Source organism: Stenotrophomonas sp. YJH_SMC_65, assembly GCF_059369475.1.
Window position 1 is genome coordinate 57672 of record NZ_JCAFSR010000008.1, and the last position, 56340, is coordinate 114011.

50 protein-coding genes, 1 tRNA gene and 1 pseudogene (2 of these 52 running past the window's edge) are annotated in these 56340 nt (G+C 68.5%); 24 read left to right on the top strand and 28 right to left on the bottom strand.

The window, feature by feature from the left end; genetic code table 11:
- From dinG to aroE, 3 genes are all read right to left on the bottom strand, one after another.
- On the bottom strand, positions 1-371 hold the start of the coding sequence (gene dinG / locus AC5P7A_RS15700; protein WP_049404916.1) for an ATP-dependent DNA helicase DinG. Its footprint begins 1732 nt before the window's first position; the window shows 371 of its 2103 coding nt (coding positions 1-371); its start codon is at positions 369-371; the stop codon falls past the left edge of the window.
- Between the two features lie 167 nt (positions 372-538).
- A complete protein-coding gene (locus AC5P7A_RS15705; RefSeq protein WP_014648789.1) occupies positions 539-892 on the bottom strand; it encodes a hypothetical protein in 354 nt (117 codons plus the stop codon).
- Between the two features lie 3 nt (positions 893-895).
- On the bottom strand, positions 896-1741 hold the full coding sequence (aroE, locus tag AC5P7A_RS15710) for a shikimate dehydrogenase (protein WP_032959067.1): 846 nt from the start codon (positions 1739-1741) through the stop codon (positions 896-898).
- A gap of 48 nt (positions 1742-1789) precedes the next feature.
- Between aroE and AC5P7A_RS15715 the strand changes: the two genes are divergently transcribed.
- Positions 1790-2653, top strand: coding sequence for a TolB family protein (locus AC5P7A_RS15715; protein ID WP_014648791.1), 864 nt, complete (start codon positions 1790-1792; stop codon positions 2651-2653).
- 120 nt (positions 2654-2773) lie between these two features.
- Here the strand turns inward: AC5P7A_RS15715 and AC5P7A_RS15720 are convergent, their stop codons facing one another.
- The 4 genes from AC5P7A_RS15720 to AC5P7A_RS15735 all read right to left on the bottom strand — a co-directional run bounded on the left by AC5P7A_RS15720 (position 2774) and on the right by AC5P7A_RS15735 (position 5374).
- Positions 2774-3043, bottom strand: a complete 270-nt coding sequence (locus AC5P7A_RS15720; RefSeq protein WP_014648792.1) for a gas vesicle protein GvpG — start codon at positions 3041-3043, stop codon at positions 2774-2776.
- Between the two features lie 32 nt (positions 3044-3075).
- Positions 3076-4065, bottom strand: coding sequence for a porphobilinogen synthase (hemB, locus tag AC5P7A_RS15725; RefSeq protein WP_014648793.1), 990 nt, complete (start codon positions 4063-4065; stop codon positions 3076-3078).
- 19 nt (positions 4066-4084) lie between these two features.
- Positions 4085-5002, bottom strand: coding sequence for a bestrophin family protein (locus AC5P7A_RS15730; RefSeq protein ID WP_046433087.1), 918 nt, complete (start codon positions 5000-5002; stop codon positions 4085-4087).
- 123 nt (positions 5003-5125) lie between these two features.
- Complete coding sequence (locus AC5P7A_RS15735) at positions 5126-5374, bottom strand: hypothetical protein (RefSeq protein WP_005420185.1); 249 nt, start codon at positions 5372-5374, stop codon at positions 5126-5128.
- Positions 5375-5560: 186 nt separating this feature from the next.
- On the opposite strand from AC5P7A_RS15735, the gene AC5P7A_RS15740 reads away from it, so the two are divergent.
- The gene (locus AC5P7A_RS15740; protein ID WP_005420187.1) at positions 5561-6019 is read left to right on the top strand and encodes a hypothetical protein; all 459 of its coding nucleotides are present in this window, start codon (positions 5561-5563) and stop codon (positions 6017-6019) included.
- A gap of 105 nt (positions 6020-6124) precedes the next feature.
- Here AC5P7A_RS15740 and AC5P7A_RS15745 read toward each other — a convergent pair whose 3' ends face one another.
- The 4 genes from AC5P7A_RS15745 to AC5P7A_RS15760 form a co-directional block, all read right to left on the bottom strand.
- Complete coding sequence (locus tag AC5P7A_RS15745) at positions 6125-7924, bottom strand: DUF885 domain-containing protein (protein WP_046433089.1); 1800 nt, start codon at positions 7922-7924, stop codon at positions 6125-6127.
- A 67-nt stretch (positions 7925-7991) separates the two neighbouring features.
- Complete coding sequence (locus AC5P7A_RS15750) at positions 7992-8507, bottom strand: cytochrome c oxidase assembly factor Coa1 family protein (RefSeq protein WP_049442038.1); 516 nt, start codon at positions 8505-8507, stop codon at positions 7992-7994.
- Positions 8508-8532: 25 nt separating this feature from the next.
- The gene (locus AC5P7A_RS15755) at positions 8533-10758 is read right to left on the bottom strand and encodes a S9 family peptidase (protein ID WP_329768103.1); all 2226 of its coding nucleotides are present in this window, start codon (positions 10756-10758) and stop codon (positions 8533-8535) included.
- 163 nt (positions 10759-10921) lie between these two features.
- Positions 10922-11611 carry a glutathione binding-like protein gene (locus AC5P7A_RS15760; RefSeq protein ID WP_445392002.1) on the bottom strand — a complete coding sequence of 230 codons (690 nt, stop codon included), beginning with the start codon at positions 11609-11611 and terminating at the stop codon, positions 10922-10924.
- Between the two features lie 110 nt (positions 11612-11721).
- On the opposite strand from AC5P7A_RS15760, the gene AC5P7A_RS15765 reads away from it, so the two are divergent.
- Positions 11722-12363 carry a TIGR00645 family protein gene (locus AC5P7A_RS15765; protein ID WP_445392003.1) on the top strand — a complete coding sequence of 214 codons (642 nt, stop codon included), beginning with the start codon at positions 11722-11724 and terminating at the stop codon, positions 12361-12363.
- Positions 12364-12564: 201 nt separating this feature from the next.
- A complete protein-coding gene (locus AC5P7A_RS15770) occupies positions 12565-13578 on the top strand; it encodes an energy transducer TonB (RefSeq protein ID WP_014648799.1) in 1014 nt (337 codons plus the stop codon).
- Between the two features lie 83 nt (positions 13579-13661).
- On the opposite strand, the gene AC5P7A_RS15775 is transcribed toward AC5P7A_RS15770, so the two are convergent.
- On the bottom strand, positions 13662-13916 hold the full coding sequence (locus AC5P7A_RS15775) for a hypothetical protein (RefSeq protein WP_049442042.1): 255 nt from the start codon (positions 13914-13916) through the stop codon (positions 13662-13664).
- 78 nt (positions 13917-13994) lie between these two features.
- Here AC5P7A_RS15775 and AC5P7A_RS15780 point away from each other — a divergent pair, with 78 nt between their 5' ends.
- Both AC5P7A_RS15780 and AC5P7A_RS15785 read left to right on the top strand, forming a co-directional pair.
- Positions 13995-14792 carry an AraC family transcriptional regulator gene (locus AC5P7A_RS15780; protein WP_495220342.1) on the top strand — a complete coding sequence of 266 codons (798 nt, stop codon included), beginning with the start codon at positions 13995-13997 and terminating at the stop codon, positions 14790-14792.
- 99 nt (positions 14793-14891) lie between these two features.
- Positions 14892-15602 (top strand): transposase, encoded by a 711-nt coding sequence (locus tag AC5P7A_RS15785; protein WP_046433107.1) that lies wholly within the window; start codon positions 14892-14894, stop codon positions 15600-15602.
- Between the two features lie 23 nt (positions 15603-15625).
- Here AC5P7A_RS15785 and AC5P7A_RS15790 read toward each other — a convergent pair whose 3' ends face one another.
- From AC5P7A_RS15790 to AC5P7A_RS15800, 3 genes are read right to left on the bottom strand one after another with little or no spacing between them, the layout of a single operon-like run.
- Positions 15626-16810, bottom strand: coding sequence for an ABC transporter permease (locus AC5P7A_RS15790; RefSeq protein ID WP_053496393.1), 1185 nt, complete (start codon positions 16808-16810; stop codon positions 15626-15628).
- The gene (locus tag AC5P7A_RS15795) at positions 16807-17553 is read right to left on the bottom strand and encodes an ABC transporter ATP-binding protein (RefSeq protein ID WP_049442045.1); all 747 of its coding nucleotides are present in this window, start codon (positions 17551-17553) and stop codon (positions 16807-16809) included. Before AC5P7A_RS15795 ends, AC5P7A_RS15790 begins: the two co-directional genes overlap by 4 nt.
- Positions 17550-19076 (bottom strand): alpha/beta hydrolase, encoded by a 1527-nt coding sequence (locus AC5P7A_RS15800; RefSeq protein WP_041863953.1) that lies wholly within the window; start codon positions 19074-19076, stop codon positions 17550-17552. The genes AC5P7A_RS15795 and AC5P7A_RS15800 overlap by 4 nt, the downstream gene beginning before the upstream one ends.
- 296 nt (positions 19077-19372) lie before the next feature.
- On the opposite strand from AC5P7A_RS15800, the gene AC5P7A_RS15805 reads away from it, so the two are divergent.
- The 3 genes from AC5P7A_RS15805 (at position 19373) to AC5P7A_RS15815 (ending at position 22612) form a co-directional block, all read left to right on the top strand.
- Positions 19373-19900 carry a DUF1203 domain-containing protein gene (locus tag AC5P7A_RS15805; RefSeq protein WP_041863955.1) on the top strand — a complete coding sequence of 176 codons (528 nt, stop codon included), beginning with the start codon at positions 19373-19375 and terminating at the stop codon, positions 19898-19900.
- Positions 19901-20091: 191 nt separating this feature from the next.
- Positions 20092-21261, top strand: coding sequence for a lytic polysaccharide monooxygenase (locus AC5P7A_RS15810; protein ID WP_014648807.1), 1170 nt, complete (start codon positions 20092-20094; stop codon positions 21259-21261).
- Between the two features lie 181 nt (positions 21262-21442).
- Positions 21443-22612 (top strand): lytic polysaccharide monooxygenase, encoded by a 1170-nt coding sequence (locus tag AC5P7A_RS15815; protein ID WP_014648808.1) that lies wholly within the window; start codon positions 21443-21445, stop codon positions 22610-22612.
- Positions 22613-22763: 151 nt separating this feature from the next.
- Here the strand turns inward: AC5P7A_RS15815 and AC5P7A_RS15820 are convergent, their stop codons facing one another.
- Positions 22764-23513: a ferredoxin--NADP reductase gene (locus AC5P7A_RS15820; protein WP_080355826.1), complete on the bottom strand. Its 750-nt coding sequence runs from the start codon at positions 23511-23513 to the stop codon at positions 22764-22766.
- A gap of 84 nt (positions 23514-23597) precedes the next feature.
- On the opposite strand from AC5P7A_RS15820, the gene AC5P7A_RS15825 reads away from it, so the two are divergent.
- From AC5P7A_RS15825 to AC5P7A_RS15845, 5 genes are all read left to right on the top strand, one after another.
- Entirely contained in the window at positions 23598-24566 is a 969-nt protein-coding gene (locus AC5P7A_RS15825) for an ABC transporter ATP-binding protein (RefSeq protein WP_005411567.1), read from the top strand.
- Positions 24563-25354 carry an ABC transporter permease gene (locus AC5P7A_RS15830; RefSeq protein ID WP_014038898.1) on the top strand — a complete coding sequence of 264 codons (792 nt, stop codon included), beginning with the start codon at positions 24563-24565 and terminating at the stop codon, positions 25352-25354. Before AC5P7A_RS15825 ends, AC5P7A_RS15830 begins: the two co-directional genes overlap by 4 nt.
- A 349-nt stretch (positions 25355-25703) precedes the next feature.
- The gene (locus AC5P7A_RS15835; protein ID WP_049442051.1) at positions 25704-26471 is read left to right on the top strand and encodes a hypothetical protein; all 768 of its coding nucleotides are present in this window, start codon (positions 25704-25706) and stop codon (positions 26469-26471) included.
- A gap of 187 nt (positions 26472-26658) precedes the next feature.
- A complete protein-coding gene (gene panE / locus AC5P7A_RS15840) occupies positions 26659-27597 on the top strand; it encodes a 2-dehydropantoate 2-reductase (protein ID WP_046433139.1) in 939 nt (312 codons plus the stop codon).
- 71 nt (positions 27598-27668) lie between these two features.
- Positions 27669-28478, top strand: a complete 810-nt coding sequence (locus tag AC5P7A_RS15845) for a Rossmann-fold NAD(P)-binding domain-containing protein (RefSeq protein ID WP_262093735.1) — start codon at positions 27669-27671, stop codon at positions 28476-28478.
- On the opposite strand, the pseudogene AC5P7A_RS15850 reads toward AC5P7A_RS15845, so the two are convergent.
- A pseudogene (locus AC5P7A_RS15850) lies at positions 28465-29268 on the bottom strand (TatD family hydrolase); the annotation flags it as partial. The gene AC5P7A_RS15845 and the pseudogene AC5P7A_RS15850 sit on opposite strands and share 14 nt — an antisense overlap.
- Positions 29269-29335: 67 nt before the next feature.
- Here AC5P7A_RS15850 and hrpB point away from each other — a divergent pair.
- Positions 29336-31840, top strand: a complete 2505-nt coding sequence (gene hrpB / locus AC5P7A_RS15855; protein ID WP_049442055.1) for an ATP-dependent helicase HrpB — start codon at positions 29336-29338, stop codon at positions 31838-31840.
- Positions 31841-32040: 200 nt separating this feature from the next.
- Complete coding sequence (locus tag AC5P7A_RS15860; protein WP_014648816.1) at positions 32041-32415, top strand: hypothetical protein; 375 nt, start codon at positions 32041-32043, stop codon at positions 32413-32415.
- 93 nt (positions 32416-32508) lie between these two features.
- Here the strand turns inward: AC5P7A_RS15860 and AC5P7A_RS15865 are convergent, their stop codons facing one another.
- Both AC5P7A_RS15865 and AC5P7A_RS15870 read right to left on the bottom strand, forming a co-directional pair.
- Positions 32509-33048 carry a pseudouridine synthase gene (locus tag AC5P7A_RS15865; protein WP_014648817.1) on the bottom strand — a complete coding sequence of 180 codons (540 nt, stop codon included), beginning with the start codon at positions 33046-33048 and terminating at the stop codon, positions 32509-32511.
- 171 nt (positions 33049-33219) lie between these two features.
- Positions 33220-34077, bottom strand: a complete 858-nt coding sequence (locus tag AC5P7A_RS15870) for a class I SAM-dependent methyltransferase (RefSeq protein WP_046433148.1) — start codon at positions 34075-34077, stop codon at positions 33220-33222.
- 169 nt (positions 34078-34246) lie between these two features.
- Between AC5P7A_RS15870 and AC5P7A_RS15875 the strand changes: the two genes are divergently transcribed.
- From AC5P7A_RS15875 to AC5P7A_RS15890, 4 genes are all read left to right on the top strand, one after another.
- Complete coding sequence (locus AC5P7A_RS15875; protein WP_046433152.1) at positions 34247-35203, top strand: aldo/keto reductase; 957 nt, start codon at positions 34247-34249, stop codon at positions 35201-35203.
- A 649-nt stretch (positions 35204-35852) separates the two neighbouring features.
- A tRNA-Gln gene (locus AC5P7A_RS15880) sits at positions 35853-35925 on the top strand.
- A gap of 356 nt (positions 35926-36281) precedes the next feature.
- Positions 36282-37406, top strand: a complete 1125-nt coding sequence (locus AC5P7A_RS15885; protein WP_014648820.1) for a slipin family protein — start codon at positions 36282-36284, stop codon at positions 37404-37406.
- A 56-nt stretch (positions 37407-37462) separates the two neighbouring features.
- A complete protein-coding gene (locus tag AC5P7A_RS15890; protein ID WP_495220323.1) occupies positions 37463-38683 on the top strand; it encodes an RtcB family protein in 1221 nt (406 codons plus the stop codon).
- 95 nt (positions 38684-38778) lie between these two features.
- On the opposite strand, the gene AC5P7A_RS15895 is transcribed toward AC5P7A_RS15890, so the two are convergent.
- Positions 38779-39684: an NAD(P)/FAD-dependent oxidoreductase gene (locus AC5P7A_RS15895; protein WP_046433157.1), complete on the bottom strand. Its 906-nt coding sequence runs from the start codon at positions 39682-39684 to the stop codon at positions 38779-38781.
- Entirely contained in the window at positions 39674-40129 is a 456-nt protein-coding gene (locus AC5P7A_RS15900) for an Rrf2 family transcriptional regulator (protein WP_014648823.1), read from the bottom strand. Before AC5P7A_RS15900 ends, AC5P7A_RS15895 begins: the two co-directional genes overlap by 11 nt.
- A gap of 183 nt (positions 40130-40312) precedes the next feature.
- Here AC5P7A_RS15900 and AC5P7A_RS15905 point away from each other — a divergent pair, with 183 nt between their 5' ends.
- A complete protein-coding gene (locus AC5P7A_RS15905; RefSeq protein ID WP_495220324.1) occupies positions 40313-42433 on the top strand; it encodes a methyl-accepting chemotaxis protein in 2121 nt (706 codons plus the stop codon).
- Between the two features lie 245 nt (positions 42434-42678).
- On the top strand, positions 42679-43488 hold the full coding sequence (gene dkgB, locus AC5P7A_RS15910; RefSeq protein ID WP_495220325.1) for a 2,5-didehydrogluconate reductase DkgB: 810 nt from the start codon (positions 42679-42681) through the stop codon (positions 43486-43488).
- Between the two features lie 129 nt (positions 43489-43617).
- Here dkgB and AC5P7A_RS15915 read toward each other — a convergent pair whose 3' ends face one another.
- A complete protein-coding gene (locus AC5P7A_RS15915; protein ID WP_495220326.1) occupies positions 43618-44325 on the bottom strand; it encodes an alpha/beta fold hydrolase in 708 nt (235 codons plus the stop codon).
- Positions 44326-44464: 139 nt separating this feature from the next.
- Here AC5P7A_RS15915 and AC5P7A_RS15920 point away from each other — a divergent pair, with 139 nt between their 5' ends.
- Positions 44465-44845 carry a YbjQ family protein gene (locus AC5P7A_RS15920; RefSeq protein ID WP_014648827.1) on the top strand — a complete coding sequence of 127 codons (381 nt, stop codon included), beginning with the start codon at positions 44465-44467 and terminating at the stop codon, positions 44843-44845.
- Between the two features lie 73 nt (positions 44846-44918).
- On the opposite strand, the gene AC5P7A_RS15925 is transcribed toward AC5P7A_RS15920, so the two are convergent.
- Together AC5P7A_RS15925 and mgtE are read right to left on the bottom strand one after the other, a co-directional pair.
- Positions 44919-47639: a bifunctional acetate--CoA ligase family protein/GNAT family N-acetyltransferase gene (locus tag AC5P7A_RS15925; protein ID WP_495220327.1), complete on the bottom strand. Its 2721-nt coding sequence runs from the start codon at positions 47637-47639 to the stop codon at positions 44919-44921.
- A 150-nt stretch (positions 47640-47789) separates the two neighbouring features.
- The gene (gene mgtE / locus AC5P7A_RS15930; RefSeq protein ID WP_014648829.1) at positions 47790-49160 is read right to left on the bottom strand and encodes a magnesium transporter; all 1371 of its coding nucleotides are present in this window, start codon (positions 49158-49160) and stop codon (positions 47790-47792) included.
- 346 nt (positions 49161-49506) lie between these two features.
- On the opposite strand from mgtE, the gene AC5P7A_RS15935 reads away from it, so the two are divergent.
- Complete coding sequence (locus AC5P7A_RS15935) at positions 49507-51285, top strand: monovalent cation:proton antiporter-2 (CPA2) family protein (RefSeq protein ID WP_014648831.1); 1779 nt, start codon at positions 49507-49509, stop codon at positions 51283-51285.
- A 190-nt stretch (positions 51286-51475) separates the two neighbouring features.
- Here AC5P7A_RS15935 and AC5P7A_RS15940 read toward each other — a convergent pair whose 3' ends face one another.
- The 4 genes from AC5P7A_RS15940 to AC5P7A_RS15955 all read right to left on the bottom strand — a co-directional run.
- Positions 51476-54814 (bottom strand): ankyrin repeat domain-containing protein, encoded by a 3339-nt coding sequence (locus AC5P7A_RS15940; RefSeq protein ID WP_164167078.1) that lies wholly within the window; start codon positions 54812-54814, stop codon positions 51476-51478.
- Positions 54807-55067: a YcgL domain-containing protein gene (locus tag AC5P7A_RS15945; RefSeq protein WP_032960603.1), complete on the bottom strand. Its 261-nt coding sequence runs from the start codon at positions 55065-55067 to the stop codon at positions 54807-54809. The genes AC5P7A_RS15940 and AC5P7A_RS15945 overlap by 8 nt, the downstream gene beginning before the upstream one ends.
- A 160-nt stretch (positions 55068-55227) precedes the next feature.
- Positions 55228-55668 carry a hypothetical protein gene (locus AC5P7A_RS15950; protein ID WP_032960605.1) on the bottom strand — a complete coding sequence of 147 codons (441 nt, stop codon included), beginning with the start codon at positions 55666-55668 and terminating at the stop codon, positions 55228-55230.
- Between the two features lie 61 nt (positions 55669-55729).
- Positions 55730-56340, bottom strand: partial view of a beta-ketoacyl-ACP synthase gene (locus AC5P7A_RS15955; protein WP_014648835.1) — the final stretch only. Its footprint extends 628 nt past the window's final position; the window shows 611 of its 1239 coding nt (coding positions 629-1239); the start codon falls outside the window, past its right edge; the stop codon is at positions 55730-55732.

The window sequence follows — 56340 nt, forward strand, 5'->3', positions numbered from 1 at the left end:
GTGCGTCCCTTGGCCAGCGCCACGGTCGCTTCCAGGCCGGTGGCCTTCAGGAAATTCGGGATATCGCGCTCGACCAGCTGCGACTGCAGCGCCACGGTGCCGGTGCTGATCACCAGCTTCTTCTTGGTGGCCAGCGCGATCGGCACGCCTGCGGTGAGGTAGCCCAGGCTCTTGCCGACGCCGGTCGGCGCCTCGACCACGCCAACGCCACCGCTTTTCGACAGCGCGCGCGACACCACGCCGATCATCTGGCTCTGCGAGCGACGGGTGGAGAAGCCGGGGGTGTTGGCCTGCAGCGTCGTGTACGCCTTGCGGATCGCGTCCTTCAAGGTGTCATCGAGCGTGCGCGGAGCGGCGACGGTTTCGGTCACGCCGGGAACTACCGTAGCTGGATCAGGCCGGTCATTGTCGCATGGCCGGCCGCGTTCACTGTTGCTGGCACCCTGAACGAGCCAGCGACGACGCCCGCCGGCGCGCACGGTCCGAAGCCCGCGCCGCACAGGGGCGAAACACGCCGGGCGTGGCCCGGCGCCAGCGCTCAGGCGACCGGGGCGGGACGGCTACGCAGCAGGCGCACCAGCGCCCACACCAGCAGCACCACGCCAATGGCCTCGACCATCGCCAGCGCGAAGTGCACCACGCCGAAGATGGCGCTCATGCCCGAGATGGCGCTGAAGTTGCCGCTGCTGACCAGCCACATCGGCAGCATGCCCGCCGCCAGGCCACCCAGGCTGGACAGCAGCAACAGCAGCAGGCCGACCAGCGCGCCGGTGCGGGTGGCATCGCGCGGCGCACCGACCACCCAGACCAGGCCGACGCACAGCGCGATCAGCACAGGCAGGCGCACGCCGACCATGCTCAGCACGGTCACCATCAGGGTTGTGCTGTCCATCGGTCAGTCCTCGCCGGCCAGCACGGCCGAGCCCTGGCGCAGCGACTGGTAGACCTCGCCGGTCTGCGGGCGCACGCCGTGCCACTGCAGGAAGCTCTCGGCGGCCTGCTCGACCAGCATGCCCAGGCCGTCGACGGTATTGCGGCACTGCGCCGCACGGGCCCAGGCCAGGAAGGCGATGGCCGCCTCGCCGTAGTTCAGGTCGACGGCAGTGGTCATCGAATTGACCAGCGACAGCGGCAGCTTGAACTCGACGTCGCGGTCGCGGCCAGCCGAGGTGGCATTGACGATCAGTTCGAAGTCGCCGAGGTCGCGCAGGTCTTCCCAGTAGCGGCTGATCGCACGGCCGGGCTCGCCCATCGCGTCGATCAGTTCGTCGGCGCGCTCCGGCGTGCGGTTGACCACCACCAGTTCGGTGATGCCGGCATCGAGCAGCGCCGGGGCGACGCTGCGCGCCGAGCCACCGGCGCCGATCATCAGCACGCGGCGACCGCGCAGGTCCAGGCCGTGGCGGTCGGTCAGGTCGCGCACCAGGCCGATGCCATCGGTGGTGTCGCCGTGCCAGCGGTCGCCCTTGCGCAGCAGTGTGTTGACCGAGCCGGCGCGGCGCGCGCGCGCGGTCAGCGTGGTGCACACCGAGAACGCGGCTTCCTTGTGCGGCAGGGTGACGTTGGCGCCGACACCGCCCTCGGCGGCGAAGGCCTCCAGTCCGGCCAGGAACGCATCCGGGGCCAGGTCGATCGCGCGGTAGTCGATGGCGATGCCTTCCTGGCGACCGAACGTCGCGTGGATCTGCGGCGACTTCGAGTGGGCAACGGGGTGTCCGAAGACGGCGTAACGGTCGGTCATGGAATCCTCAAGCTGGCTAGACTGATGCTCTTTCGTGCACGGAACCGGATGATGCGCATCACCCCGCCCCTGCTGGTGCTCGCCGCCAGTCTACTCTCTGCCCCCGTGGCGATGGCGTTGAACGAGTACGGCATCGAAGGCATGGGCGTGGTCTCGACCCGCGCCGACGAGGGTCGCGCCACGATCAGCGCCGATGGCCAGCGCATCGTCTTCGCCCGCCGCGGCGAGGCCGGCTGGGGCCTGTGGGAGGCGCGCGTGGTGGACGGTCGCTGGCAGCAGGCACAGGTACTGCCGGTAGGTGTGGCCGGTGAAGCCCGCGATCCCTACTTCAGCCGTGACGGCCGCTGGCTGCTGTTCGCGGCCGGCCGCGAGGGCGCGCTGGCGCTGTACCGCGCCGCGTTGGCCGCCGACGGCCGGCTGGGCCCGGCGCAGCCGCTGGCCGGTGACGGCGGGCGCCGGGAAGAGCGCGGGCCGGCCCTGAGCGCGGACGGCAAGCAGCTGTTGTTTGCCCGCCAGCAGGGCCGTGGCGCCGGCTGGGACCTGTTCGTGGCGACGCTGGATGCGCAGGGCCTGCGCGGCCCGGCCAGCGCACTGAGCGCGTTGAACAGCGCCGACGACGAGACCGACGGCGACTGGCTGGGCCAGGACGGCGCCGTGGTGTTCAGCCGCGGCAATGGCAGTACCGCGCAGGTCTGGAGCAGCGGCTGTGCGTGGAGCGGTGTAGCGCTGCAGCCGCTGGGGCTGTCGTTCAACCAGGCCGGCGGCTGGACCGGTGCGCCGGTGGTCGACAACGCCAAGCCGGGCGAGATGATGGTGGCCAGCAGTGCAGCGAAGGCGCCGCGTGCCGGTGGCGTGGACGTGTACCGGTTGGCGGTGCCGAAGGTGGCGGCGGTGGCCGGGTGCGCGCGGTAGATCCACGCCATGCGTGGATGGCCGTTTGGGAGATGCCAACCTTGGTTGGCATACGTGAAAGCGCCAACCAAGGTTGGCGACTACCAGTAGATCCACGCCATGCGTGGATGAAACGCCCTGTCAGCGCGACAACACCTTGGCGCGCAACTGCTCGTACTCCATCTCGCTCAGCTGGCCGTTGTCCTTGCGCTGGTTCAACGCGGCCAGCTCGGCCTGCACGGTCTCCGGCAGCGCCTGCTCACGGGCCACGTGGCGGGCAGCGGAGAGCTGTTCCGGCGGGCGCTTGCCGGCCCGCCAGGCGGCGATGAAGACAGCGACGATGATGGCGCCGAACACCAGCGTACCGGTGCCCCAGATCAGCCATTGCACCCATCCCAGTTCGGGTCCCATCGCGCAGTCCTCCGTCTATCGTGGCGCTATTGTCAGCGCTCGCGCAGCCATCGCGCCACCTGCGGCGCGAAATAGGTCAGCACACCATCGGCGCCGGCCCGCTTGAAACCCAGCAGCGACTCCAGCACGCAGGCGCGTTCGTCCAGCCAGCCGTTGGCGAAGGCGGCCTTCATCATCGCGTACTCGCCACTCACCTGATAGGCGAAGGTCGGCACACCGAATGTCTCCTTCACCCGGCGCACCAGGTCCAGGTACGGCATGCCCGGCTTGACCATCACCATGTCGGCGCCCTCTTCCAGGTCCAGCGCGATCTCGCGCAAGGCCTCGTCGCCGTTGGCCGGGTCCATCTGGTAGGTCTTCTTGTCGGCCTTGCCGAGGCTGGCCGCGCTGCCCACCGCATCACGGAACGGGCCGTAGAACGCCGAGGCGTACTTGGCCGAGTAGGCCATGATGCGCACGTTGATGTGGTTGTCGGCATCCAGCGCACGGCGGATCGCGCCGATGCGGCCGTCCATCATGTCCGACGGCGAGACGATGTCCACACCGGCCTCGGCGTGCGACAGCGACTGCTTGACCAGCGCTTCGACAGTGATGTCGTTGAGCACGTATCCCTTGTCGTCGATGATGCCGTCCTGGCCGTGGGTGGTGTACGGGTCCAGCGCCACGTCGGTCATCACTCCCAGTTCCGGGAAGCGCGACTTCAGCGCGCGGATCGCACGCTGCGCCAGGCCGTCCTCGGCCCACGCCGCCGACGCGTCCAGCGACTTCAGCGACGGGTCGATCACCGGGAACAGGTCGATCACTGGAATGCCCAGTTCCAGCGCTTCTTCGGCCACCTTCAGCAGCTCTTCGATCGACAGCCGCTCCACGCCCGGCATCGACGGCACTGCGGTGCGGCCCGCACGTTCGTGCACGAACACCGGGTAGATCAGGTCGTCGGTGGTCAGCGTGTTCTCGCGCATCAGGCGGCGCGAGAACTCGTCGTGGCGCATGCGGCGCGGGCGGTAAAGCGGGTGGGACATGGCAGGCTCCGAGGAGTGGCTATTGCAACAGGTAGCCCTGCGGCAGCAGGGGTTCGGGCAACGGGCGTTCGCCGAGCGCGTCGAGCTGGTCGATCTCGATCGTGCGCACCAGCGCGTCCAGCGGCAGGTCGTTCGGCTCCAGGCCGAACGGGTCTTCCATTTCTTCGCCCAGCTGGTCCAGGCCGAAGAAGGCGTAGGCCAGCACCGCCGACAGCACCGGCGTGCCCCAGCCCAGCGAGCTGGCCAGGCCGAACGGCAGCAGCACGCAGAACATCCATGCGCAGCGATGCAGCAGCAGGGTGTAGGCGAACGGCAGCGGCGTGGTGAGGATGCGCTCGCAGCCGGCCTGGATCGACGACATCGCGTGCAGGCGCTCTTCCAGCTGGGTGTAGAGGATCGGGTCGAGTTCGCCGGCGCGCAGGGCGTTGGCCAGCTCGGCAGCGATCATCGACAGCAATGCGTCGGGCACGTTCTCGCGCTGGCCCAGCTGCTCGCGCTGCGGCTTGTCCAGCCACGGCAACGCCGCCAGGGCCACGATGCGCCCGCGCAGGCGCGCGGCCAGCGCATGGGCAAAAGCCGTAGTGAGGTAGGCGATGCGGCGGCGGCGGCCGGCGTCATCGGCCAGCAGCAGGTTCACCTGGCGGGCCAGCGAACGCGATTCGTAGACCAGCTGGCCCCACAGCTTGCGGCCTTCCCACCAGCGGTCGTAGCAGGCGCTGTTGCGGAAACTGAGGAAGATCGACAGGACCAGGCCGAGCAGGGTGAACGGCGTGACGGAAACGCGCTCGATGCCGGTCGGCGGCGCCAGCTCCACCACCGCGGCCACCGCGATGGACAGGATCAGGATGGCCAGCACCTTCGGCGCGATCGCTTTTACGATCGAGCCGCGCAGGATGTACAGCAGTTGCCAGCCGTGGGGACGGGGTCGGATGATCATGGGGCAGCCGCGCCGGGCGCGGATTCACAGGCACGCGGGGGGCTCGCGCAGCCGTTCATTGTACGCCCCTGCCCGGCCCGCGGCCGTGTACCTGCGACGCCCTGTCGCACCCGGCGATGCGGCTCAGATCACGCCGCCCCCCAGGCCCAGGCGCAGGATGCCGACCACCACCACGATGCCGTTCAGCACCAGCCCGGCCCAGGCCCGGCCGCGCTTGGTCGGGTGGGTGAACAGGATGCCCAGCGCGGCGATCACCGCGCCCACGGCGGCGAACGGGATCAGGAACCAGTTGCCCCAGCCCAGCAGCGGAATCAGCGCCAGGATCATCCACAACAGCGCCAGTACGCCCCACAACAGACTGATCACGCCCATTCCACTCTCCCGCAGTTGGTTCCTGTCTGTGCACCATAGTCGTTCCCGCCGTCGCCGCCTACTGCCGTTGGCGGGGCTGTCACCGGCACCGTGCTAGCGTGCCGCCCTGCCTGCTCTGGGCCGGGTGTTGGCGCCGATTCAGAGTGGCCCGCCGATGATCGCAACCAGTCCTACAGGGGTCGTGCCATGAACATCCGTTGGGCCGCGTTGGCGGCCATCCTGCTGGTCGCCGCCGGCTGTGCCAGCACCTCCAAGGTCATGCTGGGGCGCGCCCGCGCGCCGATCGATCCGGCACTGGTGCAGATCTATTCGACGCCGCCGGCCGGCTCCCAGGAAATCGCCCAGCTGGAATCGGCGTCTGCCGTGGGCTTCGGCACGCAGGGCCAGACCGATGCAGCGGTGGCGCGCCTGAAGCGCGAGGCCGCAGCGCTGGGCGCCAATGGCGTGGTGCTGATGGGCGTGGGCAGCAGCGGCTCACCGGTGGGCATGTCGGTGGGTGCCGGCACGTTCGGCTCGCATGTCGGCGGTGGCGTCGGCATCGGTATTCCGACCACGCAGAAGCGCGCCGCCGGCGTGGCGATCTGGGTGCCGAACCCGGAACCGCCGGCACGACTGCCGACGCAGGTGATCACCCCGCAGCGGTGACGCGGCAGCATCACCGCGGGTAGTGCCGGCCGCTGGCCGGCAACCTCAGAAATCCTCCCGACGTCAGGGGAATGCCGGCCAGCGGCCGGCACTACCGGGGGGTGTTCAGCGCTTGTACTTCGGCACGAACACCTTGTTCACCGCGTCGGCCAGCTGGTCCGGCGGCAGCAGGCCCTGGTCGAGCAGGAAGTTGTTGAACGCCAGGCGGTCGAACTTCGCACCCAGTGCCAGCTCGGTCTGCATGCGCAGTTCCAGGATACGGGTGTAGCCGTAGAAGTAGCTGCCGGCCTGGCCCGGCATGCGCACCATGTAGCGGTCCAGTTCCTGGGTGGCCATCGCCTTGGACAGGCCGACCTGCTCCATCAGCACGCGCTCGCCGTTGGCGCGGTCGGTCAGGCCGAGGTTGAGCATCGGGTCGAGCATCGCGCGTGCGGCGCGCAGCAGGCGGAACTGCAGGGCGATCATCTGCCCGTCCAGCGGCTCGTATGGCACCATCTCGGCCTCGGCATACAGCGCCCAGCCTTCCACGTTCACCGAATTGAACGCGAACATGGTGCGTGCCAGCGACACGCCGCGCTCGACCATCGCGGTGAACTGCAGCTCGTGGCCGGGGCGGCCTTCATGCGCACTCAGCGTCCACGCCGCCGCACCGAAGTTGAAGTCGTCGTACTGTGCGCCCGGGCCCGCGGCCGGGTTGCCCAGCGGCAGCACGAAGGTGCCCTGCTGCCCGGTGTTGTTGACCAGCGGCGCCGGCAGGAAATGCGGGGCCGGGCTGGCCGCGCTCTCGGCGGCCGAACCCAGGCGCATCTGCATGGCGCGCTTGGGCACGTCGACGATGGCGTGCTCGCGGATCAGCGGATCGATCGCGTCGATCACCTTGCGGTAGTGGCCTTCCAGATGGTCGTCGGCGATCTTGTCGGCCTTCAGCGCGCGGATCACCGCCACCGGGTCGCTCGGGTCGGCCACCTTCAGGCCCTTCTCCTTCACCACCAGCGGCGCCAGCTGCTGCATCGCCGAGCGGGTTTCCATGAACTCCAGCTGCGCACGCTGCATCAGCAGCTTCGGGTCGATGTCGATGCCGACCTGCTTGAGCTGGTAGGCGTACAGCGGCGCCGGCAGCCGTGCGTCGGTGCGCGCCTTCGGCAGCACGGTCGAGCGCGTCCAGCTGGCGTAGTCCTTCATCTGCCCGGCCAGGGCCTTCATCGCTTCATCGGCGCCGGCGATCTGGTACTTCTTCAGCAGCGACTCGATGCCGCTGATGTAGGTCTCGACGTTGTCCAGCGACTGCTGCACTTCGATCTTCGTCGGCTGCAACAGGCTGCTGTCCTTCAAGCGCTCTTCGTAGCGCTGGCGGGCCAGCGTGGTGAACGCGGTGCCGCCCGGCTGCAGGCCGGCGTAAGCCTTGAGGCGGTCGATCGCCTTGGCCCGGCGCTCGGCCGGCACCTGGTCGGACAGCAGCAGGTTGAGGCCGCTGAACACCGTCTGCGGCGCGTCACTCCACGGCAGCAGGTACTTCTCGTTGAGCTCACTGCCTTCGATGTTCTGGTTGGCGGCGTGGATCATGATCTCCAGGTCCTGGCGGACGTTGGGATCCTGCTCGGTGGCCAGCTTCGCCTTCAGTTCGTCGCGGGCCTTGGCCATCGCGGCGCGGTAGCGCTTGCCGTTGTCCGCGCCGAGGTCGGCCACCTTGTCGTCGTAGCCGGGCACGCCGAAGAAGCCGGTTTCTTCCGGCTGGAACGGGCCCTGCGCATCGAGCAGGATCTGCGCCAGTGCGTTGCTGCGGGCGACCCAGGCCGGGCTGGCCGGTGTGGCGGCCTTGGCGGCGGGTGCCGCCAGCGCCGGCGGTGCGGACAGCAGCGGGGCGGCGGTCAGGGCCAGGGCAACGGCCAACGCGATCGGCTTCATGGTGCACTCCAGGACAGGGTTGCCCGCACCCTACGCGCTCAGCGCGGTGGCGACAATCGGCCGGAGGTCACAACGCTGCGGTCAGCGGGCATTCGCCGCGTTCGCGGCAGGCCTGCAGTTCGCATTCCTGCGCGGCCTCATCGTCATCCAGCGCAGTCAGGTCGAAGGTCTGCTTGTTCTCGCCCAGCACGTACATCACCGGGTAGTCCCACACGTCGTCACTGCGGGTGCCCTTCACGAACAACCGGCCGTGTGCGCGGGGGCCTTCCAGGGCCACGGTCAGGCCGACATCGCGCTGGCCGTTGAGCGCGGTCTGCATGCTGCCCAGCGGCATCGATTCGGCACGCAGCGGCTCGCCGAAGGCTTCCACCAGTTCGATGCTGCAGCCGGCGCGACGCATCGCCTCGCGCATCGGTGGGCTCTCGCGTGCCGCCTCACTCCAGCGCAGCACGCTCCAGGCCACCGTGCCACCGGCCCCGGCCAGCACCAGCAGCACGGCCACGGGCATCGCCCAGCGCCAGTGGCGGGACCACCAGCCGGCGGGCTTCGGGCCGTGGGTGGGAATCGGCGGCGGCAGTGTCATCGGCGGGCTCCTTCCCGTCTGTGTTTCAAGGCTTCAGGCAGCGCCCCAGGAAGGCTTCGGCCACACGGTAGCGATGCAGGGCATCGGCGCCGGACAGGCCATGCTTGGCACCCGGGTAGGTCATCAGCTCGAACGGCTGACCGCGCTTCTGCAGCGCGCTCATCAAGCTGGTCGAATTGGTGAACAGCACGTTGTCGTCCGCCATGCCGTGGATCAGCAGCAACGGCGAGCGCAGCCCATCGATGTGGGTCAGCACGCGCGCTTCACGGTAACCGGCGTCGTTGCGCGCCGGCAGGTCCATGTAGCGCTCGGTGTAATGGCTGTCGTACAGGCCCCAGTCGGTGACCGGGGCACCGGCCACGCCGCAGGCGTACTGGTTCGACGCCTTGGCCAGCAGCATCAGGGTCATGTAACCGCCGTTGGACCAGCCCTGCACGCCGATGCGCGCCGGGTCCACCCACGGCTGCTGCTTGAGCCAGGCCACGCCGTGCAGCTGGTCGGTCACTTCCACCGTGCCCTGCTTCCCGTACAGCGCACCACCGAAGTCGCGGCCACGGCGCGGGGTGCCGCGGTTGTCCAGCGAGAACACGACGTAGCCCTGCTGGGCCAGGTACTGGTTGAACAGATGGTCGCCACGGCCGGGCCAGCTGTCGGTGACGGTCTGGCTGGCCGGGCCGCCATAGACATACACCGCCACCGGGTAGCGCCTGGACGGATCGAAGCCGGCCGGCTTGATCAGGCTGTAGTGCAGTGGCGTCTTGCCGTCGGCGGCGGTGAGCGTGCCGAACTCGACCGGGCGCTGCGCGTCGCGGTAGCGCGCATACGGGTGCTTGGGATCGGCCAGGTTGTTTTCCACCAGTGTGGCGATCTTCTCGCCGTTGGCGCGGAACAGCTCGATCTGCGGCGGCGTGGTGCTGTTGGACCAGCTGTCGACATAGACGCTGGCATTGCGGGCGAACGTGGCGCTGTGCATGCCCGGCGCCTTCGACAGGCGCTGCGGCTCGCCGCCCTGCAGCGATACCGCGTAGATCTGGCTTTCGCGCGGGCTTTCGATGCCGGCGCGGAAGTAGGCCTTGCCGGCCGTCTCATCCACCGCCAGCAGCTCGTCCACCGGCCAGTTGCCGTGGGTCAGCGCGGTGGTCTTGCCGTTGCTGTCGATGCGGTACAGGTGCTGGAAGCCGGTGCGCTCGGACGACCACAGCACGCTGCCGTCTTCAAGGAAGCGCAGGCTGTTGTGCAGCGGTACCCAGGTCGGGCTGGTCTCGTGGGCGAGTACGCGCTGGCGGTTGGAGTCGAGTGCCACTTCCACCAGGTCCAGCTGCTTCTGGTCGCGCGACTGGCGCTGGAAGCTCAGGTGCTGCGCATCGCGCCAATCGACGCGGGCCAGGTAGATGTCCTGTTCCTTGCCCAGGTCGATCCAGCGCGGCTGCGCCTCGGCGGCCGGTGCGATCACGCCCAGCTGCACGCGCACGTTGGCGTCACCGGCGGCCGGGTAACGCTGTTCGATCACATCGGTGCGGTCGGCGTAGACCTCGTAGCGCTTCTGCACCGGCACCGGTGCCTCGTCGATGCGCGCGAACGCGATGGCCGAATCGTCCGGTGCCCACCAGTAACCGGTGTGGCGGTCCATCTCTTCATCGGCGACGAACTCGGCCACGCCGTTGCCGATGGTGGTGCTGCCGTCGCGGGTCAGCTGCAGCTGCTTTCCACTGGCCAGGTCGATCACCCACAGGTTGCGGCCGCGGATGAAGCTGACGAAGCCGCCCTTGGGCGACAGCTTGGCGTCGGTGGCGAAGCCCTCACCGTGGGTCAGCTGGCGCACGGCCGCCGCCCCCTGCTGCTTGAGGTCGTACAGGTACAGCTCGCCGCCCAACGGGAACAGCAGGCGCTGTGCGTCCGGCGACCACTGGTAATCGACGATGCCGGTCATCGCGGCGATGCGCTGGCGCTCGCGGCGCGCCTTTTCCTCATCGCTGAGGGTCTCGGTGCCGGGCAGCACCACCTTGGAATCAACCAGCAACCGGGTCTGGCCACTGCCGATGTCGTAGGTCCACAGATCCAGCTGGTTGCGATCGCTGTCCTTGCCGCGCAGGAAACTGACCTGCGAACCGTCCGGCGCCACCTTGGGCTTCATCAGGGTCGGGCCGGACAGCGGCAGCGGGCCGGTGATGGCCTCCAGGGTCAGCTTTTCGGCGTGGGCGGCGGTACTGGTGGCGAGCATGAGGGCAAGCGAAGCGAACAGGTGGCGCATGGAGGATCCCGGCAAACGGCAGGTCCGCCCGGCGGCGGGCGCGGGGCGGTCGTTCCCCCATCCTAACCAAGCCCGTGCAGGAAGGCAGCATGACCTTCTGCCCATGCTGCGGTGCTGGGGTCAGGGCCCTTTGCGTTGCAAAGGGATCCGACCCCGCGGCGGGTCAGCGCTGGCCGAACAGGTGCTTGCGCTCTTCGTCGCTGAGCGGCTTGCCGGCGTTCGGGTTCACCTGCTGGCGCAGCGCATAGGCGCGCTGGGTGGCCGGGCGCGCGGCGATGGCCTCGTGCCAGCGCTTGAGGTTCGGGAACGCGGCGAAGTCCACCGGCAGCTTGTCGTAGGCGCCGATCCACGGGTAGCTGGCCATGTCGGCGATGGTGTACTCGTCGCCGGCCAGGAAGGCGTGCTGGGCCAGGCGCTTGTCCATCACCCCGTGCAGGCGGCGCACTTCGTTGTCGTAGCGCTCGATGGCATAGGGAATTTTTTCTGGTGCGTACACGTTGAAGTGGCCCATCTGGCCACTCATCGGGCCCAGCCCGGCCATCTGCCAGAACAGCCATTCCAGGGTGGCCACGCGGCCGCGCGGGTCGCTGGGCAGGAAGCGGCCGGTCTTCTCGGCCAGGTACAGCAGGATCGCACCGGACTCGAACACGCTCTGCTGGGCACCGCCATCGGCCGGGGCGTGGTCGACGATGGCCGGCATCTTGTTGTTGGGCGAGATGGCCAGGAACTCTGGCTTGAACTGGTCACCCGAGCCGATGTTGACCGGGTGGATGCGGTACTCCAGGCCGGCTTCCTCCAACAGCAGGGTCACTTTGTGGCCGTTCGGGGTGGGCCAGTAATACAGGTCGATCATGGCGTCGGCTCGGGGTGCGGAAAGGAACCTGAAGTCTAGTGCGTGAGTTGGGTTGGCACCGTCATGGCGGGCCGGTAACCTCGCGGCTCCCCCGAAACGCACTGTCCTGCATGAGCCACAGTCCCCGTCCCCTGTCCCCGTTGTCCTCGCTGATCTTCGCCTCGCGCTGGCTGCAGCTGCCGCTGTACCTGGGCCTGATCCTTGCCCAGTGCGTCTACGTGTTCCTGTTCGGCAAGGAACTGTGGCACCTGCTGTCCCACTCGGTGTCGATGGGCGAACAGCAGATCATGCTGATCGTGCTGGGCCTGATCGACGTGGTGATGATCTCCAACCTGCTGGTGATGGTGATCGTCGGCGGCTACGAGACCTTCGTCTCGCGCCTGCGCCTGGAAGGCCACCCGGACCAGCCGGAATGGCTGAGCCACGTCAACGCCAGCGTGCTGAAGGTGAAGCTGGCGATGGCGATCATCGGCATCTCCTCGATCCACCTGCTGAAGACCTTCATTGCCACCAGCGCGCTGAAGGGACTGCCACTGTGCAAGCCGGAACAATGGGCGGCAGCAGTGTCTTCGGCTTCGACCAGCTTCTACAACGCTGGCGTCGATACCTGCACGACCATGACCCAGGAAGGCGTGCTGTGGCAGACCATCATCCACTGCGTGTTCATCCTGTCGGCGATCGGCATCGCCTGGACCGACAAGCTGATGTCCAACGGCCACAGCAAGTCGCACGACAAGGCACACGACTACTGAGGTCGCCGCCGGCCACGACATGATCGCCGCGGCCCCACCCGGCCACCACCCCTTGTGCGGGGCGGTGGCCGGGATGCTAGATTGCATCCTCGCCGTTGCCGGCGGTGGCGTCGGGAAACGCTACCCTGCCGCGCCTGGACCACGGGTCCCGGCCATGCATATCAATGATTTACGTCACGTCGTCTTCTAAAGGGGAGCAGGATGTCGCACGTCTCAACGATCACCGCCGCGCGCCGGTGGCTGCCGGTTGCCTTGGCACTGGCGCTGGCCGCCTGCTCGGGCAAGGAAGAATCCGCAGCACCGGCTCCGGCCGCCGCCCCCACCGCCGCTGCACCTGCCGCACCGGTGGTCGCCGCCAAGGTGCAGTCGATGGGCACCGAGCAGCTGCGTGAGTCGGCCAGCCAGGCCCTGCGCGAGAACCGCATGTACGCGCCGGCCGGCGACAACGCCATCGAGTACTACCTCGCCCTGCGCGACAAGACCCCGGACGACGCCTCGGTGAAGAGCGCGCTGACCGACCTGCTGCCGTACACCCTGATCGCCGCCGAGCAGCACCTGGGGCGCGAGGACTACACCGAAGCGCAGCGGCTGGTGGCGCTGATCGAGAAGGTGGATGCATCCGCGCCGGCCCTGCCGCGCCTGAAGGACGGCCTGGCCAAGGGCGTGCAGAACGCGGCCAAGCGCACCGAGGCCGAAGCCGAGAAGGCCAAGAAGGACGCCGAGGACCGCAGCAAGCAGCAGACCGAACAGCAGCGCCTGGCCGAGCAGCGTGCCAAGGAAGCCGACGCGGCCAAGCAGATCGCTGCGCAGCAGGATGCCGCCCGCCGCGACAACGAGCGCCAGGAAGCCGAGCGCCAGGCCGCCGCGCGCCGCGAAGCCGAGCTGAAGCAGCAGCAGGCCGCCGCCCAGCAGGCCAGTGCCGCACGCCAGGCCGCGGCTCCAGCGGCCGCTGCGGCGCCGAACCTGCGCCCGGTCAGCACCCCGGCGCCGCGCTATCCGTCCGAGGCACTGCGTGCAGGCACCTCCGGCGAAGTGCTGGTGGAAATCACCGTCGGCACCGACGGCTCAGTGACCAACGCCCGCGTATTGCGCGCAACACCGTCGCGCGTCTTCGATCGCGAAGCCATGAACGCGGTCAAGCGCTGGCGCTTCGAGCCGGTCAGCGCACCGGTCACCACCCGCCGTACCCTGGTATTCGCCCCGGGCGGCACCTGACCGCAAAAAGGGGACGGAGGGGATTAAGTCGTTTCCGCCCCCGCAATGAGGACACGGCCCGGCATGTCCGGGCCGTGTTCGTTTCAGGAGAGGCTGTCGATCAGGCGTTGCAGTGCCGGATCGCGCGCGGCCAGCACCTGGAACAGGCCCAGCGCATGCAGGCCCGGCAGCAGCCCACGCAGATCTGCTTCGGCGGTGGCCCGGGTGGCGTCATCGCTGGCGGGGTCCTGCCAGTCACGGACGCTGGCGAGGAAGGCGCCGACGCTGCCCTTGCGCACGGTGAGGCCGTTTACCTGTACTTCGTTCTGGTGGTCGGGAAGGATGTCCTGGGGCTGCATCGGGGCGGCTCGTGTTGAAATGGGCGCCCAGTGTGGCGCGCGCGGATCGGCGCTTCTGCCGTATAACTGCCAATGGATATGGCAGATCAGACACCGACCGGCTTGATTGATCCGGCATTGGCGGACGCCGACGACGGCCCCATCGTGCTGGCCGGCCAGCTGCGCGTGCCCGGGAGGCGGCGCACCGCCCGCCACCAACACCGGCGCGGTCAATTGCTGGGCGCCCATCAGGGCCTGTTGCGGATCGAAGCCGGGAATCTGCAGTGGCTGCTTCCGGCCGGGCACGTTGCCTGGATACCGCCGCTGCTGCCCCATGCGCTGCTCGGGGCAGACGCATTCGATGGCTGGAGCCTGTACGTCCGCGCCGATGCCGGCCTGGATCTGCCCCCGCTGCCCCGTATTTTCCAACCCGATGCGCTGTTGCAGGCGGCGGTGACGCGCGCACTGCGCTGGCCGCATCAGGCACTGGACGCTGCGCAGGCACGCCTGGCCGGCGTCATCGCCGATGAGATCCGTGCCAGCACTCCCTTGCCATTTGCCCTGCCACAGCCGCGGGATCGCCGGTTGTGGCGGATCGCGGCGGCGCTGGCGCGTTCGCCGGACGACCTGCGCAGCGTCGAAGCGTGGGCAGCCGCCAGCGGACTGTCCAGCCGCAGCCTCGCCCGCCGTTGGCAGGCCGAAACAGGCATGACCTTGAGCCAGTGGCGGCAGCGCCTGCGCGTGCTGCTGTCACTGCCACGCCTGCTGGCAGGCGAACCGGTGATCAGCGTCGCCCTGTCGATGGGCTACGACACGCCCAGTTCCTTCATCAACGTGTTCAAGCGCGAGATGGGGGTAACGCCCGCGCGGTACGCAAAAGGGGACGGAGGGGATTAAGTCGCTTCTGACTCCTCCGATACGCCTGCGCGGCATTACCTGATGCCCTACGCCACGGTGCCGATGCCAGGCTGAGGCCCCCTTCGACCTGGGAATCCCATGCCCCGACAAGCGCGCCTGATGCTGGCCGGCCAGGCCTATCACGTGGTCCAGCGCGGTGTGAACAAGGGTGCGATCTTTGTCGACGACATCGACCGGCAACTGTTCCTGCATCTGCTGCACAGCGCTTTCCTCAAGCACCGCGTCGCACTGCATGCCTACGTACTGATGGACAACCACATCCACCTGCTGGCCACGCCATCCACGCAGCGTGGGCTGGCCGATGCAATGCGCATGCAGGGCAACAACTATGTGCAGGCTTTCAACCAGCGGCACGGCCGCACCGGTCCCCTGTGGCAGGGCCGCTTCCATTCCTCGATGATCGACAGCGACGCTTACCTGCTCAGCGTATACCGCTACATCGAACGCAATCCCGTTCGTGCCGGCATTGCGGTCAGTGCTGAAGATCATCCGTGGTCCAGCGTGCACGGCAACCTTCAACGACGCGATGACCCCATGCTGACCCCGCATCCCGCATTCAGAGCGTTGGCCGCGACCGCTCGCAACAGGACGACGGTGTATGCGCGATTCCTGCGCGATGTGAATGCGTCCGCCGATCTGCCCGCAATCCGCAGTCATAGCGCCAAACAGCGTCCGTTGGGGGATGCTGCGTTCCTGCGGATGGTAGAGAAGACGCTCGGGCGGCCGGTGGCGATGCGAAGACAAGGCCGCCCGCGCAAGGAGGGGACGGGAGGGGCAGAAACGACTTAATCCCCTCCGTCCCCTTTTTGGGGTCAGCCGGAGATGGCCAGGCGCTCGTTGTGGTAGCGGCGCACGGCGGCGAACCACAGCACGGCGGCCAAGCCGAGGCTGGCGCCGAGGTAGATCGCCCAGACTGCGGGGGTGATGGTCTCGTGGCGGATCACCTTCAGCAGCATCTGGTTCTGCGACAGGAACGGCACGGCGTACTGCCACAGTTCGCTCTTCAGCGGATAGGCCACCAGTGCGTAGCCGGGCAGCATCGGCAGCAGCATCAGCCAGGTCATGTGGCTCTGTGCTTCCTTCATGCTCTTGGCCGCGGCCGACAGGAAGGTCAGCAGCGAGGTACCGATCAGCAGCATCGGCAGCATCACCAGCAGCATCTGCAGCATCGAGCCGACGTTCATGTTGAACTGGCGGCCGATGTTGCCGGGTGCGATCTGCGCGCTCACCTTGAACGCGACCAGGGTCAGCAGCAGCGACACGAAACCGACCACGCAGGCGGCGGCGATCTTGCCGCTGACGATCGCGCTGCGCGAGCCCGGCGTGGCCAGCAGGGGTTCCAGCGACTGCCGCTCGCGCTCGCCGGCGGTGGCGTCCATCACCAAGTAGGCGCCCCCGATGAACGAGGTCAGCGTCAGCAGTACCGGCAGCAGCATCGACAGGATCATGCCGCGCTTGGCCTCGGCACTGGCCAGGTCCTGGCGCGCCACGTCCAGCGGGCGTGCCACCTGTGCATCGATGCCGCGTGCCATCAGGCGCAAGGCACCGACCTGGCCGTTGTAGGTGGCCAGCGCCGCCTCCAGGCGTGCACTGGGTACCTCGGCCGCGCGACGCGTGCTGTCCTTGATCACCTCCACCAGCGCCGGCTTGCCCTCCGCCCAGTCCTTGCCGAAGTCCCCGCTGATGCGCAGCGCCACATCGATATCCTGGCTGCGGATGGCCTCGGCCAGGTCCTTCGGCGCCGGTGCGGCATTGAGGCCCTGTGCGGCGAGGAAGCGCACCAGGTTCGGCGCGTTCTCCGCGCCGATCGTCGGGATCTGCAACGGCTCCTCGATCTGGGTGCGCACCCGGCTCTCGGCCAGCTTGCCCATGCCCAGCAGCAGCACCGGGTACAGCAGCGGCCCGAACAGCAGGGTCAGCAGCAGCGTGCGGCGGTCACGCGACAGGTCGCGCAGTTCCTTGCGCATCACCGTCATCAGGGTCGACATCATGCTCATGCGTGCAGGCCCTCTTCGCTGCCGATCAGTTTCACGAACGCGTCCTCAAGATTGGCTTCACCGGCTTGTGCACGCAGTTCGTCGGCGCTGCCGGCGGCCATCACCGTGCCCTTGGCAATGATCACGATGTGGTCACACAACGCGCCCACCTCCTGCATGATGTGGCTGGACAGGATCACGCAGCGACCCTCTTCGCGCAGGCCCAGCAGGAAGCGGCGCAGCGCGCGCGTGGTCATCACGTCCAGGCCGTTGGTCGGTTCGTCGAGGATGACGTTGCGCGGATCGTGCACCAGCGCGCGGGCAATCGCGGTCTTGGTGCGCTGGCCCTGCGAGAAGCCATCGGTCTGCCGGTCGAGGATGTCGCCCATGTCCAGCGCGTGCGACAGCACCTCGATGCGTTCGCGGATGCGCTCGGCCGACAGGCCATGCAGCTCGCCGAAGTAGGCGATGTTCTCGCGCGCGGTCAGACGCTTGTAGACGCCGCGCGCATCGGGCAGTACGCCCAGGTGGCGACGTACCTCCACCGGATTGCCGGCGGCATCGATGCCATCGACGCTGATGCTGCCCTGGTCAGGGGTCATCAGCGTGTAGAGCATGCGCATGGTGGTGGTCTTGCCGGCACCGTTGGGGCCGAGCAGGCCGGTGATCTGCCCATCGCCGGCGCGGAAGCCGACGTTGGCGACCGCCTGGATGCGGCCCGTGCGGGTATCGAAGGCCTTGTGCAGGTTGTCGGCGACGATCATGGTTCCCATCCGTTGAACGAGGTGAACGCCGGCACGTAGCTCAGCGTGTCCAGGCAGCCGGCATCCAGCGCCTTGGCATCGGTCTTGTCGATGAACTGGCCGAGCAGCCGCGGCATGCAGCCGGCGGTCAACGTGCCATGGCCCTGGCCACGGGCGACCAGCGCACGGCCATTGGGCAGGCCCTTGAGCACCTGTGCGGCGTAGCGCGGGGGGGTCACCGGGTCCAGCTCACCGGACAGCAGCAGTGCCGGCACGTCGCTGCGCAGCGGCACGGCATCGGTTGCCGGCGCCGGACGGTGCGGCCACACCGGGCAGGCGGCGAAGAAGGCGCTGGCCACTTCGTTGCCGAACAGCCGCTCGGGGTCCTCGGCCGGCGCGTGGTAGCGCGGCGCATCCTCGCTGCAGATCACCGACCACTGCATGCCGCGGTTGATCTGGAAATCCATGCTGCGGTTCGCGCCGCGCGCCAGCGATGCCAACGGGGCATAACGACCGTGCGCGGCTTCATCCAGCACCAGTGGCAGCAGCGAGGAATACTGCGGCACGTAGGAGAAGGCGAAGGCCAGGCCGACCACGCTGTCCGGCGTCAGGACATCCTGCCGCGGTGCGTTGGTACCCGGGTCGCGATACTCGACCGAGACCGGTGCACGGCGCAGGGTGTCGACCACGCTGCGCAGCTGCGCGCGGGTGTCGGTCGGGAAACGCTTGCTGCACGCGGCATCCTTGCGGCACTGCGCCGACTGCAGGGCGATCGCATCCTCGAAGGTGGTCGCGAAGTCGCCACCGACCACCAGCTCGTTCGGTACCACGCCATCGATGACGATGCTGCGGGTGTGCTGCGGATAGGCCCCGGCATAGCGCTGGGCCACGCGGGTACCGTAGGAGCCGCCAACCAGGTTCAGCTGGTCCACACCGAGCGCCGCACGCACCGCATCCAGATCGGCGATCGCCTCGGTGGTGGTGTAGAAGCGCGCATCGGCACGCCCCTGCAGCGATGCGGCGCAGCGCTGGGCGTAGTCGCGCAGCGATGCCTCGGAAGGCGCGGCATCCTCGTCCATCTGCAGCGGCTTGCCATCTGCGCCCAGACAGCTGAGCGGGTTGGAGCCGCCGGTGCCGCGCTGGTCGATCAGGAACACGTCGCGCTGCTTGCGCACCTGGCGCAGTGCGGTATCGACGATGACCGCCACCTCGCTGGCCGCCTGGCCGGGGCCGCCGGCCAGGAAGAACACCGGGTCGGGCTGGCTGGCGCCGCTGCTGCCCGATTCCAGCCAGGCGATGCGCAGGCCGATCCGGCGGCCATCGGGCTGGGCCCGGTTCTCCGGCACCTGCAGGGTGGCGCACTGCGCCTCCACGTTGGCGCTGGCGCCTTCGGTGGACAACGTGCAGGGCTGGAAGTCGATCGTGCCGAAGCGGCGGCTGGGTGCATCGCTGGCGCTTCCGGCGGCGGCCGGCGGCGGTTGGCTGCACCCGGCAAGCATCAGGCTGGCCAGCATCCCGGCCAGCGCGAGGTGGTGTCTTTGCATCGTGCTCGTTTCCCCTGGAGGACGTTCCTGTCGACCACGACGGGCTGCCGCGGAAGATGTGACCCAACTTACACGGGCAGCGCGCCGACGGCGATGGGCAATGACGAATCCGCCGCCGACGGCGCGCAGACCTGGCAGTCCCGCGCTCGGCCTTGGCCCGTGCAGGGCGGCATCGGCGGCGGCCAGCAGCACCCCAAGGGCCAGTGTTCCGGCCCGACGGCGATGCGGGGTCTGAAAACGGCGAGCACGGCGACCGGCGCATGCGCACAATCCGCGGAAAACCCAAGGAGACGCCCATGCACGCGTGGTACCTCGGCGGCATCGACCACCGCCCTTTCCTGCACCTGTTCGAGATGAGCGACAGCGCGCTCGCCACGCTCGGCATCCAGCGTCGCTGGGCCGGCGCCAACGGCGGACATCCCTGCCGGATCAGCCTGAGCGACCCCGCGCCTGGCAGCGAGCTGCTCCTGCTGTCCCACGTCCACCTGCCGCTGCATTCGCCGTACCGCGCCGCCGGCCCGATCTTCGTGCAGCGCGGCGTGACCCGTTGCGTCCTGCCGCCGGGCGAGGTGCCCCCGTATGTGCAGCGCCGGATGATCTCGATGCGTGCCTATGACCACGCCGCGCTGATGTGCGGTGCCCAGGTCTGCGCGGGCACCGAGGTGGCCGACCACCTGGATGCACTGTTTGCCGACCCGTCGGTGGCGTTCGTGCAGCTGCACAACGCGGCGCATGGCTGTTTCTCGTGCCAGGCAGATCGGGTGGGTACCGGGACTGCGTCGCGTGATCTCCATGACGTGATCGATGCCACGCCGGTCACGTGACGTCCAGCGCATCCGTTCAGCCCTGCGTGAAGCCTGCGGGAAGGGCTTCACATGCGCAGTCACGGATCGGCACTGCGATGGTTCCGTCGCCTGCAGTGCGGCTCGATACTCGCCGTGGTGCCGCCGAAAGTCCGCCGCGCAGCGCAGCTCCTGCGGTCACCGTTCCCTTTCGACGACCACAAGGATGCGCCATGTCATTCCGATCCACACCGCTGTTGCTGGCCACCTCGTTCGCCGCTGCGGGCCTGTGCCTGGCCGGCAGCGCGTTCGCCCACGGCACGATGACCACGCCGGTCAGCCGCGTCTATGCCTGCTTCCAGGGCAATCCCGAGAACCCGACCAACCCGGCCTGTGCCGCTGCAAAAGCGATTGGCGGTTCACAGGCGTTCTACGACTGGAACGGCATCAACCAGGCCAACGCCAACGGCAACCATCAGGCCGTGGTGCCCGACGGGAAGCTGTGCAGCGGCAACAACCCGACCTTCCGCGGCCTGGACGTGAACCGCAGTGACTGGCAGACCACGCCGATCCAGGCCGATGCCAATGGCAAGTTCACTTTCGTGTTCAAGGCGACCGCACCACACGCCACGCGCGACTGGCGCTTCTTCGTTACCCGCGAAGGCTGGCAGCCGGGAAGCCCGCTGCGCTGGGCCGACCTGCAGGAGTTCTGCACGCTGGGCAATACGCCGCTGTCGGCCGACGGCACCTACAAGCTTCAGTGCACGTTGCCGCAGCGCACCGGCCAGCATGTGATCTACAACACCTGGCAGCGCTCGGATTCGACCGAGGCGTTCTATACCTGCATGGACGTGCGCTTCCAGGGAGGCGGAGGGACCGCACCGGCACCGCAATGGCAGGACGCCGGCCCGGTCACCGCACGCAGTGAGCTGCCGGTTGGCACGACGCTGGCGCTGCGCGTGTTCAACGCCAACGGCAATGACGTCGAACGTGTGGAGGCCACCCTGGCCAGCGGCCAGACCGCACCCGCGCAGTGGCCGTTGGTGCTCGCCCGCAAGGTCAATGCCAGTGCCCAGCACGCGCGCGTGGGCGTGCTTGCCAATGGCGTGATCACGCCGACCGCCTCGGCCACCGACAACCGCGTGTACCTGAAGGACGGCAACCGCTTCCAGCTCGATACCCAGGTTCCCGACCCGGGTACACCGTCACCGGGCGGTGATTTCGACCACGTGTACCCGGCGGGCATCGGCAGCTATGTGCCGGGCCAGACCGTGGTGAAGGGCAGCGACGGCAAGCTGTACGCCTGCCGCCCGTTCCCGGAAGGTGCATGGTGCAACGTCAACGCCGAGGCGTACCGGCCGGGTGTGGGTGCGGCCTGGCGCGATGCATGGATTGCATACTGAGACCGGGTACAGGGAACGGTGGCAGAGCGCCGTTCCCTGCATAGCGTGAGACGCGCCAGCGTGTGAGTGGGAAGCCGTTCCCATATGCAACCACGCGATGCTTTTTTCAACGTAATCCGATGGATGCGGGCGGGCGGGATGTCGAGACTTCGCGGGGTTTCACCACCCACAGGAGATCTCCATGCATCTGTCACACCGGACCGTCATCGCGCTGTCTGTGATCGCAGGCATTGCCACCTCTGGCAGCGCGTTCGCCCACGGCACCCTGTCCAAACCCGCCAGCCGTGTCTATGCCTGTTACCAGGGCAATCCCGAAAATCCGACCAACCCCGCCTGCGCTGCCGCCAAGGCCATCGGTGGTGCGCAACCGTTCTATGACTGGGCCGGGATCAACCAGGCCGAGGCCCATGGCAACCACCAGGCCGTCGTGCCCGATGGCGAGTTGTGCAGCGGCGGCAACAGCAAATACCGCGGCCTGGATCTGAACCGCAGTGACTGGGAGACCTCGCCGATCCGAGCCGACGCCCGTGGCCGCTACACGTTCGAGTTCAAGGCGCCGGCCCCGCATGCCACCCGCGAGTGGAAGTTCTATGTCACCCGCGATGGCTGGCAACCGGGCAGCCCGCTGCGCTGGGCCGACCTGCAGGAATTCTGCACGCTGGGCAACGTGCCGGTCTCCGGTGACGTCTACAAGCTGGACTGCCCGCTACCCAAGCGCAGCGGCCAGCACATCATCTACAACACCTGGCAGCGCTCGGATTCGGGCGAGGCGTTCTATACCTGCGCAGACGTGCGCTTCGAGGGGGGCGGTGGTGTGACCCCGCCGCCGCAGTGGCAGGACGCGGGTCCGGTCACTGCCCGTGGTGCGCTGGACGTGGGCACCATCCTGACCCTGCGGGTCTTCAACGCCCAGGGCAACGATCTGGAAAGCCCGCAGATCACCCTTGCCGCCGGCCAGACCGCTGCGAACCAGTGGCCGCTGGCACTGGCCCACAAGGTCAATGGCACTGCGCAGCAGGCGCGCGTGGGGGTGATGAAGAACGGCGTGATCACGCCCGTCGCCTCGGCTACCGGGAACCGCGTCTATCTGAAGCCAGGCCACCTGTTCCAGCTCGATACCCGCGTGCCGGATCCGGTCGATCCGATCGATCCGCCGCCGGCTGACGACTACGACTTCGTATACCCCGCGGGTATCGGCAGCTACACGCCGGGCCAGACCGTGGTGAAGGGCACCGACGGCAAGCTGTATGCCTGCCGCCCGTTCCCGGAAGGCGCCTGGTGCAACATCAATGCAGAGGCCTACCGCCCGGGTACCGGCTCTGCCTGGCGTGATGCCTGGATCGAGTACTGAAGGCAGGGCACCGGGGGCGGCGTGGGGTCGCCTCCGGTTTCCAGGGTTGCCGGCCAGCGGCCGGCACTACCGGGGTTCATGCGGTTGCCGGCCAGCGGCCGGCACTACCAGATTCGTGGGGTTGCCGGCCAGCGGCCGGCACCAGCCGGACCTATTTGCTGCTGACGTACTTCTCGCGGCGGATCTGCGGGTTGCCCAGGCCGGCGGCCTTCAGCAGCTCGGCGCAGGCATCCACCATGTCCGGGTTGCCGCACAGGTAGGCGATGTCCGTGGCCGGGTCCGGCGTGAAACCGGCCAGCGCCTGCTGCACGTAACCGTGCTGCACGTCCGGATGCGGATCGGCGGGCAGTTCGCGCGACAGGCATGGAACATAGCGGAAGTTCGGGTGTTTTTCGGCGAAGCTGTAGAAGTCCTCGCTGTACAGCAGCTCGCCCGGGCTGCGCGCGCCCTGCAGCAGCACGATCTGCGCACCACGTTCGGCCATGGCCTTTTCCAGCAGCGGCAGCATCGAGCGGTACGGGGTAACGCCGGTACCGGTGGCGATCAGCAGGTAGCGGGCATTGTGGTCACCGGCATTCAGGCAGAAGCGGCCGTAGGGGCCGGATGCACTGATCTGGCCGCCGTGCTCCAGCGCCTCGAACAGCGCGGTGGCGGCGCCACCGGGCACGAAGCTGACCGCGATATCCACCGCCTCGCCCGGGCCCAGTGCGTGGTCGTGAATGGTCGCCAGCGAGTAGCTGCGCTTGGTTTCGGTGCCATCGGCGTAGCTGAAATGGACCTGGATGAACTGGCCGGGCTGGAAATCCAGCGGCTGCCCATCGTCACGCACGAACTGGTAGTGGCCGACGGTCGGGGCCAGCATGCGGCGGCCGACCAGCTTGAGGGGGAATTGAACAGGCACGACTTTTCGGGACAGTGTGTAGCCGGGGCAAGCCCTCGGGGTCTTCTATAATAGCCCCTCCCCGCCCCTCTCCAGCGCCAGCCCATGGGCGCGAAGGCTTCGAGCTTGGCATCCCAGAACGATACGGCGCCCGCCCTGCGCGTGCGCGACCTGCGCAAGACCTACGACAACGGCACCCAGGCCCTGAAGGGGGTTTCCCTGGAAGTGGCCCCGGGCGACTTCTTCGCCCTGCTGGGCCCCAACGGTGCCGGCAAGTCGACCCTGATCGGCATCATCAGCTCCCTGGTCAACCTCAGCGAGGGCCAGGTGGAGGTGTTCGGCAGCGACCTGGTGCGCAACCGCAGCGCCACCATGCGCCTGATCGGGCTGGTGCCGCAGGAAATCAACTTCAACCTGTTCGAAAAGCCCTTCGACATCCTGGTGAACTACGCCGGCTTCTACGGCGTGCCGCGCGAGGAAGCGGAGCAGCGCGCCGAAGAGGAACTGAAGCGGGCCCACCTGTGGGAAAAGGCGCAGGTGATGAGCCGCACGCTGTCCGGCGGCATGAAGCGCCGGCTGATGATCGCCCGCGCAATGATGACCCGCCCACGCCTGCTGATCCTGGATGAGCCGACCGCCGGCGTGGACATCGAGATCCGCCGCGACATGTGGCGCGTGCTGAAGGAGATCAACGCTGCCGGCACCACGATCATCCTCACCACGCACTATCTGGAAGAAGCCGAGTACCTGTGCCGCCACCTGGCGATCATCAACCATGGCCAGATCGTCGAGCAGGGGCCGATGCGCACCCTGCTGGCCAAGCTGGACGTGGAGGGCTTCCTGCTGGACATCGACGGTGACCTGCCGGCGCAGCTGCCGGTGATCGAGGGCGCGACCCTGACCGCGCCGGACCCGCACACGCTGGACATCGACATGCCGCGCGCAATGGACCTCAACCGCGTGTTCGCCACGCTCAACGAGGCCGGTATCCGCGTGCGTTCGATGCGTACCAAGAGCAACCGCCTGGAGGAGCTGTTCGTGCGCCTCACCGGCAACCTGGAGAAGCCTGCATGAGCACCACCGAGCTGACCGACGGCCAGCGCAACCGCATCGCGCTGATGACCATCGTGCGCCGCGAAGTCGCCCGCATCATGCGCATCTGGGGCCAGACCCTGGTGCCGCCGGCGATCACCATGACCCTGTACTTCCTGATCTTCGGCAACCTGATCGGATCGCGCGTGGGTGACATGGGCGGCTACACCTACATGCAGTTCATCGTGCCGGGCCTGGTGATGATGAGCGTGATCCAGAACAGCTACGGCAACATCAGTTCCTCGTTCTTCGGTGCCAAGTTCGGCCGCCACGTGGAAGAGCTGCTGGTCAGCCCGATGCCGAACTGGGTGATCCTGTGGGGCTACGTGGCCGGCGCCGTGCTGCGCGGCCTGATGGTGGGCGTGATCGTGCTGATCATCGCGATGTTCTTCACCCCGGTGCGCATTCCGCACCCGCTGGTGATGCTGACCACGGTGATCCTGGGCGCGACGATCTTCTCGCTGGCCGGTTTCATCAATGCGGTGTATGCGAAGAAGTTCGACGACGTGGCGATCGTGCCGACCTTCATCCTGACCCCGCTGACCTACCTGGGTGGCGTGTTCTATTCGGTGAAGCTGCTGCCGGGCTGGGCCGAAGCGGCCACGCACGCGAACCCGATCTTCTACATGGTCAATGCGTTCCGCTATGGCCTGCTGGGCAGCAGCGATGTGCCGCTGCCGGTGGCCTATGGGTTGATGATCGGCTTCGTGGTGGCGCTGACGGCGCTGGCGTTGTGGCTGCTGCGCCGTGGCGTGGGCATGCGCAGCTAAGGGTGGCCTGCAGGGCCTGCGGCCCTGCACCCGCCGAATCAACGTCAACTTCAACGGCAACGGCAAAAGCTGACTATCCGGGGGATGGCGGGGTGGGTCCGATTGCGGGGGACGCCGTAAACCCATCCCTGGGGGCTTGGCCGCGGCATCCATGCCGCGGACACCCCCGCAATCGGACCCACCCCGCCTTCGACAAATTCCGGCGATCTGCCGGGATGTCGTTCTCCGCTGCTGCTGGTAGGTGTCGACCTTGGTCGACACGATGGATCGACGCCATGCGTGGATGGAGCTTTCACGGCAAAGCCGATGTTCCGCTTTTCTCGTTCGGGATTGCAGCTAGGCTGTGGCGATGAAGATCACTTCCATTGCGCTGGACAAAGCCGTGTCGGACGGCCCCATCGATGCCTTCAGCCATGCGTTGCTGGGCGATTCACCCACGCTGGATGAGGTGCTGGAATACCTGGCCTCGCGGCACGCGGCTGATCCCCGGTATCGCTACCTGTGCACGCTCGATGATGCCGGCCAGTGCCGCTACACCAGCATGCACGCGTCAGACGACGCGCGCATCGCGCTCTACGAGAACGAAGACCCGGCAACCCCCGACGATGCGTTGGCGGCACGCGGGCGGTTGCTGGCGCATGTGGTCGCGCAGCTTGAGCATTCGACGCATCGGCTGGAATGGAGCACGCTGGCGGGCACGCTGATGTGCAATGACGCGGACATCGAGGCATTGGTCGCGGCCAATGCCGCACCGGATCTCATCGTCGACGAGGTGGTCTACGTGCAACAGGTGCCCGTGGATCGTGACGACCTGCTGATCGCCGCCCTGCCCAACGGCTACTTCAGCGCGGACTGGAACATCTTCCAGAACCACGCCCTGATCCGGCACCTGCAAGAGCATTACGACTACCGCCTGTTCGGGCTTGGCGCATCGTGGCTGGGCTTCCAGCGTGACAGCGCGCCGTCGCCTGCGGAAGCGGACGCTCTGGTCGCGGACCTGCAGCGCGTCTACGCTGCCGGAACGCACGACACCTGGTCACAACTGGCTGCAACGCTGTCCTCCCGCACCACGCTTCTATTGGGATACACCGAAGGCTTCAGCGAACAGCTGCCCTGAGCGCGGTTCTACACGCGCTCGCGCAGCGAGCGGCCCGCTTCCGCTCCTGATCTGTCTTCCGTGGTGGCCGCACCCGGCCAACCCCACTGAACCGTGCTTTCCGCGAACCACCACGAGTGGCACCGCCGTTGGCCGCGATCTCCGGCACAATCGAAATCCTGATTCCCCAGAACACGGTGAACGTGCAATGCGCATCCTGATCCTCGGCGCCGGCGGTACCGGCGGTTACTTCGGTGGTCGCCTGGCCCAGGCCGGTGTGGACGTGACCTTCCTCGTGCGCCCCGCGCGCGCCGCCCAGCTGGATCGCGACGGCCTGGTCATCCGCAGCCCGCTCGGCGATGCCAGCTTCCCCGTGCAGCATGTCACCGCTGATGCACTGCCCGCATTGGCCGCGCAGAAGCCGTTCGACCTGGTCATCCTCAGCTGCAAGGCCTACGACCTGGACAGCTCGATCGACGCCATTGCCCCGGCCGTGGGCGCAGGCACCACCGTGCTGCCGATCCTCAACGGCCTGCATCACTACAACGCACTGGACGCGCGCTTCGGCCGCGACGCCGTGCTTGGTGGCCTGTGCTTCATCAGCGCCACCAAGGCCCCCGACGGTGCGGTGCTGCACCTGGGCAAACCGGCCAAGCTCACCTTCGGCGAGCGCGACAGCGGCGCGGCCTCGGCGCGCGTGCGCGCCTTCGCTGCGGTCTGCGCGCAGGCCCATCTTGATCACCTGGCCAGCGAACACATCGGCCAGGAACAATGGATCAAGTACACCTTCCTTACCGCGCTGGCGGCGGCGACCTGCCTGCTGCGCGCCGACATCGGCACCATCGTTGCCACCGATGATGGCGAGGCGATCGTGCGCGGCCTGTACGACGAATGCCTGGCCGTGGCCGAAGCCGCCGGTGAACCGGTTCCCGTGGCCGCGCAGGACACCGCGCGCGACACCCTGACCCAGGCCGGCTCGGCACTGAAGGCATCGATGCTGCGTGACCTGGAAGCCGGCCAACAGGTGGAGGCCGAACAGATCGTCGGCGACATGCTGGCCCGCGCGCGCAAGGCCGACCAGGAAGCCCTGCTGCTGCAGGTCGCCTACAGCAGCCTGCAGGCCTACCAGGCACTGCGCGGCGCGTGAGCATCATCTCCGCCGCCAGTGCATCGCCCTCGCGGGTGCTGATCCTCGGGCTGGGCTGGAGTGGCGGTGCGATGGCCCGACATCTGCAGGCATTGGGCGCACACGTCGCCGGCACGGTACGCGATCCCGCATCGGCACCACGCGATGGTCTGCGTCGCCATCCGCTGGGTGCCGATGCCACGCCATCGCCCGCCCTGCTCGATGAGATCGCGCAGGCCGAGGCCGTACTGTGCAGTGTGCCACCCGACGCCGATGGCGATCCTGCACTGCGCCTGCTGTTGCCCGCGCTGCGGGCCAGCCCGGCATTGCGCTGGGTGGGCTATCTGTCGTCCACCTCGGTGTATGCCGACCGCGCCGGCGGCTGGGTCGACGAGCGCAGCGCAGCCGATGCCACTGAAGCAGCCGGCGTGCAGCGCCTGCGGGCCGAAGCGCAATGGCGTGCGCTTGCAGGAGAACGCGGCATCGCATCGGCAGTGTTCCGCCTGCCCGGCCTGTACGGGCCGGGGCGCAATGCGCTGCTGCAGCTGGCGCAGGGACGTGCCCGCCACGTAGTGCGTCCCGGGCTGCTATTCAACCGGCTGCACGTGGATGACCTGGTGACGGTCGTTATCGCGTCGATGCAGCGGCCGTGCGTGGATGGCCTGTATCTGCCGGCCGATGACGAGCCGGCACCGCCGCAGGAGGTACTGGCCTTCGCCGCGCAGCTGGGCGGGTTTGCGATGCCACCTGCCGTGGCATGGGACGACCCTGCACTCAGCCCGACCCTGCGACGCTTCTACCAGAGCAACAAGCGCATCGACAGCCGTGGCACGCGTGAAGCACTGGCGTGGGCGCCGCGGTTCCCCAGCTACCGTGAGGGCCTGCGCGACCTGCTCCGGTAGTGCCGGGCAGGCGGAAGAACGTACGCGTCGCGGCCGTTGCATTCGCGGCGGTAACTGCCACGTCCTCGCCACGGTCACGCGCCAGTTCTTCCACGATGTGCGAGAGAAACATCGGTTCGTTGCGGCGGTCCTTCGGCATCGGCTTCAGCGTGCGCGGCAGCAGGTACGGTGCGTCGGTCTCGATCATCAGGCGGTTGGCCGGGATGTTCTTCACCAGTTCGCGCAGGTGCGCGCCACGGCGCTCGTCGCACAGCCAGCCGGTGATGCCGATGTACCAGTCCTGGTCCAGGTAGTCGAACAGCTCGTCACGCTCACCGGTGAAGCAATGCACCACCGCCGGGCCGATGCGGCCTTCGAAGTTCTTCATCTGTGCCATGAAATCGGCATGCGCATCGCGCTGGTGCAGGAACAGGGGCTTGCCATTGTCCGCGGCCAGCTGCAGCTGGCGCTCGAACGCGCGGTGCTGGGCCGGGCGCGGCGAGAAATCGCGGAAGTAGTCCAGCCCGCACTCCCCCACCGCCACTACTTCCGGGTGGGCATGCAGCGCGCGCATTTCGGCATCGCATTCCTCGGTGTATTCCACCGCGTGGTGCGGGTGCACGCCGGCGGTGGCGTACAGGAAGCCGGGGTGCTGCTGGGCCAACTGCAGGGCCAGTGGCGAGTGCTCGCGGCTGGCACCGGTGATGACCATCTGCACCACGCCGGCCTGGCGCGCGCGGTCCAGCACGGCATCGCGGTCGCGGTCGAAGGAGTCGTGGGTCAGGTTGGCGCCGATATCGATCAGGTGCATGGTCATCGCGGGGGAAAAGTGCCCGCGCATTGTACCTGCGCCTGCCGTGGCCCCTTATCCTTTGCATATGAACGCCCCGCTCTTCCCGATTTCCCCGCTGCTGCCGCAGATCCAGCAGCAGCTGGCCGTGCAACCACGGCTGGTGCTGGAGGCCCCGCCCGGTGCCGGCAAGACCACCCAGGTGCCGCTGGCGCTGCTCGACGCGCCGTGGCTGCAGGGCCGCAAGATCATTCTGCTGGAACCACGCCGGGTCGCCGCGCGCAGCGCGGCGCTGTTCATGGCACGGCAGCTGGGTGAGGAGGTCGGCGGCACGGTCGGCTACCGCATCCGCTTCGAGAACAAGGTATCCGCGCGCACCCGCATCGAGGTGGTCACCGAGGGCATCCTGACCCGGATGCTGCAGGACGACCCGATGCTGGAAACCGTCGGCGCGATCCTGTTCGATGAATTCCACGAGCGCCATCTCAGTGGGGATCTGGGCCTGGCGCTGGCGCTGGACGTGCAGGCGCAGCTGCGCGACGACCTGCGCCTGGTGGTGATGTCGGCCACGCTGGACGGCGAGCGGCTGGCACGCTTCCTCGATGCGCCGCGGCTGAGCAGCGAGGGCCGCAGTTATCCGGTGGCGATCAGCCACTTCCCGGCGCGCCGCGATGAAGCCCTGGAACTGCAGGTGCGCCGCGCGGTGCAGCAGGCACTGGCCGAGCACCCCGGTGACCTGCTGGTGTTCCTGCCCGGCCAGCGCGAGATCGCGCGCGTCCAGGCCGGCCTGCAGGAGTCACTCGATGGCAACGTCGAGGTGCTGGCGCTGCATGGCGAGCTGCCGGTCGAACAACAGGCGCGCGTGTTGCAGGCCGCCAGCGATGGCCGCCGTCGCGTGGTGCTGGCGACCAACGTGGCCGAGTCGTCGGTGACCCTGCCCGGCGTGCGCGTGGTGATCGACAGCGGCCAGGCGCGCGAGCCGCGCTACGACCCCAACAGCGGCTTCACCCGGCTGGACGTGGTGGCCATCGCGCAGGCGTCGGCCGACCAGCGCGCGGGCCGTGCCGGTCGCGTGGCCGAGGGCGTGGCCTGGCGGCTGTGGCCGCAGTCGCAGCGGCTGGAGCCGCAGCGCCGCGCGGAGATCGACCAGGTGGAACTGGCCGGACTGGCGCTGGAACTGGCCGCGTGGGGCAGCAGCGACCTGCGCTTCCTCGACCCGCCACCGGCCGGCCCGATGGGTGCGGCGCGCGAACTGCTGCAACGCCTGGGTGCACTGTCGGACTCGGGCGCGATCACCGCACTCGGGCGCCGTGTACTGGCGCTGGGTACGCACCCGCGGATGGCGGCGATGCTGCTGGCAGCGCCCGATGCCCGCGCGCAGGCGCTGGCCGCCGATCTGGCCGCCCTGCTGGAAGCGCGCGACCCGCTGCGCCAGGGCGGTGACGCGCTGGCGGCCCGCTGGCGCGCACTGGCCGCGTTCCGCACTGGCCGCGCGCCGGGCGATGCCAACCGCAGCGGGCTGGCCGCCATTGATGCCGCCGCCAAGCAGTGGCGTCGCCGCCTGCGCTGCGAGGCTACGCCGCCGGCCAGCATCGAGGCGCACGAACTGGGCGATCTGCTTGCACACGCCTTTCCCGACCGGATCGGTTTCCAGCATCCCGGCGATCCGCTGCGCTACCTGCTGGCCAATGGCCGCAGCGCGCGCCTGCACGAACTGAGTGACCTGCGCGGTGAGCCGTGGCTGGTGGCCAGCGAACTGCGCTTCGAGGCGCGCGATGCGCTGCTGCTGCGTGCCGCACCGGTGGATGAAGGCCAGCTGCGCAAGGCATGGCCGGAGCGCTTCGTCACCGAAGACTTGGTGCGCTGGGACAGCGAGCGACGCGCCCTGGTGGCGCTGCGCGAGACCCGTTTCGACCGGATCGTGCTGGACAGCCGCTCGGCCGGCCGGGTCGATCCGCAGCACGCCGCGCAGGCGCTGACCGATGCGGTGGCCGAGCTCGGCCTGCAGGCGCTGCCGTGGACCGAGGGCCTGCGCCAGTGGCAGGCCCGGGTGGAATCGCTGCGGCGCTGGATGCCCGAGCTCGGCCTGCCCGACTGCAGCGACGATGCCCTGCTGGCCACGCGCGCACAATGGCTGCAGCCCGCGTTCGCCGGCAGGACGCGACTGGATACGCTGGATGAATCCAGCTTCGGCGAGGCGCTGAAATCGCCACTGGAGTGGTCACAACGGCAGTTGGTCGAGCGTCATGCGCCGACCCGCATCACCGTGCCGTCCGGACTGGAGCGGCCGATCACCTATGCGCTGGACAGCGAGAGCGGCGATCCGCTGCCGCCGGTGCTGGCGGTGAAGCTGCAGGAACTGTTCGGCCTGGCCGACACGCCGCGCATCGCCGATGGCCGCGTGCCGCTGACCCTGCACCTGCTCTCCCCCGGCGGCCGCCCGCTGCAGGTCACCCAGGATCTGCGCAACTTCTGGGAAAGCACCTACGCCGAAGTGAAAAAGGAGATGAAGGGCCGTTACCCGCGCCACCCATGGCCGGATGATCCGTGGACGGCGACGGCCACGCACCGGGCCAAGCCGCGCGGAACCTGATTGGTAGTGCCGGCCGCTGGCCGGCAGCCCCCTGGCACCAGGCGGAGAGCATTGCCGGCCAGCGGCCGGCACTACCGGGTGCGGAGCCTGCCTGATCCTGAATGGCTGCGGTAAAGTCACACCACGTGCGTCCCCGACTGACATACCGTTTACGGGCAACACGCGACACTGGACTTCGACCCGAGGCAAAGGACCCCCGCATGAGCAAGCTGACCGTAATCACCGACCGCGCTCTGGAGCGCGCCCTGGAGCTGGCCCACACCGCCGGCGATGGCCTGAAGAGCGCCGGTGGCAGCCTGCGCAACGCGGACTGGATCAAGACCGGCGCCGCCCTCGGCGCAGTGAAGACCGGCGGCAAGGTCGCCACCAAGTTCGCCCGCCGCAACCCGGCCGTGACCATTGCCGCGGCTGCCGTCGGCGTCGGCCTGCTGGGCTATGCGCTGTACCGCAAGCAGCAGAAGAAGAAGGCTGCCAATGGCCACGTGGTGAATGGGCAGGCGCAGCGCATCCACGCACGCGACCGCCGCAACGACACCGTGGTGGACGAGCACAGCGATATCGGCAGCGACGCGTGAAGCTGCCCGGGTCAGACCCCTTCCGCAGGAAGGGCTCTGACCCTACCAGCTACGAGAGGGCCGGATGCCGCGAGGTATCCGGCCCTTTCTGTTTCAACCGATCTGCCGCCACTGCCCCGGCTGCAGGTCGTCCAGCCGGTAGGGCCCCATCGCCACCCGCACCAGCCGCAGCGTTGGCAGGTTCACTGCCGCGGTCATCCGCCGCACCTGGCGGTTGCGGCCCTCGCGGATCGTGATCGCCAGCCAGGCATCGGGCACGGTCTTGCGGAAGCGCACCGGCGGATCGCGTGTCCACAGCGACGGCGCCGGATCGAGGCGCTCGATCTTCGCCGGCAAGGTCGGCCCGTCATTCAGCTCCACCCCATCGCGCAACCGTTGCAGCTGCTCATCGCTGGGCGTGCCTTCCACCTGCACCCAGTAGGTCTTGTCGGCCTTGTGCTTCGGGTCGGTCAACGTGTGCGCCAGCGTGCCGTTATCCGTCAGCAGCAGCAGGCCTTCGCTGTCATGGTCCAGGCGACCGGCGGCATACACGCGCGGCGGCAGGCCGAACCCGGCCAGCGTCGGCCGCGGCGGTACGCTGCGGTCGGTGAACTGGCAGAGCACGTTGAAGGGCTTGTTGAAGGCGATCAGCATTGCGGGCACGGCAGTCGGCGGATGGCGCATTGTCCCATGCCGCGCCACGCGCCACTCGGCTGTAGAGCCGAGCCCATGCTCGGCTCATCGCGCACAGCACGGCGGAACGCAACAGCAGCCGAGCATGGGCTCGGCTCTACAGAGTCAGCATGCGCCAGCCCGGCACCCCTCTTACGGCTTGATGAAGCGCAGGGTCATGCGGTCGCTTTCGCCGATCGCCTGGTACTTCGCATCATCGGCCTTGTCGTGCTGGTTGGTCGGCGGCAGCGTCCACACGCCGTTCGGGTGGTCCTTGGTGTCGCGCGGGTTGGCGTTGACCTCACTGCGCGCGTCCAGCTTGAAGCCGGCGGCCTCGGCCATCGCGATCACCTGCTGCTGGCCGACATAGCCGGTGTCATCGTCGTCGGCCACGTCGGCCTTGGCGCGGTGCTCGACCACGCCCAGCACGCCGCCCGGCTTGAGCACGTTGAAGAAGCCCTGGAACATGCCCTGCGCCTGGCCGGCCTTGCGCCAGTTGTGCACGTTGCGGAAGGTCAGCACCACATCGGCTGAACCGGCCGGGCCGAACACCGGCTTGGCCGGATCGTAGGCCACCACGGCAGTCTTGCCGAACTGTGCCGGTGCAGCGGCGTACTTCCTTTCCAGGCTGTCGCGGCTGCGCTGCTGGTAGTCACGGCCGCGGCCTTCGGGCACCGCCATCGGATCGACCACCGCAGCAACGTAGTGGCCCTTGTCGTGCAGCAGCGGCGCCAGGATCTCCGAGTACCAGCCGTTGCCGGGGGTGATCTCGATGACGGTCTTTTCCGGCGTCACCTTGAAGAACGACAGCGTCTGCGCCGGGTGGCGGAAACCGTCGCGCTTGACGTTGTTGGCATCGCGGGTGGGCGCCTTCACCGCCGCGTCGATGGCCGGCGACACCTGGATCTTCGCCGGCGCGACCGTGGCCGGTGCGGCAAACGCGGGAACAGCGGCAAGCAGGGCCGAAGCAAGCAGCAGGCGGCAACCACGCAGGGACGAAGCAGGCATCATCGGAGCGACTCCAGCGGAAGATGCGGCGAGACTAGCAGCCGCGGCGCCCCAGGTGTTCACAAAACGTTAGCCGCGTGCGTATCGCGGAACACTGTTTTGTGGTCGCCGCCGCAGCACGGTCACACTACGCGTTCTATTCTGGAGCACTTCCCCCAAGGAGTCCGTGCCCATGACGGCAACCCGCGAACTGGGCCGTTCCGGCCTGCATGTACGTCCGCTCGCCTTCGGTGGCAACGTGTTCGGCTGGAGCGCCGATGAGAAGGCCAGCTTCGCCCTGCTCGATGCCTTCGTCGACGCCGGCTTCAACCTGGTCGACACCGCCGATGTGTATTCGGCCTGGGTGCCGGGCAACACCGGCGGCGAATCGGAAACGCTGATCGGCAAATGGTTCGCGCGCAGCGGCAAGCGCGACAAGGTGGTGCTGGCGACCAAGGTGGCCAAATGGGCCGAACGCCCCGGCCTGACCCCGGACAACATCAATGCGGCGGTCGAGGACTCGCTGCGCCGCCTGCAGACCGACGTGATCGATCTGTACCAGGCCCACGAGGATGATGAGTCGACGCCACTGGAAGCGACCCTGGCCGCGTTCGGCCGCCTGATCGAAGCCGGCAAGGTGCGCGCCATCGGTGCCTCCAACTACAGCGCCACGCGCCTGGCCGATGCGCTGAAGGTGTCCACCGACTACAAGCTGCCGCGTTACGAAACCCTGCAGCCGGAGTACAACCTGTACGACCGTGCCGGCTACGAGAAGGAGCTGGAACCGCTGGTGCAGCGCGAACAGATCGGCGTGATCGGCTACTACGCCCTGGCCAGTGGCTTCCTCAGCGGCAAGTACCGCACACCGGCCGATGCGGCCAAGAGCCCGGCACGTGGCGAAACGGTGGTGAAGCGCTATCTGAACCCGCGCGGCCTGCGCATCCTGCAGGCGCTGGATGACGTGGCCAGCAAGCACAGTGCCAGCGCCGCACAGATCGCACTGGCATGGCAGATCGCGCGGCCGTCGATCACCGCGCCGATCGTCAGCGCCACCAGCGTCGAACAGCTGCACGATCTGCTGGCAGCGGCCAACGTGTCGCTGAGCGTGCAGGATGTCGCGCAGCTGGACGCCGCCAGCGCCGAAGCGTGAGGCCCGGTAGTGCCGGCCGCCGGCCGGCATTGCCCACGTGCCGAAGAAAACAATTGAACAAAATGGTTGCACGCGACTAAATCGTGGTTTATCGTGCGCACCTCGTTTCAACAACCACTGGAAACTTCCCTTGAACGCGCATTCCGTCGCCATCGCCAAACTGCTGCCATGCCTGCGCATGGACGGGCTGGCGCGCGCGTTCGGCAAGGAAGACCAGCTGACAACGGCCTGATACCCGCCCTGCGGAGATCGGCCACCCCGATCTCCGAGGCCTGACGACGCCCTCGGAACGCAAGTCCCGGGGGCGTTTTCGTTTGCGTCGGCACAAGGACCCGCGATGCCAGAACTGCACCCCGCGCGGCAACCCGCCGCTCACTGACCCAGGTTTCTCCCGCCCCGCCGAAGGATTTACTTCGCGCGATCGGCTGCGCCAGGACATTATCTGCATCGCATCAAAACATTATCGCTCGTCGATAATGTCGGTGGCCTGCACCCTCGATTCTCCAACGGTCCCGTTTCCATCACGGGCTGGTGCGCGCGGCGTTGCCGTGGCGTATGCCGGAGGTCGCGGACATGCCATCGCCTGGATCGCCTGCTGGAGGCAGGCGCCGGTTCGCCGGTACGCGGTTCGATTCCGCGCGGTCCCCAACTGGATAGCTCAGCAGGGTAGAGCAACGGATCCTGATTCCGTCTGTCGTGGGTTCGACTCCCACTCCAAACCACATGACCTGTCACGTCATGACTTGAAGCAACACCCGGGGCGCAAGCCCCAGCGGCCATCGTCGCCGTCCACCGCCATCGCCTTCGGGCGGGGCGTGGAAGGCAACGGACCGCACGCCGGGCCCCGGCCCGCCGCCACTGCCAGCCACGTTCCGCCCCGGTGCTGCCTACCGGGAACGGCGATGGCAGCACTGCCGGCGCACCGAAGGCTCCGCGCGCGGACCGTCCGCCGATGGCCGCCCTCTTCCGCTGCCTGCACGTGGTGTGCAGGCGGCCGCGCCACGACCTGATCGACCCGGGTCATGGCGATTCATCCGCAACGGGTCGAACCACCAGAGCCATACAAGGAGAGACTCCCATGTTCTGGACCATCAAGGTCGTGATCGGCGACGGCGAGCGCGGCCTGGTGTATCGCAACCGTCGTTTCCAGCAGATGCTGCTGCCGGGCGTGCACCGCCTGTCGCCGTTCGGCGGCCGCCCGCACGTGGACATCCACACCGCATCGAAGGGCGCGGCCTATACCGGCAGCGACCAGGACAGCCTGATCGAGGCACTGGGCGCGACGCTGGACACGCACTTCGTGCTGGCCAATGTCAGCGCCACCGAAGTCGGCCTGTTGCTGCGCAACGGCCGCATCGATGAAGTGCTGCCGCCGGGCAGCCGCCGTCTGTACTGGCGGGGTTCGGTCGACACCCAGGTACGCGTGATGGCGCTGGGTGACGAGCCGCGCATCCCGGCGGACGTGCAGCAACGCCTGGGCCAGCTGGGCGTGCTGCCGCGTGTGGCGGTGATCAGCACCGTGCCAAGCGAGTCGGTCGGCCTGCTGTTCATCGATGGCACGCTGCGGCAGACACTGGACGCCGGCCTGCACGCGTTCTGGAACTTCAACGGCAACGTGTCGGTGGAGCGCGTGGAACTGCGTGCACGTTCGCTGGACGTGTCCGGCCAGGAGCTGCTCAGCCGCGACAAGGTGACCCTGCGGGTGAACCTGGCCGCGACCGTGCAGGTGATCGACCCGGTGCGTGCACACCGCACGCTCAGCAATGCCGATGAGTTCGTCTACCGGCAGCTGCAGTTCGGCCTGCGCCAGGCGATAGCCGCGCGCAGCCTGGACGAGCTGCTGGGCGACAAGGCGGCGCTGGACGGCGAGATCGCCGCCCATGTGCAGGCCGCGATCGAGGGCCACGGCGTGCGGCTGCTCGGCGTGGGCATCAAGGACGTGATCCTGCCGGGCGAGATGAAGGAGATCCTCAATGGCGTGGTGCTGGCCGAGAAGCAGGCCCAGGCCAGCGTGATCCGTCGCCGCGAGGAGGCCAACGCCACGCGTTCGCAGCTCAACACCGCAAAGCTGATCGAGGACAACCCGGTGCTGATGCGCTTGAAGGAGCTGGAGGCACTGGAGAAGGTCACCGAGAAGATCGACACGCTCACCGTGTTCGGCGGCCTGGATGGCGTGCTGAAGCAGCTGGTGACGATCAGGTAGGGGGTAGCGGCGGCGCAGGGACGCGCCGCCGGCCCATCAAGGACATACACGAAGACATGGACACTCAACACAACTATCAATGGCTGCACGCCGAGGGCACCACGCCGATCAAGGGCTGGGTCAACGGTGTGCCGCTGGAAGCGCAGGCGCATGAGCAGCTGCGCAACATCGCCGCGATCCCGTTCGTCGGGCCGTGGGTGGCCGTGATGCCGGACGTGCACCTGGGCAAGGGCGCGACCGTCGGCTCGGTGATCCCGACCCGCGGTGCGATCATCCCGGCCGCGGTCGGCGTCGACATCGGCTGCGGCATGGCGGCGGTACGCACCACGCTGCGCGCCAACGACCTGCCCGACGACCTGCGGCAGCTGCGCAACAGCATCGAGCGCAGCATTCCGGTCGGCAACGGACGCGGCGGCGAGCATCACCGCATGCCCGACAGCATCCACACGCGGCTCGTGCAGTCCGGGCTGGCCGCCGGCCTGGAGAAGATCAAGGACAGGCACCGCAGAATCCGCACCGACAAGCTCGACCGCCAGCTGGGTACGCTGGGTGGTGGCAACCACTTCATCGAACTGTGCCTGGACGAGACGGACACGGTGTGGGTGATGCTGCACAGCGGATCGCGCGGCACCGGCAACCTGATCGGCACCTACTTCATCGAGAAGGCGCGCGAGGAACTGGCCCGGCGCGTGCTCGGCTTCCACCTGCCGGACAAGGACCTGGCGTTCTTCATGGAAGGCGAGCCGCTGTTCGATGACTACGTCGAAGCCGTGTCGTGGGCGCAGGACTACGCCCGGCAGAACCGCGAGGCGATGATGTCGCGCGTGCTGGCCGAGATGCGCCACCGCTTGCCGAAGTTCCAGCTGGCAGCGATGGCGGTGAACTGCCACCACAACTACGTGCAGAAGGAGACGCACCACGGCCAGGAACTGCTGGTGACCCGGAAGGGGGCGGTGAGTGCGCGCGAAGGCGAGCTGGGCATCATTCCCGGCAGCATGGGCACGCGCAGCTACATCGTGCGCGGCAAGGGCAACGCCGACAGCTTCCACAGCTGCAGCCACGGTGCCGGCCGGGTGATGAGCCGTGGCACGGCGCGCCAGCAGATCACGCTGGCCCAGCACCGCGAGGCCACCGCGCACGTGGAATGCCGCAAGGACAGCGGCGTGCTGGACGAGTCACCGGCCGCGTACAAGTCGATCGACGATGTGATGGCCGCACAGCTGGACCTGGTCGAGGTGGGGCACACCCTGCGCCAGGTGCTGTGCGTGAAGGGGTAACGGAGCGGTGCCGGCCAAGTCCGGCCTCTACCAGAGCAGCACGTCGCGTCGGGGGTCAGATCGCTTTCTGCGAAAGGGATCTGACCCCGGCACATTCAGCGCGGCACGCTGTCTTCGGCCACCAGCGCATGATGCACGCCGATGCCCGCGCGCACGCCTTCGGCCATGGCCAGGGTGATGTTGCCGACCGTCGTCGCATCGCCTGCGGCGTACACGTTGGGCACCGAGGTCTGCTTCATCATGTCGACCTCGATCAGCACCCCCAGCGGGCTCTCGACCAAGGTGCAGCCAAGCTGCTGCACCAATGGCGTGGCCATCGCCTGGGTGGCCGGTACGAACAGCGCACGCTGGGCGATGCGGCGGCCATCGGCCAGCTCCACTTCCAGCCAGGTCGGCTGGTCGCCCTGCACGCCCAGCACCGGCGACGTCTCGATCTGCACGCCGCGCTGCTGCATGGCAGCCCGTTCCTCATCGGTGATCGGCAGGCCCTGGCTGAAGAAGGTGACATTGCCCCAGTCGGCAAACAGCGGCGCCTTGCCGGCGGACATCGGATGGCCGCCAAGCAGGCCGATGGCGCCGCCACCCACTTCGTAACCATGGCAGTAGGGGCAGTGCAGCACGGTGCTGCCCCAGCGCTCGGCCAGCCCGGGCAGTTCCGGCAGCTGGTCGGCGATACCGCTGGCCAGCAGCAGCTTGCGCGCGGCCAGCACCTGGCCATCGGCGGTACGTACTTCCACGCCCTCTGCGCTGGCGTTGGCCTGCACAGCCTCGGCATGCACCCAGCGCACGCTGGGGTAATCCAGCAGCTGCTGGCGCGCGGTCTTCAGCAGCTCGGCGCCGCTGATGCCATCCAGCCCTGGCACCCCGTGCGAATGGCTGGCGAAGCGGTTGCGCGGCGAGCCGGCGTCGATGACGGTGACCGGCCGCCGGGCGCGGGCCAGGATCAGGCCGGCGGCAATGCCGGCGTAGCTGCCGCCGACGATGAGCACATCAGGATTCATGAGGACCTTCCAGGGAACGGTGATGGGCGAGATGGCGGGCGAAGTCGGCGCCGAGCTGGTCCAGCGTGGTCGCCCGCAGGCGCGCCTCCAGCAACCGCTGTGCCTCGCGTGCCCCCTCCAGCAGCGCGCTGTTGACCAGCTGCTGGATCGGGCAGCCGCCGCCGGCGTCGCGGGCGCCGACCTGCACCAGCGGTGGTGCGCCCACGGCCAGGTAGATGTCATGCAGGGTGATCGTTGCAGCGTCGCGGGCCAGCTGGCTGCCACCGCCATGACCGCGGGTGCTGCGTACCAAGCTGGCCTTGTGCAGCTGCGCCAGCAGACGGCGGATCACCACCGGATGGGTCGGCAGGCAGGACGCCAGCTGCCCGGAGGTGCGCGGGCCATCCTGGCCGACCAGATGCGCCATCACGTGCAGGGCGTCAGAGAGCGGGTTCGCGGATTTCATGTAACTACATTAGTTACATTTATATCCCCTGTCCAGGGTCCGCATTTGTTCCATATGGACACATTTGTCCTATGAAACACTTCCTTCACATCACTAAACGAAACGCTAATGTGATGTTCGTCGCACTTCAGCGGAAGCGTAGCGGGTCGATACCGCATTGCCCCTTCCCGAGAGTGCTTCCCGATGAATGCGTCTGTCCGTGCTCCGCGCCTGCAGTCCAAGCTGCTCGGCGCGGTTTCTGTTGGCTTGGCCGTGGTCCTGCTGTGCGCGCTGGCAGGCCTGGCCTCCGCCTGGTTGAAGTTGTCCACCGAGGTCCCGCCCGAAGTCGCGCACAGCCGCGATGCCGAACGCCTGCAGCGTGAGTTCCGTGGCCAGGTGCAGGAATGGAAGAACGTGCTGCTGCGCGGGCACGACGATGCGCTGCGCCAACGCCACCTGGATGGCTTCGACAGCGAAGGCCGCCTGGTCGGGCAACTGGCCAAGGGTCTGGCCACCAGCCCGGACCCGCGCACGCGTGAGCTGGCGCAGGCGTTCGTTGGCCTGCACGCGCAGCTGCAGCAGGACTATCACGCGGCGCTGCAGGCATTTGCCGCGGCCGGCTACGATCCCGCGGCCGGCGACAACCTGGTGCGCGGCAAGGATCGCCCGGTGGCGATGGCTCTGGATGCGCTGAGCACGCACGCCACGCAGGTGGCTGAAGCGGCGGTGGCGTCCCGTTCGCAGCAGGCCCGGCAGACCCTGCTGCTGTGCGCGGCGCTGACCGTGCTGGCCGCCGTGCTGCTGCTGATCGGTCTGGCCTGGTGGCTGCGGCGTGCGGTGGTGCAGCCGGTGCTGGCAGTGGAAGCAGCGGCGCGCGCGGTGGCCGCCGGTGACCTGCAGCACGCAGTACAGGTGCGCAGCCGCGACGAGATCGGTCGCCTCGCGCAGGCCATGCAGGCGGTGCAATCCACGCTGCGCAGCGTGCTGGATGCACAGGCCGCGATGGCGCAGGCGCACGAAGCCGGCACCATCAGCCATCGCATGGACGCCGCTGCCTTCCCCGGCGCGTTCGGCACCATGGTGGCCGACTGCAACGCACTGGTCGATGCGCATATCCGGGTGAAGATGCGCGCGATCTCGATCATGGGCCGCTACGCGGTCGGCGACCTCAGCCAGGACATGGAACGCCTGCCCGGCGAGAAGGCGGTGATCACCGAAGCGCTGGACATGGCCAAGCACAACCTCGGCCTGATCAATGGCGAGATCCGCCGCCTGGCCGAAGCTGCCGGCGCGGGAGACTTCAGCCAGCGTGGCGACAGCGCGCGCTTCGAGCATGACTTCCGCGCGATGGTCGATGGCCTGAACCGCCTGATGCAGACCACCGAACTGAACCTCGGCGAAGTCTCGACGATGCTGCGCGCCATCGCCGATGGCCGTCTCGGCGCGCGCATGCACGGTGATTTCCAGGGGGTGTTCGCCCGTATCGCCGGCGATGCCAATACCACCGCCACGCAGCTGGCGACCATCGTCACCGACATCAAGTACGCCTCCGGCAACATCCACACCGCCGCCGCGGAGATCGCCGCCGGCAACAATGACCTGTCGCGCCGCACCGAGCAGCAGGCGGCCAACCTGGAGGAGACCGCGGCATCGATGGAGGAGCTGACCTCCACCGTGCGCCAGAACGCCGAACATGCGCGCCAGGCCAACCAGCTGGCGATCGGCGCCCATACGGTCGCCTCGCACGGTGGCAGCGTGGTCGGCCAGGTGGTGGCGACGATGGGCGCGATCGAGACCTCGTCGCGGCAGATCGCCGAGATCATCAGCGTCATCGATGGCATCGCCTTCCAGACCAACATCCTGGCGCTGAATGCTGCGGTGGAAGCGGCACGCGCCGGCGAACAGGGCCGCGGCTTCGCGGTGGTCGCCAGCGAAGTGCGTACGCTGGCGCAGCGCTCGGCGGCAGCCGCGAAGGAGATCAAGTCACTGATCGAAGCCTCGGTGGAACAGGTTGGCCATGGCGCACAGCGCGTGCGCGAGGCAGGCGACACCATGGGCGAGATCGTTGCATCGGTGCAGCGCGTGACCGACATCATGGCCGAGATCTCCGCGGCCTCGCAGGAGCAGAGCGCGGGCATCGAACAGGTCAGCCAGACCGTGATCCAGATGGACGGCACGACCCAGCAGAACGCCGCGCTGGTGGAAGAAGCCAGCGCCGCCGCGCGCAGCCTGGAGCAGCAGGCCAACCGCCTGATCGATGCGGTGGATGTGTTCGACCTGTCGACCACGGCGGCGGCGAAGGGCGGGCTGGCACGCGCGGCTTGATTGATCCGGTTGCCGGCCAGCGGCCGGCACTACCGTGGAGCGCAGACAGGGGGAATGCCGGCCGCTGGCCGGCAGCGTCCAACGCTGCACGGGTGGCGGCATGATCAGTGCGGACCAACGGTCCGCACCCACCACCACCTGCCGCCGTACACGTCGATGCAATGCACCGTTGCCGGCATGCACACGGCCGCTGGCCTACCCTTTCGTGGATATTCCCGCCTCCCTCCCCCTCTGCTGGAGCCCCCATGACTGTCCCCGCCTTCGGTCTCGGCACCTTCCGCCTGAAAGACCAGACCGTGATCGACTCCGTGCGCAACGCGCTGGCGGTCGGCTACCGCGCCATCGATACCGCGCAGATCTACGGCAACGAAGCCGAGGTCGGCCAGGCCATCGCCGATTCCGGCGTGCCGCGCGATGAGATCTACCTGACCACCAAGGTCTGGATCACCGCGTTCAAGCGCGATGCGCTGCTGGCCAGCCTGCGCACCAGCCTGGAAAAGCTGCGAACCGAGTACGTCGACCTGGCGCTGATCCACTGGCCATCGCCGAACGACAAGGTCGACGTGCCGATGGAGGAGTACCTGGCCGCACTGGCTGAAGCCAAGGCGCAGGGCCTGACCCGCGAGATCGGCATCTCCAACTTCACCATCGCGCAGACCCGCAAGGCGATCGGCATCCTCGGCGCCGGTGCCATTGCCACCAACCAGATCGAAATCCACCCCTACCTGCAGAATCGCCTGCTGGTGAAGTTCCTGCAGGACAACGGCATCCACATCACCGCCTACATGAGCCTGGCCTACGGCGAGGTGATCAAGGACCCGGTGATCCAGGCCATTGCCGGACGCCACCAGGCCACGCCGGCGCAGGTCGCGCTGGCCTGGGCGCTGCAGCAGGGTTTCTCGGTCATTCCGTCCTCGACCAAGCGCGAGAACCTGGCGAGCAACCTGGAAGCGGCAGCGATCCGCCTGACCGACGAAGACATGGCACAGATCGCCAAGCTCGACCGCGGCCATCGCCTGGCCAACCCGGAAGGCATCGCCCCGGCCTGGGATTGAGGCAGTGGTGTTGTAGAGCCGAGCATGGCTCGGCTCTACAGGTAGGTGCCGACCTTGGTCGGCACTGAGCCCTGATCGATCGTTGGAACACCGTGCCGACCAAGGTCGGCACCTACGAGAGGGCGGGGATCATCCCCTGCCCTGCAGCAACCACCCACGCATCGCCGCACTGACCTCGTCCGGTTTCTCCATCGGTGCCAGGTGCCCGCAGTCGGGCACCACCACCAGCTGCGAGTGCGGCACCATCGCGTGCATTTCCTCGCTCCCCGCCAGCGGCGTGATGCGATCGTTCGCGCCGCACACGATCAGCAGCGGATCGCGGTAGCCGGCCAGCACATCATGGCCATCGCGGCGTTCCAGCGCGCTCTGGCGCAGGAACACGTCCGCGCCCAGGCGGGCGGTCATGTCGCGCACGCGCTGCACCAGCACGTAGTCATCCAGCCGCGACGCATCGATGTAGCTGCGCATCAGCACATCGCCGAAGCCGTGGAACTTCCCCGGCAGGCGCACGCTGGCACGTTGGCTGCGGCGCTGCTCGGCACGTTCCGGTGAATCGGCGTGGATCGAGGTATCGATCAGCGCCAGCTGCAGCACGCGCTCCGGCGCAATGCGCAGGATCTGCTGGGCGACGAAGCCGCCCAATGAGAAACCGGCCAGCGCAAAGCGCTCCGGTGCCTGTGCGAGCACGTCCTCGGCCACCGCCTGCAGGGTCTCGCCACGGGTCTGGTCGCCCACGGTGCAGTCGGCGATGTCGGCCAGGTCGGCCAGCTGCGCGCGCCACAGCTCGGCATCGTTGAGCAGGCCGGGCAGCAGCAGCAGGGGAATACGGTCGGTCATGGGGGTATTGTCGCGCCAGCACGGTGACGGAACCATGCCGCAACAGGCGGTTGCGTTGTAGAGTCGCGCCATGCTCGACTGCTGCACAGCCCGTCGAGCATGGCTCGACTCTACAGAAGGCGGCGATACGGACGCGACCATGGCAGACCCCTACAACAGCGGCACCCCCACCCCACCCGCGCTCCGCTTCGATGATGCGCTGGTCACCACCGCCTTCGAGCTGCCTGGGCACCGCGTCGTGCGCAACCTCGGTGTGGTGCGCGGCATCACCGTGCGCTCGCGCTCGATCGTCGGCAACTTCCTCGGCGGTATCCAGACGCTCTTCGGTGGCAACATCACCATCTATACCGAACTGTGCGAACAGGCCCGCGAGGAAACCTACCGCGACATGGTCAAGCATGCGCGGCAGCTGGGTGCCAACGCGATTATCGGCATGCGCTACGACGCCACCGATGTGATGACCGGGCTGACCGAAGTGCTGTGCTATGGCACGGCGGTGGTGGTGGAACCCATGCGTTGAAGCTGTAGAGCCGAGCCCATGCCCGGCTCAGGCGTGCCCGTGTGATGCAAGGCAGCCGAGCGTGGGCTCGGCTCTACAATGGCACGTCGGGCACCTCGACCTGCTGCACCGGCAGGGTCACCATCATCACCGTCGGGTCGTCCGGGTCCAGCTTCGTCTTGAAGCCCAGGCTCTGGCACATCGCCAGCATGGTGCTGTTCTCGCGCAGCACCTGGCCTTCGACCACGTCCAGGCCCAGCCACTTGGCGTACTCGATCATGATCGCCATCAGCCGCCAGCCGATGCCGTGGCCCTTCAGGTCCGAGCGGATCAGGATGCCGTACTCGCCACGGTGGTAATCGGCATCGGCGTGCAGGCGCACCGCGCCCAGCATCTCGCCGCTGCGCGGTTCGATCGCCACCAGCGCAATCGAGCGCGCGTAGTCGAGCTGGGTCAGGCGCGCGATGAACTCGTGGCTGAAGTGCTTCACCGACTGGAAGAAGCGCAGGCGCAGGTCCTCGTCGCTGACGCGGGCGAAGAACGCACGGAACAGCGCGTCGTCCTCCGGCCGCACCGGGCGCACGAAGGCACGGCCGCCATCGGACAGTTCGATGGTGCGCTCCCACTCCTTCGGGTACGGGAACACCGAGAAACGTGGATGGCCGCGGCCCTTGTGCAGGATGCGCGACGGCGCCACCGCCACGCGGGCGTCGAGGGCGAGGATGCCCTTGCCGTCGACCAGCAACGGGTTGATGTCCAGCGTACGCACTTCGGGAATGTCGGCGGCCAGTTGTGCCAGCTTCACCAGCGCCAGCGCCAGTGCGCGCTCGTCAGCCGCCGGCACGTCACCGTAGGCCTTGAGGATGCGCGAGGCGCGGGTCTGGCCAATCAGCTCGTGGGCCAGGCGCAGGTCCAGCGGCGGCAGCGCCAGCGCCTTGTCGTTGATCACTTCGACGGCAGTGCCGCCGCGACCGACCACGATCACCGGGCCGAACGTCGCGTCATCGGCGATGCCGACAATCAACTCGCGCGCCTTCGGACGCACGATGGTCGGCTGCACCAGCAGGCCATCGACACGCGCATCCGGCCGCAGCTGGCGTGCGCGCGACAGGATCGCGTTGGCCGCGCTCTGCACCGCCGGCAGCGTGGACAGGTTCAGGCGCACACCATCCACTTCCGACTTGTGCGGAATATCCGGCGAGAGAATCTTCAGCGCGACCGTGGCACCGCGTTCCAGCAGCGGCTGCGCCAGGTCCATCGCCTCGTGCGCATCACGCGCATGCATCACCGGCGCGGAGGGAATGCCGTAGGCCTTGAGCAGTTCATGCGTAGCCAGCGGGTCCAGCCACTGCTGGCCGTTGGCCAGCGCGGCATCGACCAGTGCGCGCGCGGCGGCCGTGTCGACGCTGAAGTCCTGCGGCAGGCTGGGCGGCGTTTCCATCAACGCGTTCTGCGCTTCGCGGTAGCGCACCAGATGCTGGAAGCCACGTACGGCTTCGGCCTCGGTCGGATAGGTCGGCACCCGCGCCGCGTTGAGCGTGGCGGTGGCCTGGTCGTCGTTGCCCAGCCACACCGCGAACACCGGCTTGTCGCGGTGGTGGCGCGGGCGCAGGCCGAGCGTGCGGGTGAGTGCCTGCGCGGCGTCCGCCGATGAGGTGAACGCGGTCGGCACGTTGACCACCATCACCGCGTCATTCTCGTTGTCGGCCAGCAGCGCTTCGATGGCCGCGGCATAGCGGTCACCATCGGCGTCGACCACGATGTCGACCGGATTGCTGCGCGACCAGCCCTGTGGCAATACCGCATCGAGCTTCTGCACCGTGCTGTCGGACAGGGTGGCCAGCGTGCCACGCAGCGCGATCAGCTGGTCCACGGCAAGGCGGCCGACGCCGCCACCATTGCTGAGAATGGCCAGGCGGCGGCCAGGGAAGGTGCCCAGCCGCCCCAGTGATTCGGCGGCGGTGAACAGCTCGTCCAGCGCACCGACGCGCAGCAGCCCGGCGCGGTTGAAGGCCGCACCGTACACATCATCGGCGCGGGCCAGGGCCTGCACATGGGTATCGCGGCTGCCCGGCTGCACGCGCTCGGCGCGGCCGGACTTCACCACCACCACCGGCTTGGCGCGGGCGGCGGCACGCGCGGCCGACATGAACTTGCGCGCGTCCTTGATCTGCTCGACGTAGAGCAGGATGGCGCGGGTACGGTAGTCGGTGGCGAAGTAGTCGAGCAGGTCGCCGAAGTCGACGTCCATCGTATCGCCCAGCGAGACCACGGCGGAGAACCCGACCGAGCGCGCCACGCCCCATTCCACCAGCGCGGCGGCAATGGCCGAGGATTCGGAGATCAACGCGAGGTCGCCGGCCTGCGGAAAATGTGCGGCGATGCTGGCATTGAGCCGCGCGTGCGGCGCGATCACGCCCAGGCAATGCGGCCCGAGGATGCGCAGGCCATGCTTGCGCGCCACCGCCTCTACCTGTGCAGACAACGAACCGGGGCCTTCGCCCAGGTGCGCGGTGAGGATGATCGCCGCCTGCACGCCACGTTCGGCGGCAGTGCGCACCACCTGCGGCACGATCGCCGCTGGTGCGGTGATCACCACCAGGTCGGGCACCCAGTCCAGGTCCTTCAGCCGCTTGACCGTGCGGATGCCATCGATCTCGGCACGCCGCGGATTGATCCACGCCACCTTGCCGGGGAAGCCGGTGCCACGCAGGTTGCGCATCACCGCGCGCCCGGCCGAACGCTCGCGCGGGCTGCCGCCGATCACCGCGACCGACTGCGGACGGAACACGGACTGCAGGTGGTAGGTACTCATGCGCCTACGGTACCCAAATTCCGTGGCGATGGGGTCGGAGGCGGGGTCGGACCCCTTTTCGCAGGAAAGGGCTCTGATCCCCTGCTGCGGATATCCGGGGTCAGAGCCCTTCGCTGCGCGAAGGGATCCGACCCCGGCGTGCACGTTTTGTTACAGCAGCGTGCCGTGCAGGATCATCGCGGCGATGCTGAAGTAGATCACCAGGCCGGTCACATCCACCAGGGTGGCCACGAACGGGGCCGAGGCGCTGGCCGGGTCGAAGCCGAGCCGCTTCAGGATGAAGGGCAGCATCGAGCCGGACAGCGAACCGAAGGTGACGATGCCCACCAGCGCGGCGCCGATGGTGATCGCCAGCAGGATCCAGTGCTCGCCGTAGTCGTGCAGGCCGCCCAGCTGCCAGATCACGATGCGCACGATGGCCAGGCAGCCGAGGATGGCGCCCAGCACCATGCCGGTCGGCACTTCGCGCAGGGCCACCTTCCACCAGTCGCGCAGGCGCAGTTCGCGCAGTGCCAGGCTGCGGATCAGCAGCGAGGTGGCCTGCGAGCCGGAATTGCCGCCCGAACTCATGATCAATGGGATGAACAGGGTCAGCACCACCGCGCGCGCCAGTTCGTCCTCGTAGTGCTGCATCGCGCTGGCCGTCAGCATCTCGCCCAGGAACAGCACGCTCAGCCAGCCGGCGCGCTTGCGCAGCATCTCGAAGAAGCCGATCTGCATGTACGGCTTGTCCAGCGCTTCCATGCCGCCGAACTTGTGCGCGTCCTCGGTGGATTCCTCGATCAGCGCATCGAGCACGTCGTCCACGGTGACGATGCCGAGCATCTGCTGCTGCGCGTCGACCACCGGAATCGCCAGCAGGTCGTGGCGGCGGATCAGCCGTGCCACCTCTTCCTGGTCCATCAGCGCATCCACTGTTACCGGCGGATTGACCTGGGCCACGTCCAGGATCGATTCCTCGGGCAGGCCGGTGATCAGCCGGCGCATGGTCACCACCTGCTGCAGCTGCTGGCTGGCCGGCTCCAGCACGTAGATCGCGTACACCGTCTCGCGGGTGCGCTCGACCTGGCGGATGTGCTGCAGGGTCTGCGCCACGGTCCAGCTGGCGGGCACCGCCACGTACTCGGTGGTCATCAGTGCGCCGGCGGTGTTCGGCGGGTAGCTGAGCAGCTTCTGGATGACCTGGCGGGCGTCGGTGCCCAGCAGCGGGATCAACCGCGCGCGCTCTTCCTCATCCAGCTCGTGGACGATGTCGGTCGCGCGGTCGTCGGCCATCAGGCCCAGCAGCGCCGCAGCCCGCGCGGGTGGCAGCGCGGCCACCAGCTCACCGCTGCGGTGCAGCTCCGGCGCTTCGAGCATCTTCACTGCACGCGGCAACGGCAGCGCAGCCAGCGTTTCCGCGGCGCGGGTCAGGTCCAGCGTGTTGAGGAATTCCACCGCGTCGGCGGTGTTGTAGTTCGCCAGCGGTGCGGCCAGTGCGGCGGCATCGGCCACCGGGCGCAGCAATTGCTTCTGGTTCATCGGTTTTGCCTTGTGGGGATGCGACCTCGCGCAACGCCAACGCAGGCAAACCGTCCCGGTGTCAGGCGGTGGCCATCGCTGGCGTCGAACGAGGTCGACTTCTACTGTCGCTGGACATGGGTTGGGGACTCCGGGATGCGTATGCCAACGGACGCGCCGCCAGCGGCGGGCAGTCTGGACCCGTGGGCCATGCAGGTCAACCTGGGCGCCCCGCGCTGGGTGGCCGCCCGGCCGGTTGTTCTCGTGCATACACAGGCCGGCGCGCATAATGTCGTGGTGGCGCTCGCCACGCCCTCCCCCATCCGAACGGACGCACAGCGGGCTCCCCCGATGACCAGGTATTCCCATGCATAGCGGTGGTCTGGAACTGGCCCTGGTGCTGCTGCTGGCGGCGGTCATCGCCGTGCCGGTGTTCAAGAAGTTCGGCTTCGGCGCGGTACTGGGCTACCTGGCGGCCGGCGTGGTGCTGGGCCCGGACGGGCTGGGCTTCGTGCAGGACGCCGACCGCATCCTCGGTGCCGCCGAGATCGGTGTGGTGATGCTGCTGTTCGTGATCGGCCTGGAGCTGTCACCGGCACGCCTGAAGGTGATGCGGCGCTCGGTGTTCGGCGCCGGCGCGGCGCAGGTGGCGTTGTCCGGGCTGGTGCTGGGCGGCCTGCTGCTGCTCGATCACTTCCAGTGGAAGAGCGCGCTGGTGGTCGGCGTGGCGCTGGCGCTGTCGTCCACCGCGGTCGGCCTGCAGCTGCTGTCCGAGCACAAGGCGATCAACAGCGACCATGGCCGGCTCGGGTTCGCCATCCTGCTGTTCCAGGACCTGATCGCGATCCCGCTGCTGGCGGCCATCCCCCTGCTGGGCGGAGTGAAGAACGAGACCCTGCGCTGGGAAGATGCGGCCGTGGCGCTGGGTGCGCTGGCGGTGGTGATCCTGTGCGGACGACCGGTGCTGCGCAAGGTGTTCAGCATCATTGCGCGCACCCGCAGCCCGGAAGTATTCACTGCCACCGCCCTGCTGGTGGTGCTGGGCACCGCCTGGTTCATGCAGGAAGCCGGCCTCAGCCCCAGCCTCGGCGCGTTCCTGGCCGGCGTGCTGCTGTCCGATTCGGAGTTCCGGCATGAGCTGGAAGCGCAGATCGAACCGTTCAAGGGGCTGCTGCTGGGCCTGTTCTTCATCGCAGTGGGCATGGGCATCGACCTGGACCGCATCGCCGCCGAGCCGTGGCTGATCGCCGCGGGTGTCGGCATCCTGCTGGTGGTCAAGTTCAGCCTGCTCTACGCGGTTGGACGTGTCGCCCGGCTCAGCTCGCGGCAATCGCTGCTGCTGGGCAGCGTGCTGTGGCTGGGCGGCGAGTTTGCCTTCGTGGTATTCAACGAGGCACAGCGCGCGCACCTGCTGGGCAACGCCAACCACGACCGGCTGGTGGCGATCGTCGGCCTGTCGATGGCGATCACGCCGCTGCTGATGATCGCGCTGCTCAAGCTGCTCGGCCAGGAAAAAGCCGCACCACGCGCGGCGGCCGAGGCCGACAAGGTGGCGCCGGACAACCGGCCCAAGGTGCTGATCGCCGGCATGGGGCGCTTCGGCCAGGTGATCGCGCGCCTGCTGACCGCGCAGAAGGTGCCGTTCGTGGCGCTGGAGGCGAACCCGGACACCGTTGCCGACCTGCGCCGCTTCGGCAACCAGCTGTACTACGGCGATCCGACCCGGCCGGAGATGCTGCGTGCGGCGGGGGGCGAGCACATCGATGTGTTCGTGATCACCGTGGATGACCCGGAGACCAACCTGCGCGCGGTACGCATGGTGCGCCGGCTGTACCCGGACGCGACGGTGCTGGCGCGTGCACGCAACCGCCAGCATGCGTGGCGCCTGATGGACATGTCGGCCGAGCCGTTCCGCGAAGTGTTCGGCACCAGCCTTGAGATGAGCGGGCGCGTGCTGACCGCGCTGGGCGTGGCGCCGGACGTGGCCGAACGCCATGTGCAGCGCTTCCGCGAGCACGATGAGCAGCTGCTGCGCGACCAGTATCTGGTGTACGACGACGAGGCAGCGGTGATCCAGACCTCGCGCGACGCACGCAACGACCTGATGCATCTGTTCGAGGCCGACGCGGAAAGCGACGGCAAGTAGGCGTGCCGACCAACGGTCGGCACCCACCGGTGGCAGGATCGGCACCCACCGGGGGCAGGGTTGGCACCGACCCGATCGATGGCGGACCCGGTAGTGCCGGGCGCTGGCCGGCAGCCTCGGTATCCCGGAGGTCTCAGCAGGTTGCCGGCCAGCGGCCAGCACTACCCACTGCGGATTCCGATCCCGGTGCTCAACCGTTGTCGCGCAGGAACCGCGCCATCGACGAAACGCCCGGCACGCGCGGTTCGAACTCGCCAGCGACGTCGATGAAGCCGCGCATCACCGCGATCTCGCGCGGGCTGCGGTTGAGGCTGTCGCGCACTTCCGGATCGGCACCGGCGCGCAACAGGCGCTGCACCAGCAGCGGCAGTCCATGCAGGGCGGCCAGATGCAGCGGGCCGAAGCCGCGCGGATCGCGCACGTCCAGGCTGACGTCCTCATCCAGCAGGCGCTCTACCGCCGCCATCACCACCTGCTCGTCGCAGGCGGTTCCCGGCTCGGCGCGTGCGCCCAGCAGCAGCAGCAGCGGCGTGACCGAACCGGCGGCGGCCTGGTCCGGCTCGGCGCCCGCCAACAGCAGGGTGTCGAGCAGGGCCAGCAGGCGCGAGCGGTCGCGGGCACTGAAACCGTACAGCGCGGCACAGTGCAGCGGGCCCAGCTGCTGCGCGTCACCGGCATGCACGTCGGCACCGGCAGTGAGCAGGCGCGCGACGATGTCCGGCAGGCCCAGCGCCGAGGCCAGCATCAGCACGGTCACCCCGCCCGGCAGGCGATGTTCCAGCTTGGCGCCGGCATCGAGCAGGGCCGAAACGATGTCAACCTGGCGCATGCTGACCGCCGCCGACAGCGGCGTCGCACCGCTTGCAGCGGCGTGCTGCGGATCGGCACCGCGCGCCAGCAGCAGGTCGGTCACGGCCAGGTGGCCACCACCGGCCGCACGCAGCAGCGCGGTGCAGCCCTGTGCGTCGACCGCGTCGACGGCAAATCCCAGATCGATCAGGCGGCGCACGGCGTCCACATCACCGGCCATCGCAGCGGCCGGCAGATCGGCCTCGCGCAGGGTACGGCGCGGCAGCGGCCACACCCGCCAGTCCAGCCAGTCGGCCAGGTCACGGCGACCGATCGACAGCGCCACGCCCAGTGGCGTCTGACCGTCGGCGGCACGTGCTTCCGGCGAGGCACCGTGCTGCACCAGCAGCTTCAGCGCGCCTTCGCGGGCCAGGGCGGTGGCCAGATGCAGTGCGGTCATGCCATGGCTGTCGCGCGCTTCGCGATCGACACCGGCCTTGAGCAGGGCCTGCTGCAGGCGCAGCCAGCCCAGGCGTACCGCCAGCGACAGCGGTGGGTCACCGGCCGGCGAAGCGGCGAACGGATCGGCGCCACGCTCCAGCAGTTCCAGCGCCAGTTGTTCCAGGCCGCGGGCGGCCTGGTCGTGCTGTGCGCAGGCGGCCAGGAAGCGTGCCAGCCCACCGCGCCCGGCCGGCGACAGGCCGCGCTGCAGCATGACCTGCAGCGCCGGCACCGCGTCGATGCCGCGCGACAGCAGCGCGAACATCGGCGTATCGGCGCAGGCGTCGCGCACATAGGGATCGGCACCGTGGGCCAGCAGCCAATCGACCGCGCGCGGCTCCAGGGCCAGCTCCGGATCGAGCAGCAGGCCGCCCAGTTCTTCCGGCTGGCACAGCCTGGCCAGCGCGGCCATGCCATCGGTGTTGCCGAAGCCCAGCGCTTCGCGCAGCAGGGTCAGCGGCGGACGGTCCGGCAACAGGCCGCTGGCGCTGGCCGCTTCACCGCGCTCGGCCAGGCCATCACTGACGGCTGCCGGCAGCGGATAGGACGGGTCCAGCAGGGCCACGATCGCCCAGCGGCCCGCTTCGGCCGCATAGTCCACCGCGCGGCGGCCAACCGGGTCGGTGGCGTCGGCGGCGATGCCCAGTTCCACCAGGCGCTTGATCAGCAGCGGCGAGACATCCTCGGCCATCACTGCCAGCTGCACCGCATTGCGGCCTTCGCCGTCCACCGCGACCAGGTCCGGCTTGTGCGGCAGCAGGTGCTCGACCACGGCGGCACGGCCGGCACGGGCGGCTTCCAGCCACGGCGTGCGGCCCAGTGCATCGCGCGCTTCCAGGTTGGCGCCGGCGCCCAGCAGCACGCCGATGATCTCCACGTGGCCGGCCAGCGCTGCCTCGTGCAGCGCGCTGCGGCGCTGGCGATCACGCGCGTCAGCGCGTGCCTTGTGCTTGAGCAGCAGCTGCACGCCGGCCGGATCGTCGTCCTCGGTGGCGGCGGCGGCCAGCAGTACCGGGGTGCCGTCGGCCGGTTCGCTGCGTGCACCGCGCTCGAGCAGGAAGCGGGCCAGGCGCCAGTTGCCGACCTGGCAGGCCACCGCCAGCGGCGACCAGCCCTCGCGGTTCAGCGCATCGACTTCGGCGGCGGCATCGCGCAGCAGCGCGGCAACGCCCGGGTCGGAACTGCGTGCGGCATGGTGCAGCGGGGTGTTGCCATCGCTGTCGGTGGCACGTGAATCGGCGCCGTTGGCGAGCAGGGTCATCACCGCTTCGGGGCGGCCATGCCAGCTGTCGCGGGTGGCGGCCAGCAGCGGGGTCATGCCCCGGTGCGGCGCGTTCACATCTACGCCGCGGGCAATCAGCTCGCGCAGCAGGCGCAGGTCCGGCAGCACCGCCGCCAGCACCGCCAGGCTGCGCTGGTCACGCCAGTTCGGGTCCGGCAGCGCATACGGATCAGCACCGGCCTGCAGCAGCTGCAGGCCGCGGTCGACGCGGCCCTGGCGCGCGGCCTCATACAGGGCCGGTGTCAGTTCCTGCGGCGCCATCGCCTCCAGCGGCGCGGTTTCGGCCGCAGCGGGGAACATCGGTTCCTGTTCGCTGCTGGCAGCGGCGAACGGGCTGGGGCGCAGCGACACCAGCGGCGCGGGCGCGACCCGCTGCAGCAGCAGGTGCAGCGCCGGCGACAGCAGCACGACCGCCAGTGCGGCGGGCCAGCGTGCGCCGTCCGGCAACAGGCCCGGCCAGGCCGGCAGCACCACCAGTGCGGCCAAGGCGATCACCAGCGCCGCCACGCCAAGACCACGCCAGGCGGTCAGGTCGCGGCCGGCCAGCGCCTGCCAGTGCTGGGCCAGGCTGCCATCCAGGCGTTCGACATCGTTCCATAGCGGCCAGGTGCGCCAGGCCGCCAGCAGGCCGGCACTGACCAGCACGCTCAGGCCCAGTACCGCCGCCAGGCTGCCGCTGTCACGCAGGGCCGCCAGCGGCCAGGCCAGCAGCAGTGCCAGCAGCAATGGCGCGGCAGCCCACAGCGCCAGCAGTGCGGGCACGTCCTGCCGTGCGACCACCTTCAGCGGCAGCAGCGCACGGCTGCGACGCCACCACGACACGCCCAGCGCGAACGCCGGCTGCGCCAGTGCGGCAAGGATGGCACCCGGCACACCGCCCACCGCAGCGCCCAACGCCAGCATGGCACCCACGGCGAAGGCGATCGACAGGGCACGCGGACGGGAGGTGTCAGTCATAGTGTCGCGGCATCAGGCTGGCCACCGACGGCGGTACCTGCAGGTAGAACCCGCGTTCGCTCATTTCGCTGCGGACCTTTTCAGGATCGGCCTGGGCCAGGCGGCGCTGGACATCCAGGGCCACCTCCAGGACGAAGGCGAGCGTCCCCAGCGAGGTGAGCAGCGGCGCGGGCAGCGCGCTGAAATCATCGCGTCGGGGAACGTAGACGTAGGTGTCCGGCTTGAGTTGGCTTTTATAGACGTAGGCGTGCATGTCCGCGGGACGATAACCCGGGAAGAGCCATGATTGTGTCGGAAAGCCGACACCGGGGAAAGCCGTCAGCCGACGATGGCGGCGCGATCGGCGGCGTTTCCCCTGCGAGGTTCAGCAATGTGGCGGCGACGTTCAGCCAACGCCGCCGCCACGCGGGCGCTTACTTGACCTTGGCGTAGGTACCCTTCAGCGCGACACCGGCGAGGATGGTGCCGGCGTAGCACTCGTAATTGGTGCTGCTCTTGAACTCGTTCTTCTTGTAGTAGCTGACGATGTCGACCACAGCGTTGGCGCCGCGCGACCTGGCGCCGTCCTGCAGCGCGCGCAGCGCCGACAGCGCGACCCAGCGGCAGGCCTCGGCATCGCTCTTGTTGGCGGCGTTGGTCTTCTTGTTGGTCACGTCTTCACCCAGGCGCTGCTGCACGCTGACCGGCTGGCCGGCCAGGTAGAAGCGCACGCTGCCGTCGATGCCGGCGTCCTTGGCAGCCTGCGAGCTGACCAGCTCCTGCAGGGACTGCTCGACGCGGGTATCGCGGGCAGAGGCGGTGGAGGTCAGGGCCAGCAGCGCGGTGGCAGTGGCGATCATGAGAGTGCGGCGCATCGAAACTTCTCCTTGTCAGGGGTGCGGGTGGATGGCGGAAACAGTGCGGTGGGGCGGTGGATCACTCGCTCCAGCGGCGGAACACCAGTGAGGTGTTGATGCCGCCGAAGGCGAAGTTGTTGCTCATCACGTACTCGGCCTGCAGTTCGCGGCCCTGCCCGGTGATGAAGTCGAGCTGGCCACAGCGCGGGTCGACCTCGGCCAGGTTCAGGGTCGGCGCGAACCAGCCGGCGCGCATCATCTGGATGCTCAGCCAGGCCTCGAACGCGCCACAGGCACCCAGCATGTGGCCGACATAGCTCTTCAGCGAGCTGATCGGCACGCGGTTGCCGAACACCTGCGCGGTCGCCTGGGTTTCGGCGATGTCACCGTGGTCGGTGGCGGTGCCGTGGGCGTTGACGTAGTCGATCTGCGCCGCGTCCAGGCCGGCATCCTCCAGCGCCAGGCGCATGGCCTGGGCCATGGTGTCGGCGCTGGGCTGGGTGACGTGCTGGCCATCGCTGTTGGTGCCGTAGCCGACCACCTCGGCAAGGATGGTGGCGCCGCGCGCCTGCGCGTGCTCCAGGTCTTCCAGGATCAGCGTGCAGGCGCCCTCGCCCAGCACCAGGCCATCACGGCCGGCATCGAACGGGCGCGGGGTGGTCTGCGGCGCATCGTTGCGCACGCTGGTGG

Coding starts and splice junctions, on each gene's coding strand:
- AC5P7A_RS15810 (WP_014648807.1), top strand. CDS start 20,092: ATGTCATTCCGATCCACACCGCTGTTGCTGGCCACCTCGTTCGCCGCT.
- AC5P7A_RS15900 (WP_014648823.1), bottom strand. CDS start 40,129: ATGAAATCCGCGAACCCGCTCTCTGACGCCCTGCACGTGATGGCGCAT.
- AC5P7A_RS15800 (WP_041863953.1), bottom strand. CDS start 19,076: ATGCAAAGACACCACCTCGCGCTGGCCGGGATGCTGGCCAGCCTGATG.
- AC5P7A_RS15815 (WP_014648808.1), top strand. CDS start 21,443: ATGCATCTGTCACACCGGACCGTCATCGCGCTGTCTGTGATCGCAGGC.
- AC5P7A_RS15770 (WP_014648799.1), top strand. CDS start 12,565: ATGTCGCACGTCTCAACGATCACCGCCGCGCGCCGGTGGCTGCCGGTT.
- AC5P7A_RS15740 (WP_005420187.1), top strand. CDS start 5,561: ATGAACATCCGTTGGGCCGCGTTGGCGGCCATCCTGCTGGTCGCCGCC.
- AC5P7A_RS15785 (WP_046433107.1), top strand. CDS start 14,892: ATGCCCCGACAAGCGCGCCTGATGCTGGCCGGCCAGGCCTATCACGTG.
- AC5P7A_RS15765 (WP_445392003.1), top strand. CDS start 11,722: ATGAGCCACAGTCCCCGTCCCCTGTCCCCGTTGTCCTCGCTGATCTTC.
- AC5P7A_RS15865 (WP_014648817.1), bottom strand. CDS start 33,048: ATGCTGATCGCCTTCAACAAGCCCTTCAACGTGCTCTGCCAGTTCACC.
- AC5P7A_RS15735 (WP_005420185.1), bottom strand. CDS start 5,374: ATGGGCGTGATCAGTCTGTTGTGGGGCGTACTGGCGCTGTTGTGGATG.
- AC5P7A_RS15905 (WP_495220324.1), top strand. CDS start 40,313: ATGAATGCGTCTGTCCGTGCTCCGCGCCTGCAGTCCAAGCTGCTCGGC.
- AC5P7A_RS15720 (WP_014648792.1), bottom strand. CDS start 3,043: ATGGGACCCGAACTGGGATGGGTGCAATGGCTGATCTGGGGCACCGGT.
- mgtE (WP_014648829.1), bottom strand. CDS start 49,160: ATGAACCAGAAGCAATTGCTGCGCCCGGTGGCCGATGCCGCCGCACTG.
- AC5P7A_RS15755 (WP_329768103.1), bottom strand. CDS start 10,758: ATGCGCCACCTGTTCGCTTCGCTTGCCCTCATGCTCGCCACCAGTACC.
- AC5P7A_RS15860 (WP_014648816.1), top strand. CDS start 32,041: ATGAGCAAGCTGACCGTAATCACCGACCGCGCTCTGGAGCGCGCCCTG.
- AC5P7A_RS15760 (WP_445392002.1), bottom strand. CDS start 11,611: ATGATCGACCTGTATTACTGGCCCACCCCGAACGGCCACAAAGTGACC.
- dkgB (WP_495220325.1), top strand. CDS start 42,679: ATGACTGTCCCCGCCTTCGGTCTCGGCACCTTCCGCCTGAAAGACCAG.
- AC5P7A_RS15920 (WP_014648827.1), top strand. CDS start 44,465: ATGGCAGACCCCTACAACAGCGGCACCCCCACCCCACCCGCGCTCCGC.
- AC5P7A_RS15950 (WP_032960605.1), bottom strand. CDS start 55,668: ATGCGCCGCACTCTCATGATCGCCACTGCCACCGCGCTGCTGGCCCTG.
- hemB (WP_014648793.1), bottom strand. CDS start 4,065: ATGTCCCACCCGCTTTACCGCCCGCGCCGCATGCGCCACGACGAGTTC.
- hrpB (WP_049442055.1), top strand. CDS start 29,336: ATGAACGCCCCGCTCTTCCCGATTTCCCCGCTGCTGCCGCAGATCCAG.
- AC5P7A_RS15925 (WP_495220327.1), bottom strand. CDS start 47,639: ATGAGTACCTACCACCTGCAGTCCGTGTTCCGTCCGCAGTCGGTCGCG.
- AC5P7A_RS15825 (WP_005411567.1), top strand. CDS start 23,598: ATGGGCGCGAAGGCTTCGAGCTTGGCATCCCAGAACGATACGGCGCCC.
- AC5P7A_RS15870 (WP_046433148.1), bottom strand. CDS start 34,077: ATGATGCCTGCTTCGTCCCTGCGTGGTTGCCGCCTGCTGCTTGCTTCG.
- AC5P7A_RS15805 (WP_041863955.1), top strand. CDS start 19,373: ATGCACGCGTGGTACCTCGGCGGCATCGACCACCGCCCTTTCCTGCAC.
- AC5P7A_RS15705 (WP_014648789.1), bottom strand. CDS start 892: ATGGACAGCACAACCCTGATGGTGACCGTGCTGAGCATGGTCGGCGTG.
- AC5P7A_RS15875 (WP_046433152.1), top strand. CDS start 34,247: ATGACGGCAACCCGCGAACTGGGCCGTTCCGGCCTGCATGTACGTCCG.
- AC5P7A_RS15830 (WP_014038898.1), top strand. CDS start 24,563: ATGAGCACCACCGAGCTGACCGACGGCCAGCGCAACCGCATCGCGCTG.
- AC5P7A_RS15715 (WP_014648791.1), top strand. CDS start 1,790: ATGATGCGCATCACCCCGCCCCTGCTGGTGCTCGCCGCCAGTCTACTC.
- panE (WP_046433139.1), top strand. CDS start 26,659: ATGCGCATCCTGATCCTCGGCGCCGGCGGTACCGGCGGTTACTTCGGT.
- AC5P7A_RS15945 (WP_032960603.1), bottom strand. CDS start 55,067: ATGCACGCCTACGTCTATAAAAGCCAACTCAAGCCGGACACCTACGTC.
- AC5P7A_RS15750 (WP_049442038.1), bottom strand. CDS start 8,507: ATGACACTGCCGCCGCCGATTCCCACCCACGGCCCGAAGCCCGCCGGC.
- AC5P7A_RS15935 (WP_014648831.1), top strand. CDS start 49,507: ATGCATAGCGGTGGTCTGGAACTGGCCCTGGTGCTGCTGCTGGCGGCG.
- AC5P7A_RS15915 (WP_495220326.1), bottom strand. CDS start 44,325: ATGACCGACCGTATTCCCCTGCTGCTGCTGCCCGGCCTGCTCAACGAT.
- AC5P7A_RS15730 (WP_046433087.1), bottom strand. CDS start 5,002: ATGATCATCCGACCCCGTCCCCACGGCTGGCAACTGCTGTACATCCTG.
- aroE (WP_032959067.1), bottom strand. CDS start 1,741: ATGACCGACCGTTACGCCGTCTTCGGACACCCCGTTGCCCACTCGAAG.
- AC5P7A_RS15845 (WP_262093735.1), top strand. CDS start 27,669: ATGGCCCGACATCTGCAGGCATTGGGCGCACACGTCGCCGGCACGGTA.
- AC5P7A_RS15835 (WP_049442051.1), top strand. CDS start 25,704: ATGAAGATCACTTCCATTGCGCTGGACAAAGCCGTGTCGGACGGCCCC.
- AC5P7A_RS15890 (WP_495220323.1), top strand. CDS start 37,463: ATGGACACTCAACACAACTATCAATGGCTGCACGCCGAGGGCACCACG.
- AC5P7A_RS15745 (WP_046433089.1), bottom strand. CDS start 7,924: ATGAAGCCGATCGCGTTGGCCGTTGCCCTGGCCCTGACCGCCGCCCCG.
- AC5P7A_RS15795 (WP_049442045.1), bottom strand. CDS start 17,553: ATGATCGTCGCCGACAACCTGCACAAGGCCTTCGATACCCGCACGGGC.
- AC5P7A_RS15775 (WP_049442042.1), bottom strand. CDS start 13,916: ATGCAGCCCCAGGACATCCTTCCCGACCACCAGAACGAAGTACAGGTA.
- AC5P7A_RS15940 (WP_164167078.1), bottom strand. CDS start 54,814: ATGACTGACACCTCCCGTCCGCGTGCCCTGTCGATCGCCTTCGCCGTG.
- AC5P7A_RS15790 (WP_053496393.1), bottom strand. CDS start 16,810: ATGAGCATGATGTCGACCCTGATGACGGTGATGCGCAAGGAACTGCGC.
- AC5P7A_RS15780 (WP_495220342.1), top strand. CDS start 13,995: ATGGCAGATCAGACACCGACCGGCTTGATTGATCCGGCATTGGCGGAC.
- AC5P7A_RS15895 (WP_046433157.1), bottom strand. CDS start 39,684: ATGAATCCTGATGTGCTCATCGTCGGCGGCAGCTACGCCGGCATTGCC.
- AC5P7A_RS15885 (WP_014648820.1), top strand. CDS start 36,282: ATGTTCTGGACCATCAAGGTCGTGATCGGCGACGGCGAGCGCGGCCTG.